Source organism: Novosphingobium sp. TH158, assembly GCF_002855555.1.
GTDB lineage: Bacteria > Pseudomonadota > Alphaproteobacteria > Sphingomonadales > Sphingomonadaceae > Novosphingobium.
On sequence record NZ_PKRT01000001.1, the window covers coordinates 2,056,739 to 2,109,918 of the forward strand.

General features: G+C 64.9%; 61 protein-coding genes and 1 pseudogene (2 of these 62 running past the window's edge). 30 read left to right on the plus strand and 32 right to left on the minus strand.

The genetic code is table 11. The annotated features are described in order from the left end of the window. On the minus strand, positions 1-325 hold the 5' end (the start) of the coding sequence (locus C0V78_RS10130) for an L-threonylcarbamoyladenylate synthase (protein ID WP_101797601.1). 620 nt of this gene lie to the left of the window's left edge; 325 of the gene's 945 nt are visible here — the first part of the coding sequence; it begins with the start codon at positions 323-325; its stop codon lies beyond the left edge, outside the window. Between the two features lie 57 nt (positions 326-382). Between C0V78_RS10130 and C0V78_RS10135 the strand changes: the two genes are divergently transcribed. Both C0V78_RS10135 and C0V78_RS10140 read left to right on the plus strand, forming a co-directional pair. After that, on the plus strand, positions 383-2,119 hold the full coding sequence (locus C0V78_RS10135) for an acyl-CoA dehydrogenase (protein ID WP_101797602.1): 1,737 nt from the start codon (positions 383-385) through the stop codon (positions 2,117-2,119). Next, positions 2,116-2,946, plus strand: coding sequence for a DUF815 domain-containing protein (locus C0V78_RS10140; RefSeq protein WP_101797603.1), 831 nt, complete (start codon positions 2,116-2,118; stop codon positions 2,944-2,946). Before C0V78_RS10135 ends, C0V78_RS10140 begins: the two co-directional genes overlap by 4 nt. Positions 2,947-2,950: 4 nt before the next feature. Here C0V78_RS10140 and C0V78_RS10145 read toward each other — a convergent pair whose 3' ends face one another. Next, positions 2,951-4,414 carry a sorbosone dehydrogenase family protein gene (locus tag C0V78_RS10145; RefSeq protein WP_101797604.1) on the minus strand — a complete coding sequence of 488 codons (1,464 nt, stop codon included), beginning with the start codon at positions 4,412-4,414 and terminating at the stop codon, positions 2,951-2,953. 197 nt (positions 4,415-4,611) lie between these two features. Between C0V78_RS10145 and C0V78_RS10150 the strand changes: the two genes are divergently transcribed. Next, on the plus strand, positions 4,612-5,316 hold the full coding sequence (locus C0V78_RS10150) for a glycine zipper 2TM domain-containing protein (RefSeq protein WP_101797605.1): 705 nt from the start codon (positions 4,612-4,614) through the stop codon (positions 5,314-5,316). Positions 5,317-5,400: 84 nt separating this feature from the next. On the opposite strand, the gene C0V78_RS10155 is transcribed toward C0V78_RS10150, so the two are convergent. The 6 genes from C0V78_RS10155 to C0V78_RS10180 form a co-directional block, all read right to left on the minus strand. Continuing rightward, a complete protein-coding gene (locus C0V78_RS10155) occupies positions 5,401-6,381 on the minus strand; it encodes a ParB/RepB/Spo0J family partition protein (RefSeq protein ID WP_101797606.1) in 981 nt (326 codons plus the stop codon). Next, positions 6,378-7,154, minus strand: a complete 777-nt coding sequence (locus C0V78_RS10160) for a ParA family protein (RefSeq protein WP_101797607.1) — start codon at positions 7,152-7,154, stop codon at positions 6,378-6,380. The genes C0V78_RS10155 and C0V78_RS10160 overlap by 4 nt, the downstream gene beginning before the upstream one ends. Next, positions 7,151-7,804 (minus strand): 16S rRNA (guanine(527)-N(7))-methyltransferase RsmG, encoded by a 654-nt coding sequence (gene rsmG / locus C0V78_RS10165; protein WP_101797608.1) that lies wholly within the window; start codon positions 7,802-7,804, stop codon positions 7,151-7,153. Before rsmG ends, C0V78_RS10160 begins: the two co-directional genes overlap by 4 nt. Then, a complete protein-coding gene (gene mnmG, locus C0V78_RS10170; RefSeq protein WP_101797609.1) occupies positions 7,801-9,648 on the minus strand; it encodes a tRNA uridine-5-carboxymethylaminomethyl(34) synthesis enzyme MnmG in 1,848 nt (615 codons plus the stop codon). The genes rsmG and mnmG overlap by 4 nt, the downstream gene beginning before the upstream one ends. A gap of 64 nt (positions 9,649-9,712) precedes the next feature. Further along, positions 9,713-10,990, minus strand: coding sequence for a tRNA uridine-5-carboxymethylaminomethyl(34) synthesis GTPase MnmE (gene mnmE / locus C0V78_RS10175; protein WP_101797610.1), 1,278 nt, complete (start codon positions 10,988-10,990; stop codon positions 9,713-9,715). A gap of 13 nt (positions 10,991-11,003) precedes the next feature. Beyond that, positions 11,004-11,255 carry a DUF6489 family protein gene (locus tag C0V78_RS10180; RefSeq protein WP_101797611.1) on the minus strand — a complete coding sequence of 84 codons (252 nt, stop codon included), beginning with the start codon at positions 11,253-11,255 and terminating at the stop codon, positions 11,004-11,006. A 122-nt stretch (positions 11,256-11,377) separates the two neighbouring features. Here C0V78_RS10180 and C0V78_RS10185 point away from each other — a divergent pair, with 122 nt between their 5' ends. Beyond that, positions 11,378-12,076: a dienelactone hydrolase family protein gene (locus C0V78_RS10185; RefSeq protein WP_101797612.1), complete on the plus strand. Its 699-nt coding sequence runs from the start codon at positions 11,378-11,380 to the stop codon at positions 12,074-12,076. Positions 12,077-12,085: 9 nt separating this feature from the next. Here the strand turns inward: C0V78_RS10185 and C0V78_RS10190 are convergent, their stop codons facing one another. The 4 genes from C0V78_RS10190 to hemE all read right to left on the minus strand — a co-directional run bounded on the left by C0V78_RS10190 (position 12,086) and on the right by hemE (position 16,114). Beyond that, positions 12,086-13,216 carry an aspartyl/asparaginyl beta-hydroxylase domain-containing protein gene (locus C0V78_RS10190; protein ID WP_254049884.1) on the minus strand — a complete coding sequence of 377 codons (1,131 nt, stop codon included), beginning with the start codon at positions 13,214-13,216 and terminating at the stop codon, positions 12,086-12,088. Positions 13,217-13,226: 10 nt separating this feature from the next. Continuing rightward, entirely contained in the window at positions 13,227-14,483 is a 1,257-nt protein-coding gene (rho, locus tag C0V78_RS10195) for a transcription termination factor Rho (RefSeq protein ID WP_101797613.1), read from the minus strand. A gap of 137 nt (positions 14,484-14,620) precedes the next feature. Beyond that, positions 14,621-15,046, minus strand: a complete 426-nt coding sequence (locus C0V78_RS10200) for a CopD family protein (protein WP_371514435.1) — start codon at positions 15,044-15,046, stop codon at positions 14,621-14,623. Between the two features lie 39 nt (positions 15,047-15,085). Next, positions 15,086-16,114, minus strand: coding sequence for a uroporphyrinogen decarboxylase (gene hemE, locus C0V78_RS10205; RefSeq protein WP_101798310.1), 1,029 nt, complete (start codon positions 16,112-16,114; stop codon positions 15,086-15,088). A 321-nt stretch (positions 16,115-16,435) separates the two neighbouring features. Between hemE and C0V78_RS10210 the strand changes: the two genes are divergently transcribed. The 10 genes from C0V78_RS10210 (at position 16,436) to C0V78_RS10255 (ending at position 22,822) form a co-directional block, all read left to right on the plus strand. Then, positions 16,436-17,275 (plus strand): pyruvate, water dikinase regulatory protein, encoded by an 840-nt coding sequence (locus C0V78_RS10210; RefSeq protein WP_101797615.1) that lies wholly within the window; start codon positions 16,436-16,438, stop codon positions 17,273-17,275. Then, positions 17,272-17,856 (plus strand): nucleoside triphosphate pyrophosphatase, encoded by a 585-nt coding sequence (locus tag C0V78_RS10215; protein WP_101797616.1) that lies wholly within the window; start codon positions 17,272-17,274, stop codon positions 17,854-17,856. The genes C0V78_RS10210 and C0V78_RS10215 overlap by 4 nt, the downstream gene beginning before the upstream one ends. Next, a complete protein-coding gene (locus tag C0V78_RS10220; RefSeq protein ID WP_101797617.1) occupies positions 17,853-18,683 on the plus strand; it encodes a shikimate dehydrogenase in 831 nt (276 codons plus the stop codon). The genes C0V78_RS10215 and C0V78_RS10220 overlap by 4 nt, the downstream gene beginning before the upstream one ends. Then, a complete protein-coding gene (gene coaE / locus C0V78_RS10225) occupies positions 18,680-19,279 on the plus strand; it encodes a dephospho-CoA kinase (RefSeq protein ID WP_101797618.1) in 600 nt (199 codons plus the stop codon). The genes C0V78_RS10220 and coaE overlap by 4 nt, the downstream gene beginning before the upstream one ends. Before the next feature lie 47 nt (positions 19,280-19,326). Then, positions 19,327-20,031 (plus strand): DNA polymerase III subunit epsilon, encoded by a 705-nt coding sequence (dnaQ, locus tag C0V78_RS10230; protein WP_101798311.1) that lies wholly within the window; start codon positions 19,327-19,329, stop codon positions 20,029-20,031. A gap of 6 nt (positions 20,032-20,037) precedes the next feature. Further along, positions 20,038-20,604, plus strand: a complete 567-nt coding sequence (hpf, locus tag C0V78_RS10235) for a ribosome hibernation-promoting factor, HPF/YfiA family (protein WP_101797619.1) — start codon at positions 20,038-20,040, stop codon at positions 20,602-20,604. A gap of 110 nt (positions 20,605-20,714) precedes the next feature. Beyond that, positions 20,715-21,176, plus strand: a complete 462-nt coding sequence (locus C0V78_RS10240; RefSeq protein ID WP_101797620.1) for a PTS sugar transporter subunit IIA — start codon at positions 20,715-20,717, stop codon at positions 21,174-21,176. Further along, entirely contained in the window at positions 21,151-21,636 is a 486-nt protein-coding gene (locus C0V78_RS10245; RefSeq protein ID WP_101797621.1) for a PaaI family thioesterase, read from the plus strand. The genes C0V78_RS10240 and C0V78_RS10245 overlap by 26 nt, the downstream gene beginning before the upstream one ends. After that, entirely contained in the window at positions 21,636-21,962 is a 327-nt protein-coding gene (locus tag C0V78_RS10250; protein ID WP_101797622.1) for a DUF1491 family protein, read from the plus strand. Before C0V78_RS10245 ends, C0V78_RS10250 begins: the two co-directional genes overlap by 1 nt. A gap of 221 nt (positions 21,963-22,183) precedes the next feature. After that, a complete protein-coding gene (locus C0V78_RS10255; protein ID WP_254049885.1) occupies positions 22,184-22,822 on the plus strand; it encodes a cell wall hydrolase in 639 nt (212 codons plus the stop codon). Between the two features lie 49 nt (positions 22,823-22,871). Here C0V78_RS10255 and xth read toward each other — a convergent pair whose 3' ends face one another. The 3 genes from xth to C0V78_RS10270 are packed head-to-tail and all read right to left on the minus strand — an operon-like array spanning position 22,872 to position 24,452. Further along, positions 22,872-23,648, minus strand: coding sequence for an exodeoxyribonuclease III (gene xth, locus C0V78_RS10260; RefSeq protein ID WP_101797624.1), 777 nt, complete (start codon positions 23,646-23,648; stop codon positions 22,872-22,874). Further along, on the minus strand, positions 23,648-23,980 hold the full coding sequence (locus C0V78_RS10265) for an iron-sulfur cluster assembly accessory protein (RefSeq protein WP_101797625.1): 333 nt from the start codon (positions 23,978-23,980) through the stop codon (positions 23,648-23,650). Before C0V78_RS10265 ends, xth begins: the two co-directional genes overlap by 1 nt. Before the next feature lie 40 nt (positions 23,981-24,020). Continuing rightward, entirely contained in the window at positions 24,021-24,452 is a 432-nt protein-coding gene (locus C0V78_RS10270) for a CBS domain-containing protein (RefSeq protein ID WP_101797626.1), read from the minus strand. A 104-nt stretch (positions 24,453-24,556) separates the two neighbouring features. On the opposite strand from C0V78_RS10270, the gene C0V78_RS10275 reads away from it, so the two are divergent. Then, positions 24,557-24,850 (plus strand): hypothetical protein, encoded by a 294-nt coding sequence (locus C0V78_RS10275; RefSeq protein WP_254049886.1) that lies wholly within the window; start codon positions 24,557-24,559, stop codon positions 24,848-24,850. Here the strand turns inward: C0V78_RS10275 and C0V78_RS10280 are convergent. From C0V78_RS10280 to C0V78_RS10305, 6 genes are read right to left on the minus strand one after another with little or no spacing between them, the layout of a single operon-like run. Continuing rightward, entirely contained in the window at positions 24,847-25,221 is a 375-nt protein-coding gene (locus tag C0V78_RS10280; protein WP_101797628.1) for a ferredoxin, read from the minus strand. The genes C0V78_RS10275 and C0V78_RS10280 overlap by 4 nt on opposite strands. Next, positions 25,218-25,652: a thioesterase family protein gene (locus C0V78_RS10285; RefSeq protein ID WP_101797629.1), complete on the minus strand. Its 435-nt coding sequence runs from the start codon at positions 25,650-25,652 to the stop codon at positions 25,218-25,220. The genes C0V78_RS10280 and C0V78_RS10285 overlap by 4 nt, the downstream gene beginning before the upstream one ends. A gap of 12 nt (positions 25,653-25,664) precedes the next feature. Beyond that, positions 25,665-27,776: a S9 family peptidase gene (locus tag C0V78_RS10290; RefSeq protein ID WP_101797630.1), complete on the minus strand. Its 2,112-nt coding sequence runs from the start codon at positions 27,774-27,776 to the stop codon at positions 25,665-25,667. A 51-nt stretch (positions 27,777-27,827) separates the two neighbouring features. Next, positions 27,828-28,241, minus strand: coding sequence for a DUF2497 domain-containing protein (locus C0V78_RS10295; protein WP_101797631.1), 414 nt, complete (start codon positions 28,239-28,241; stop codon positions 27,828-27,830). A gap of 18 nt (positions 28,242-28,259) precedes the next feature. Further along, positions 28,260-29,693, minus strand: a complete 1,434-nt coding sequence (locus C0V78_RS10300) for a TolC family outer membrane protein (RefSeq protein WP_101797632.1) — start codon at positions 29,691-29,693, stop codon at positions 28,260-28,262. Between the two features lie 2 nt (positions 29,694-29,695). Continuing rightward, the gene (locus C0V78_RS10305; RefSeq protein ID WP_101797633.1) at positions 29,696-30,283 is read right to left on the minus strand and encodes a protein-L-isoaspartate O-methyltransferase; all 588 of its coding nucleotides are present in this window, start codon (positions 30,281-30,283) and stop codon (positions 29,696-29,698) included. 216 nt (positions 30,284-30,499) lie between these two features. Between C0V78_RS10305 and C0V78_RS10310 the strand changes: the two genes are divergently transcribed. From C0V78_RS10310 to C0V78_RS10320, 3 genes are all read left to right on the plus strand, one after another. Continuing rightward, positions 30,500-32,023: a fumarate hydratase gene (locus C0V78_RS10310; RefSeq protein WP_101797634.1), complete on the plus strand. Its 1,524-nt coding sequence runs from the start codon at positions 30,500-30,502 to the stop codon at positions 32,021-32,023. Between the two features lie 115 nt (positions 32,024-32,138). Then, positions 32,139-33,407: a sensor histidine kinase gene (locus C0V78_RS10315; protein ID WP_101797635.1), complete on the plus strand. Its 1,269-nt coding sequence runs from the start codon at positions 32,139-32,141 to the stop codon at positions 33,405-33,407. Positions 33,408-33,426: 19 nt separating this feature from the next. Continuing rightward, on the plus strand, positions 33,427-34,155 hold the full coding sequence (locus tag C0V78_RS10320; RefSeq protein ID WP_101797636.1) for a LytTR family DNA-binding domain-containing protein: 729 nt from the start codon (positions 33,427-33,429) through the stop codon (positions 34,153-34,155). 83 nt (positions 34,156-34,238) lie between these two features. Here the strand turns inward: C0V78_RS10320 and C0V78_RS10325 are convergent, their stop codons facing one another. Beyond that, positions 34,239-34,535 (minus strand): UrcA family protein, encoded by a 297-nt coding sequence (locus C0V78_RS10325; RefSeq protein WP_158241534.1) that lies wholly within the window; start codon positions 34,533-34,535, stop codon positions 34,239-34,241. A gap of 201 nt (positions 34,536-34,736) precedes the next feature. On the opposite strand from C0V78_RS10325, the gene C0V78_RS10330 reads away from it, so the two are divergent. Together C0V78_RS10330 and C0V78_RS10335 are read left to right on the plus strand one after the other, a co-directional pair. Further along, positions 34,737-35,003, plus strand: a complete 267-nt coding sequence (locus tag C0V78_RS10330; protein WP_101797638.1) for a hypothetical protein — start codon at positions 34,737-34,739, stop codon at positions 35,001-35,003. Positions 35,004-35,046: 43 nt separating this feature from the next. After that, positions 35,047-35,790, plus strand: coding sequence for a metallophosphoesterase (locus tag C0V78_RS10335; RefSeq protein ID WP_101797639.1), 744 nt, complete (start codon positions 35,047-35,049; stop codon positions 35,788-35,790). Here the strand turns inward: C0V78_RS10335 and C0V78_RS10340 are convergent. The 6 genes from C0V78_RS10340 to C0V78_RS10365 form a co-directional block, all read right to left on the minus strand. Further along, positions 35,783-36,478 (minus strand): HPP family protein, encoded by a 696-nt coding sequence (locus tag C0V78_RS10340; protein ID WP_101797640.1) that lies wholly within the window; start codon positions 36,476-36,478, stop codon positions 35,783-35,785. The genes C0V78_RS10335 and C0V78_RS10340 overlap by 8 nt on opposite strands. Positions 36,479-36,566: 88 nt before the next feature. Next, on the minus strand, positions 36,567-37,085 hold the full coding sequence (rpsI, locus tag C0V78_RS10345; protein ID WP_101797641.1) for a 30S ribosomal protein S9: 519 nt from the start codon (positions 37,083-37,085) through the stop codon (positions 36,567-36,569). Further along, the gene (gene rplM, locus C0V78_RS10350) at positions 37,085-37,564 is read right to left on the minus strand and encodes a 50S ribosomal protein L13 (protein ID WP_101797642.1); all 480 of its coding nucleotides are present in this window, start codon (positions 37,562-37,564) and stop codon (positions 37,085-37,087) included. Before rplM ends, rpsI begins: the two co-directional genes overlap by 1 nt. Before the next feature lie 143 nt (positions 37,565-37,707). Continuing rightward, positions 37,708-38,439 carry a hypothetical protein gene (locus tag C0V78_RS10355; protein WP_101797643.1) on the minus strand — a complete coding sequence of 244 codons (732 nt, stop codon included), beginning with the start codon at positions 38,437-38,439 and terminating at the stop codon, positions 37,708-37,710. Further along, on the minus strand, positions 38,436-38,759 hold the full coding sequence (gene cutA, locus C0V78_RS10360; protein ID WP_254049887.1) for a divalent-cation tolerance protein CutA: 324 nt from the start codon (positions 38,757-38,759) through the stop codon (positions 38,436-38,438). Before cutA ends, C0V78_RS10355 begins: the two co-directional genes overlap by 4 nt. Further along, complete coding sequence (locus C0V78_RS10365; RefSeq protein ID WP_101797645.1) at positions 38,756-39,796, minus strand: COX15/CtaA family protein; 1,041 nt, start codon at positions 39,794-39,796, stop codon at positions 38,756-38,758. Before C0V78_RS10365 ends, cutA begins: the two co-directional genes overlap by 4 nt. A gap of 110 nt (positions 39,797-39,906) precedes the next feature. Here C0V78_RS10365 and C0V78_RS10370 point away from each other — a divergent pair, with 110 nt between their 5' ends. The 3 genes and pseudogenes from C0V78_RS10370 to C0V78_RS10385 all read left to right on the plus strand — a co-directional run bounded on the left by C0V78_RS10370 (position 39,907) and on the right by C0V78_RS10385 (position 41,911). After that, entirely contained in the window at positions 39,907-40,278 is a 372-nt protein-coding gene (locus C0V78_RS10370; protein ID WP_101797646.1) for a MerC domain-containing protein, read from the plus strand. 17 nt (positions 40,279-40,295) lie between these two features. Continuing rightward, positions 40,296-41,300: pseudogene (gene thiS / locus C0V78_RS10380) on the plus strand (sulfur carrier protein ThiS). An 83-nt stretch (positions 41,301-41,383) separates the two neighbouring features. Next, a complete protein-coding gene (locus tag C0V78_RS10385; protein ID WP_101797648.1) occupies positions 41,384-41,911 on the plus strand; it encodes a hypothetical protein in 528 nt (175 codons plus the stop codon). A gap of 10 nt (positions 41,912-41,921) precedes the next feature. On the opposite strand, the gene C0V78_RS10390 is transcribed toward C0V78_RS10385, so the two are convergent. Further along, positions 41,922-42,707 carry a sterol desaturase family protein gene (locus C0V78_RS10390; protein ID WP_101797649.1) on the minus strand — a complete coding sequence of 262 codons (786 nt, stop codon included), beginning with the start codon at positions 42,705-42,707 and terminating at the stop codon, positions 41,922-41,924. A 135-nt stretch (positions 42,708-42,842) separates the two neighbouring features. On the opposite strand from C0V78_RS10390, the gene C0V78_RS10395 reads away from it, so the two are divergent. After that, positions 42,843-43,970 (plus strand): calcium:proton antiporter, encoded by a 1,128-nt coding sequence (locus C0V78_RS10395; protein WP_254049888.1) that lies wholly within the window; start codon positions 42,843-42,845, stop codon positions 43,968-43,970. Position 43,971: 1 nt separating this feature from the next. On the opposite strand, the gene C0V78_RS10400 is transcribed toward C0V78_RS10395, so the two are convergent. The 3 genes from C0V78_RS10400 to C0V78_RS10410 form a co-directional block, all read right to left on the minus strand. Then, positions 43,972-45,789: a long-chain fatty acid--CoA ligase gene (locus tag C0V78_RS10400; protein WP_101797650.1), complete on the minus strand. Its 1,818-nt coding sequence runs from the start codon at positions 45,787-45,789 to the stop codon at positions 43,972-43,974. A gap of 105 nt (positions 45,790-45,894) precedes the next feature. Continuing rightward, on the minus strand, positions 45,895-47,607 hold the full coding sequence (gene ggt, locus C0V78_RS10405) for a gamma-glutamyltransferase (protein WP_101797651.1): 1,713 nt from the start codon (positions 47,605-47,607) through the stop codon (positions 45,895-45,897). 9 nt (positions 47,608-47,616) lie between these two features. Beyond that, a complete protein-coding gene (locus C0V78_RS10410; RefSeq protein WP_101797652.1) occupies positions 47,617-48,648 on the minus strand; it encodes a quinone-dependent dihydroorotate dehydrogenase in 1,032 nt (343 codons plus the stop codon). A gap of 336 nt (positions 48,649-48,984) precedes the next feature. Between C0V78_RS10410 and C0V78_RS10415 the strand changes: the two genes are divergently transcribed. The 6 genes in view from C0V78_RS10415 to C0V78_RS10440 are tightly spaced (at most 11 nt apart) and all read left to right on the plus strand, a layout consistent with a single transcriptional unit that may run on beyond the window. Beyond that, on the plus strand, positions 48,985-49,398 hold the full coding sequence (locus C0V78_RS10415) for an SUF system Fe-S cluster assembly regulator (RefSeq protein WP_101797653.1): 414 nt from the start codon (positions 48,985-48,987) through the stop codon (positions 49,396-49,398). Next, positions 49,395-50,876, plus strand: a complete 1,482-nt coding sequence (gene sufB / locus C0V78_RS10420; RefSeq protein WP_101797654.1) for a Fe-S cluster assembly protein SufB — start codon at positions 49,395-49,397, stop codon at positions 50,874-50,876. The genes C0V78_RS10415 and sufB overlap by 4 nt, the downstream gene beginning before the upstream one ends. Further along, complete coding sequence (locus tag C0V78_RS10425; protein WP_101797655.1) at positions 50,873-51,358, plus strand: DUF559 domain-containing protein; 486 nt, start codon at positions 50,873-50,875, stop codon at positions 51,356-51,358. The genes sufB and C0V78_RS10425 overlap by 4 nt, the downstream gene beginning before the upstream one ends. 11 nt (positions 51,359-51,369) lie before the next feature. After that, positions 51,370-52,113, plus strand: a complete 744-nt coding sequence (gene sufC / locus C0V78_RS10430) for a Fe-S cluster assembly ATPase SufC (protein WP_101798314.1) — start codon at positions 51,370-51,372, stop codon at positions 52,111-52,113. Continuing rightward, on the plus strand, positions 52,110-52,847 hold the full coding sequence (locus C0V78_RS10435) for a SufD family Fe-S cluster assembly protein (protein ID WP_101797656.1): 738 nt from the start codon (positions 52,110-52,112) through the stop codon (positions 52,845-52,847). Before sufC ends, C0V78_RS10435 begins: the two co-directional genes overlap by 4 nt. Continuing rightward, on the plus strand, positions 52,844-53,180 hold the 5' end (the start) of the coding sequence (locus tag C0V78_RS10440; RefSeq protein WP_101797657.1) for a cysteine desulfurase. The gene runs 872 nt beyond the window's last position; the window shows 337 of its 1,209 coding nt (coding positions 1-337); the start codon lies at positions 52,844-52,846; its stop codon lies beyond the right edge, outside the window. Before C0V78_RS10435 ends, C0V78_RS10440 begins: the two co-directional genes overlap by 4 nt.

The following is a 53,180-nucleotide window of genomic DNA, read 5'->3' on the forward strand; positions in this document are numbered from 1 at the left end:
TCGTCGCTCCCTTGCGCAGGGGCAGGACCAGGGTCAGCGGGCCCGGCCAGAACGCCTCGGCCAGCTTGCGGGCGCGATCGTCGAACAGGGCAATCCGCTCGGCCGCCTCCAGCGAGGGGACATGCACGATCAGGGGGTTGAAGTCCGGCCGTCCCTTGGCCCGATAGATCGCGGCGACCGCCGATTCGCTATCTGCCCGGGCGGCGAGGCCGTAAACCGTCTCCGTTGGCACAGCGACGAGCTTGCCCGCGCGCAGAAGCTCTGCCGCCGCAGCCAGTGCCGTAGCGTCAACCTGTCGGATATCGGGCCTGCGCTTGCCGCTCATGGTTCAGCGCTATAGGCAAGCCAGCGCACATTCCAAGCGAAAGCCAGAGGCACGCCGATGACATACACGCCCCCCACCGCCGAACAGGCCTTTGCCCTCAAGGTTTCCGCCGGCATCGAGGAGCTGGCGCAGTTCGATCGCTTTGCCGCCGCCAGTCCCGATATGGTCGCCGCGATTGTTGAAGGGATCGGCCAGTTTGCCGCTGGCGAATTCGCCCCGCTCAATCGCATCGGGGATACCGAAGGTGCCCGGCTCGTCGACGGGGTGGTCCGCCTTCCCGCCGGCTTTGCCGAAGCCTATCGCGCCTATGTCGAGCAGGGCTGGAACGCGGTTGCCGGGCCGGAGGAATTCGGTGGGCAAGGCCTGCCCTTCAGCCTCGCAGTCTGCGTGCTGGAGAATCTCGGCACGGCCAACATGGCCTTTTCGCTGCTCCCCATGCTCACCGTCGGCGCGATCGAGGCAATCGAAAAGCACGGCTCGGACCAGCAGCGCGCAACGTACCTTGCCAAGCTGATCAGCGGCGAATGGCCGGGCACGATGAACCTGACCGAACCACAGGCAGGCTCCGACGTCGGTGCCCTTCGCACCACGGCAACCCCGATCACCGAAGGCGAGCATGCCGGCAAGTACCTGATCAAGGGCACCAAGATCTTCATCACCTGGGGCGAACACGAGCTGGCAGAGAACATCATCCACCTCGTGCTGGCGCGCACGCCGGGGGCACCTGCCGGATCGCGCGGGATCAGCCTGTTCATCGTGCCACGCTTCCACCTCAACGCCGATGGCACGCCGGGTGCGCGCAACGACGTGAAGGCGGTGAGCCTGGAACACAAGCTGGGCATTCACGCCTCGCCCACCTGCGTGATGAGCTATGGCGACAACGACGCCTGCGTCGGCGAACTGATCGGGGCCGAGAACGAAGGCCTCAAGTGCATGTTCACGATGATGAACTCGGCGCGGATCAACGTCGGTGCGCAGGGCGTGATGATGGCCGAGGGTGCGCTTCAGAAGGCACTGGCCTATGCGCGCGATCGCGTGCAGTCCGCCCGGGCCGGGTCGCCGGACAAGAACCCGGTTGCGATCATCGAGCACCCCGACGTGCGGCGCATGGTGCTGCGGATGCGGGCCCTGACCGAAGGTTCGCGCGCCCTGCTCTACTACGCCTGCGGCCAGATCGACCGTGCCGCCCTTGGTGATCAGGCCGCCCGCGCGCGCGCAGACCTGCTGGTGCCGCTCATCAAGTCGTGGGGAACCGATATCGGCTGCGAAGTCGTCAGCATTGGCCTGCAGATTCACGGCGGCATGGGCTTCATCGAGGAAACCGGTGCCGCGCAATGGTATCGCGATGCCCGCATCACACCGATCTACGAAGGGACGAACGGTATCCAGGCAGCCGATCTCGTTACCCGCAAGCTCGGAATGGAAAACGGCGGAGTGCTGGCCGGGCTGATGGCCGAGATTGCTGCCGATGCCCATGATGAGCCCGGCCTCGCCGCTCTGGCGCGCGATTGTGCCGGGGTGGGGGAATGGATGGTCGGCTCTGCCAGCCTTGATGACCGTCTGGCCGGCTCGGTGCCGTTCCAGACCATGTGCGCGGTTGCCGTGGCTGGCTGGCAATTGCTGCGCCAGTCGCGCGTTGCTGCGGCTGAAGGCGGAACGATTGCCCGAACCAAGCCTGTCGTTACCCGCTGGTTCCTCGATCACCTCGTGCCCGAAGCTGCGGGGCTCAAGGCTTCTGCCATGGGCGGTGCGGCGCTGCTTTACGCGCTCGACGCGGAGTCGCTGGCATCATGACGTCAGGCCAGGAGGAACTGCTCTCCCGAATTGCAACCGCGCTGGAAAGGCTCGCCCCGGCACAGACTTCTGCCACATCCTGGGTGGCCGCCCCCGCCTATGTGTGGGACGGAACGGGCGCGCGCACGGTTGAACGGCTCGACGCTCCGTCGCTTGACCTGCTGCGCGGGATCGACTTGCAGAAGGACATGGTGGTGTCGAATGTCGCACGCCACGCGGCAGGGCATGCGGCGCATGACATGCTGTTGTGGGGATCGCGCGGCATGGGCAAGTCGGCACTGATCCGGGCCGCGATCCGGGCTGCCCAATCCGATGCCCCCGACTTGATTGCGCTTGTCCAGGTCGCCCCCGATGCCCTTTCGGGCCTTGCCGCCCTGTTCAACGAACTGGGGCGCGAGGAGCGTCGCTTCATCGTCTATATCGATGACCTGGGCTTCGAGGATGGCGACAGCACCGGCCCGCGCCAGCTGCGATCATGGCTGGAAGGCGGGGTGGAGGCACGGCCAGCCAATGTCCGCATCGCTGTCACATCCAACCGGCGCGCCATCGTTGCCCGGCACATGAGCGAGCAGGATGACCCGATCAACCCGCGCGATGCCGTGGATGACCGGCTGGCCCTTGCCGACCGGTTCGGCCTCTCCATCGGCTTCCACAACTGCAGTCAGGACGATTACCTGGCGATCATATCGGGATATGCAGCAAGCCTGGGGCTTGCCTTCGACGAAGGCGACGCGCTGGAATGGTCGAAGCGTCGCGGCGCTCGCTCCGGACGCGTGGCCTGGCACTATGTGACCGAACTCGCAGGGCGCGCCGGCCGGACGCTCTGACGCGTTACTGCTTGCTGAGTGCTTCTTCGATCTGGCGGCGAATCTGGGCTTCGGTCGCCGAGTCGATCGAGCGAACCGGCGCCATCTTCGGTGTTTCGACCGCCTTGGGCTTCGGCAGCGGGGCAGCACCCGGCGAAACTACGCGCCAGACCATGCCGCCAAGATCGTCTGTCACCAGCAGCGCGCCGGTCTTGTCGAAGCCAAGCCAGACGGGCCGTCCGCGGGCCTTGTTACCCTCCTTCAGGAACCCGGTCAGCACCGGGGCCGGGCGCGACTTGGGATTGCCCCATTCGTCGAAGACCACAAAAACCACGTCATAGCCGACCAGCGGCTTGCGATTCCATGATCCGTGCCGGGCGATGAAAGCCCCGCTGTTGTAGAAGGAACCCAGCCGGTTGCCTTCATTGGCAAAGCGCAGGCCCAGCGGCGCGGTGTGGGCGCCCATGGCGAATTCCGGCTTGCGGACATATTCGCCGAGAAATTCGGGCATGGGTTCCTCGACGCGTTCGTCGATGTACTTCTTCCAGTAGTACCAGGGCCAGCCGTATTCCGCGCCCACGGGCACGTTCGTCAGGTAATCCGGCACGAGATCGGGGCCGAGCATGTCGCGCTCGTTGACCACGGTCCACAGCTCGCCGGTCACCGGGCTCCAGTCCATGCCGTTGGGGTTGCGCAGCCCGCCCCCGTACTGGCGCTTGCGACCGGTGGCGATGTCATATTCGAAGATGGCGGCCCGGCCCTTTTCCGCTTCCATGCCGTTCTCGCCAATGTTGGACGCCGAACCGACAGCGACATAGAGCTTGCTGCCATCCGCGCTTGCCAGCAGGTTGCGCATCCAGTGGTTGCCGCCGGCGGGCAGGTCCATGACCTTAGCCGGGTTGCCGGTAATGGCGGTCGCGCCGGGGACGAAATCGAAGGCGAGGACGGCGTTGTGGTTGGCGACATAGAGCTTGCCGCCGACCAGCGCCATGCCCGAAGGCGAATCGAGATCCTTCTCGCGCAGCACGAACCGCGCCTCGGCCGAACCGTCGCCATCGGCGTCGCGCAGCAGGATGATGCGGTTGGGCGAAGGGTTGCCGGCCCCGGCCTTGTTCCAGAAGAAGCGCTGGATGGCACCGAACAGGCCACCGCCCTCGCCCGGAACCTGCGGATGATCGGTCTCCGCCACCAGCACGTCGCCATTGGGAAGGACCAGCAGGGTGCGCGGGTGGTTGAGCCCGGCAGCAAAGCGATTGACCGCAAGCCCGTGCGCCGCGGTTGGCGCTTCATTCGGCCCCCAGCCCACCGGAGTGGCGATACCGACGGTCGGGATCGTTTCCTCCTCGGGCGCGCGGATTTCCACTTGGGCGCCTTCGGTGGCGCCGAGGGGCAGCTTCGAGGGGTTGCCGCGGGAAATCCATATCCAGATGCCGCCAATGACGATGGCCAGGATACCCAGGGTGAGGATGATCTTTCGGAACGAGCGCATGGTGCATGGATAGGGGGTGCACGGGCGACCCGCAACCCGGACGTCACCGGTTAAGCCGGTCCATCCAGATGCACCGTTTCGGGACAGGCCTGCATTCGCTGCGGGCAAACTCTTGGTTTCATGCGGATTGCGATGGTAAGTTCCAGGTTAACGGGCAGGACGAAGGCGTCTTGCCGTCAAATTCAGGGGAACAACCCATGCGCCTCAGCGCCCTTGCCTTGATCGCTGCATCCGCCGCCGCCTTCGCCTCGCCTGCCCTCGCGCACGAACCGGCGCCGCCTCCGCCGCCGGGCATGCCGGGGCATGGTGGCTGGCATGGCCCGGGTCCCCAGCAGGGTAACTGGATGGCCCAGCGCGAGGACTGGCTGGCGGAATGCCGTCGCCGGATCGGCAGTGGCAAGCGCGGCGGCGTGACTGGCGCAGTCGTCGGCGGAGTCCTCGGCGGCGTAGTCGGTCGTGAAGTTGCCGGACGCGGCGACAAGGCCGTCGGCACCGTGGCTGGAGCGGCGCTTGGCGCTGTTGCGGGTGCCGCGATCGAGCGCGGCGCCGAAGGCCGCCGCTATCGCGACGAGTGCGAGGCCATGCTGGAGAACCAGTCCAATTACGGCCAGGCCGGATATCCGGGCTATGGTTATGGCTATGGCTATGGTTATGGTTATGCGGCGCCGGTCATGATGGTCCCCGTCGCCATGGTGGCCATGCCGGGCCATGCCCACGGTCACATGCACGCCAAGCACGATTGCAAGGAAACCGTGACCACCGAATACGTCACCACCTATGACACGGTGTACCGCAAGGTGCGCGAGGTTCGCTACAAGTCCGTGCCAACCTACAAGCGCGTCCGCGTCGTACCGGACAAGCGGGTGCGGATGGTCCCCGACAAGCGGGTTACCAGCCAGTAATCCACTGATTTGTAAAACTTTCTATAGGTTGGTCGAAGGGCCCGAAGTTGCGCAGCGCGACTTCGGGCTCTTTTCCTTGGCGTGTCAGATGCCGCCGCCGGTCAGGCGCTGGCAGATAAGGTCGAGCTGGTCGAGCGTGCGATAGCGAATGGTTACCGCGCCCGAACGCGGATCGGCATCGGCCTGAATTCGCACAGGCAGGCCGAGAAATTCCTCGAGATGGCCCTGGACTGCGGCAATGTCGGCATTCTCCGCAGCCGTTGCGCCGCTGCGCGCGCGACGCGGTGCGCTGCTGCCCCGCGCCTGCTTGCGCACCAGCTTTTCCACCTCGCGCACCGACAGCTGCTTGGCAACGATGGTTTCGGCGAGCTCGGCAGCATTGTCCGTGCCGATCAGGGCACGGGCATGCCCCATCGAAAGGTCCCCCTGCTGGACCATGTCGAGCACCGAATCGGGCAGCTGGAGCAGGCGCTGGAAATTGGCCACATGGCTGCGCGACTTGTCGACCAGTCGGGCAATCTCCGCCTGGGTCAGCCCTTCCTGATCGGCCAACCGATGATAGGCCCGCGCCTCTTCAACCGGATTAAGATCCTCGCGCTGCAAGTTCTCGATCAGCGCAAGTGCCATCACATCGCGCTCGGAAAGGTCGCGCACCAGCGCCGGAATTTCGTGCAGCTGCGCCTTTTGCGCCGCGCGCCAGCGCCGCTCACCGGCAACCAGCTGGTAACGTCCGTTGGGGAGCGGCCGCACGATCACCGGCTGGATAACGCCACGTGCCGCAATCGAGGCGGCAAGCTCTTCAAGCGCGGCTTCATCGAAGTGGCGACGCGGCTGCTCAGGGTGCGGCTCGATCGAGGCGATGGAAAGCTGGGCAAGCCCGGTGACGGACGAAACCGTGCCTTCGGTCTGCACCGGGCCGCCGCTCACCAAGGGTTCCTCGCGGCGCGTCTCGCCAAGCAGCGCGCCAAGGCCGCGGCCAAGGCCGGTCATCTTGCGCTTCGGAGCCGCGCCGCCGCCTTCGGTGGGCGGATTGACCGAAATGCGGATTACCGGATCGTCGCTCATGCAGCTTTCCTCTTTTCGGGCAGGCGGGCGATCAGTTCGCGCGCCAGCGCCATATAGGCGCGGCTGCCCGTGCAGTTGTGATCGTAAACCAGCGCCGGCAGGCCGTGGCTCGGCGCTTCCGACAGGCGGACATTGCGCGGAATGACAGTTTCGAAAACAAGGTTGCCCAGGCAAGAACGCACGTCCTCGCTCACCTGGTCGGTCAGGCGGTTGCGCCGGTCATACATGGTCAGTGCCACGCCCAGGATCGACAGGCCGGGATTGAACCGCTGCTGCACCCGCTCGACAGTCTGGAGCAGCTGGCTGAGACCTTCGAGCGCGAAGAATTCACACTGCAGGGGCACCAGAAGGGTATTCGCCGCACCCAGGGCGTTGAGCGTGAGCAGGCCCAGCGAGGGCGGGCAGTCGATCAGGACAATGTCGTGGCCGACATGATTCTCGAGCGCATGCCGCAGGCGGTGAGCCCGTTCCTCGACCGCAACGAGCTCCACTTCCGCCCCTGAAAGGTCGACCGTAGCCGGCACGATATCGAGCCCGGGAATCCGCGTCGGCTGCGTACATTCGGCAATGGGTGCCTGATCGACGAGAACGTCATAGGACGAAGCGAGCCGATCCGGCGCGGCCAGTCCGATGCCGGTCGAGGCATTGCCCTGCGGATCGAGGTCGATCAGCAGGACTTTCCAGCCGATCGCTGCCATCGCCGTTGCAATGTTGATGGCGGTCGTGGTCTTGCCCACCCCGCCCTTCTGGTTGGCCACTGCGATGGTTATCACTTGCGTTTTCCCTTCGACTTGGGCGTTTTCCCGGCGACACGACCGACAATAATGCCGGCATCGGCATCAGTCAGCGATTGTTCCACGTGGAACATGTGATCCCAGCCGGTCAGCTCCTGCAATTCCTGCCGTGCAGACCGCCCTTTCGGCAACAGCCAAATCGTGTCCGGTGTGGAAAAGCGCGCGGAAAGATCCAGCAATCTGTCGAGCGGTGCAAAAGCGCGTGCCGAAATTGTGCGTACGGTACGTGTTTCGACGAGCTCCAGTCGCGATCCAAGGACCCGAGCGTTTTCGAGACCCAGCGATTCGGCAGCACGCGTGAGCCATTCGATTCGGCGCGCGCGCGATTCGACCATCAGGAGTTCGGTTTCCGGCAGGAGGCAAGCCACGGCGAGTCCCGGGAACCCGGCCCCCGTGCCGAGGTCCAGCCACGGACCTGCTGTTTCACGTGAAACATATGTGAGCAACTGCGCCGAGTCGGCAATGTGCCGCTGCCAGACCTGGGCGAGACTCGCTGCCGAGACGAGGTTCTGCCGGGTGTTTTCCTCGATCAGGAGAGCGGCCAGTCGATCGAGCCGATCGAGCGCCGCGGCATCGACACCGGGAAGCGCGGCAACATAGGCGCGCGCCTGAATCTCGTCAGCGATCATGCCGCGCGCCGCCGCGCGTGAACCAGGAGGGCGGCAAGCGCGGCCGGGGTGATTCCGGGGACTCTGCCCGCAGCTGCCAATGTGGCCGGTCGGGCGCGCGAAAGGCGTTCGACCATCTCGCGCGACAGCCCCGGTATCTCGGCGTAGGGAAAGGCATCGCCAAGCGGCAAAGCTTCGCTGGCGCGCAGGTCTCGCAGCTCACTCTCCTGACGGGCAAGATAGGGAGCATAGGCCGCGTCCTCGGCGACCTCGCTCGCAAGCTCAGGATCGTCCGGGAGATCGGCGTCGAGCCATGGCCCAAGCGTTTCGAGATCGATACCGCCGAAGCGCAGCCACTCGCGCAGAGGAAGGCGACCCGTATCCGGACGGACCGGCAGGCCTGCACGGGCAAGCTCAGCGGAGCTGACCGACGCATCGAGCGCGGCCTCATACTGCTCGCGTGCCGAGAGCCGATTCTCGAACCAGCGCTTTCGCTCCGCCCCGACGGCACCCGCCGCCATCGCGAGAGGGGTAAGCCGGCTCGATGCATTGTTCGCGCGGAGGCGCAGGCGATACTCCGCACGGGCGGTGAGCATGCGGTAAGGCTCGGTCACGCCATGCAGGGTGAGGTCGTCAATCATCACCGCCATGTAGCTGTTGGCCCGGTCAAGCGCGGCCGGTTCGCGGCCCAGCACGGCAGCGGCAGCATGCATGCCTGCAACCAGCCCCTGGGCCGCCGCCTCTTCGTAGCCGGTCGTGCCATTGATCTGTCCGGCACAGTAAAGGCCCGGAATGTCGCGCAGCTCAAGGCTAGTCCGCAGCGCGCGTGGATCGATGTGATCGTATTCCACGGCATAGCCCGGAACCGCCATCTCGACCGCTTCGAGCCCCTTCATCGTCCGCACCATCGCGAGCTGGACATCGGCCGGCAACGAGGTGCTGATCCCGTTCGGATAAACCAGATGCGTGTCGAGGCCCTCGGGCTCGAGAAAGATCTGGTGGCCATCGCGGTCGGCAAAGCGGTGGATCTTGTCCTCGATGGACGGGCAGTAACGGGGGCCGGATGCACCGATGGCGCCGGTGAACAACGGGGAACGATGAAGGTTGGCCCGGATGATCTCGTGGCTCGCCTCATTGGTCCGCGTTATCGCACAAAAGACCTGCGGAAGGACCCGCCCTTCCCCCATCGCCGACATGGTCCACGGTTCGGGGTCGCTCGGCTGTTCGTCCAGGCTGGCCCAGTCGATCGTGCGGCCATCCAGTCGGGGGGGCGTGCCGGTCTTCAAGCGGGCCATCGGCAACTGTGCTTCGCGCAGTTGGGCAGCAAGCACCTGCGCCGAAGCCTCGCCGATCCGGCCACCGACAATACGTTCCTCGCCGCGAAACAAGGTGCCGCCGAGGAAGGTGCCGGTACACAGGATCACCGCCGCACATTCCAGCCGGGTCCCGTCAGCAAGATCGATTCCGGTTACCCTGCCCCGGTCGAAGTGCAGCGCCGCTGCTTCTCCGGCGACCTGCACCAGATCGCCCTGCTGGCGGAGCAGAGCCTGGACGGCAGCCTTGAATCGCTTGCGATCGGTCTGGACGCGCGGTCCCTGCACTGCCGACCCCTTCGAGCGGTTGAGCATGCGGTAATGGATCGCCCCGGCATCGGCGGCGCGGGCAATGATGCCGTCGAAGGCATCGACCTCGCGGACCAGGTGTCCCTTGCCGAGTCCGCCAATCGCGGGATTGCAGCTCATGGCCCCGATCTGGTCGAGGTCGAAAGAAACGAGCGCTACGCGCGCGCCCATGCGGGCAGCCACGGCAGCTGCCTCAACCCCGGCGTGTCCTCCGCCGATGACGATGATGTCGAACCGATGCATGAAGCAGCCCGTTTAGCCGCGCCTGTCCCCGCGGTCAAAGCGGCGGTGTTTCACGTGGAACAACTCACTTGCCGATGCAAAACCTACCGAACAGGGCATCGAGCATGTCTTCGGTCGTGGTACGACCAAGCAAGGAATCGAAGGCAAGCCGGGCCTGCCGCAGGCCTTCGGCTGCCAGCAGCGGATCCGCTTCATGCCGCGCCTCACCGAGCGAGCGGGCCGCCTGGGTGAGCAGGCGATGCTGGCGTTCGTTCAGCGCCGCTTCGCCGGGCAACGGCAAGGCCTTCCGCGCTGTTGCAACGAGATCCTGCCGCAGCGCATCCATTCCCTCACCCGTGCGCGCCGAGATGCAGTGGCGGGGATTGCTCTTGCCGAGGGCATCTTCGCGGTCGATCTGCGAAGCAATGTCCCAGGCACCTTCCGGGCCCATTCCTTCCGGCCCGAGCCACAGCACCAGGTCCGCCCGGTCGAGTGCCTCCATGGCGCGCTCAATACCGATTGCCTCGATCTCGTCATCGACGGCATCGTGAAGGCCGGCCGTATCGGCAAACAGGAATGGAATGCCCTCGATCGCCACCGGCCGGGTCAGGACATCGCGAGTGGTTCCGGCAATGGGTGTGGTAATCGCGGCATCGGATTCAACCAAAGCATTGAATAGAGTGCTTTTTCCAAGATTCGGCGGGCCAGCGATGACGACCCGGAAACCTTCGCGCAGGGTCTCGGCGCGGGGCCGTGACAGCCACTGCCCGATCTCCGCCTGCAAGCCCTCGATCTCGCGCGGAAACTCCGGCGGCAGCAGGGCGACATCGTCCTCGTCCGAAAAATCGAGCACAGCCTCAAGGCTGGCGGAGACCATCAGGAGCCGCTCGCGCCAGGAGTCGATTACGCGGGAGAAGCTGCCGCCGGCCATGGCAACCGCGCTGCGCCGCTGCAATTCCGTCTCGGCGGACAGCAGGTCGGCCAGGCCTTCGGCTTCGGCAAGGTCGATCCGGCCATTGGCAAAGGCGCGCCGGGTGAACTCGCCCGGCTCCGCCAGCCGCAGCCCCGGCAGGTCGCCCAGAGCGGATTCAAGTGCAGCGACGACTGCACGACCGCCGTGTACGTGAAACTCCGCCACGTCCTCACCCGTCGCCGTATTCGGTCCTGGCATCCACAGGACGAGGGCGTGATCGATCTCCTCGCCCTCCCCGTCGATCAGGCGCGCGGTTCCGGCGCGGCGCGGTTCCGGCATCGTTCCGGTCAGCGAGCGCAAGGCATTGCCCGCACCGGGGCCGGTCACCCGGACGACGCCGATGGCGGCGGGCGGCGAACCGCTGGACAAGGCAAAGATCGTGTCGCTCATCGCTTACCGGCGGTCAGGTGCCGCCATCCTTCTTCTTGCTGCCGGCCGTGCCGGCATCCATGAACTGCTGGAACAGCTTCAGGCCAATCTCGCCCATCGGTGCAATCTGCTTGGCCATCGATTGCAGCTTTTCCAGATCGCCGACGCCTTGCATCGCCTTGGCAACGGCATCGACATAAACGTCGTTCGCCTTGGCGACATCGGGCAGTCCAAGGAAGCGGCGCGCCTCCTCGGGAGTGCAATCCACCTCCACATGAACCTTCATGGCCGTTCTCCGATGCGCCGATTCTGGCGCTCTGGTGTTTATGTGGGCAGGCAAGCGGCTCTTGGCAATGGCCTTGCACCGCGCCAAAGGAGGCCAAAGCGCCGAATCCAAGGAGAAATACGATGGGCGAGTCCGTTCGCATCCCCACTTTCGAAGGCGACAAGAGCTTCCCCGCCTATGTCGCCCGTCCCGCCGGCACCCCGCGCGCCGCGATCATCGTGGTGCAGGAAGTGTTCGGCGTGAATCCCGGCATCCGCAAGAAGGCGGATGACTGGGCAAGCAAGGGCTATCTCGCGGTCGCTCCCGAGGTCTTCTGGCGCCAGGCCGAAGGCATCGATCTCGATTCGGACGTGCCCGAGGAATTTCAGCAGGCTATCCGCCACATGATGGCACACGATTTCGACGCCGGCATCCGCGACGTCGAAGCGACGATTCGCTGGATCCGCAATGTCGAAGGCGTGGCCAAGGTCGGCCTCGTCGGTTTCTGCATGGGTGGCAAGGTAGCCTACCAGGCGGCGACCCGCACCGACATCGATGCATCGGTCGGCTATTACGGCGTCGGCATCGACCAGATGCTGAACGAGTCACACGCCATTGCCAAGCCGCTGATGCTGCACGTGCCGACGGCCGATGGCTTTGTCCCCCCCGAAGCCCAGAAGGCGATGCACGAGGGGCTGGATGGCAATCCGCACGTGACAATTCACGATTATGAAGGGCTCGACCACGGATTTGCCGCCGAGCACGGGGTGCGTCGCAATGACATTGCCGCACAGCTTGCCGACCAGCGGACGGACAAGTTCTTCGCCGCCAACCTCGCCTGATCGGCCAGACTAATTGATACCGAACGAGTCGATCGCCTGGAAAATCCGGGCGATCGCCTCGCGATCCTCAGGCGGAATCTCCGGCCGCCAGATTTCGAACAGCAGGATCACCCGGCTCTCCGGGCCGGTGTTGAAAGCTTCATGCTCGATCGAATCGTCGAATACGAAAGCCGTGCCATCGGTCCATTCGCGGCGATCATTGCCAACCCGAAGCGAGCAGCCCGGCGCGGTCTTGACCGGTACATGGCAGATCAGCCGGGTGTTGAGCATGCCGTAATGCGGTGCAATGCGCGCGCCCGGCAGCAGGCGAGACCACAGCGCATTGGGGGCACGACCCGGAACATGCGGCAGTGGCGCGTGGCCCAGCGCCTGCATCGTTGCCGGGCAGGCGGCGGCATTGCCTTCAACCAGGCTGCCATCCTGCCAGAAGTAATGCGCACTCCAGTCCATCTTGCCGAGCAGCGGGTTGTTCGGCGCGGGGCGATTGGCCCGGTGCTGGACATAAGGTTCAAACCCGGATTCCACCCGCGCCAGATATTCGTTGCGCATGGCGGGCGAGAGATCAAGCATGGGCTCTAGCCAGGGAAAATCCGCAGTCTCGTAAAACCACTTCTGCGGCAGGCCGGGGTAGTAGAATACCGATGGATGTTGCAGATAGACCTGCGACTTGCCGGTAAGCAGGTCGATCGCCTCGCGCATGGCGGGCGAAAGCACATCCCCGACTACCTCCCGCAGGTGCGCGCCGTAATCGCCTTGCAGGGCTGCGATGAAGCGCTGCCCGTGAGTCAGCAGGCCGGCTAGCGGAGGCGGGACCGGGGAACCGGCTGCAGCCTGGTTGGCAGCGGCCTGGTAAAAACTCGATGCGGCGCGAGGATCGCCCAGTCGCTCGCGCAGGTGGCCTTTGACGAGCAGTGCGCCTACGTCACGGGTGTCACGCTTCAGCTCGCGGTCAATTGCGGTTTCCGCAGCATCCAGGTTGCCAAGCGCCAGCTCGGCATTGCCCAGGGCCATCCACGGGAAATCCTCGCCGGCACTGGCAGCAGCATCGCGCAGGAGTGCTGCCGCACGGGCCGGATCTCGGGCCTGCAAGGCGGCAAGCCCTTCGGAAATCGCCCGGTGCGCGTCCGAAGGTCCTGCCACCGTACCGGCCTTACTGGTTCATCGTGGCAAAGAAGTCCTCGTTGGTCTTCGAGTCCTTCATCTTGTCGAGCAGGAACTCCATCGCATCGACCGTGCCCATCTGCATGAGGATGCGGCGTAGGACCCACATCTTGGAGAGCTGGTCCTTCGGGACAAGCAGCTCTTCCTTGCGGGTGCCGCTCTTGCCGACATCGAGCGCCGGGAAGATGCGCTTGTCGGCAACCTTGCGGTCAAGGACGATTTCCGAGTTACCGGTGCCCTTGAACTCTTCGAAGATGACTTCGTCCATGCGGCTGCCGGTATCGATCAGGGCCGTGGCGATGATCGAAAGCGAACCGCCTTCCTCGATGTTGCGCGCCGCACCGAAGAAGCGCTTCGGCCGCTGCAGGGCATTGGCGTCGACACCGCCGGTCAGCACCTTGCCCGAGCTGGGCACCACCGTGTTGTAGGCACGGCCAAGGCGGGTGATCGAGTCGAGAAGGATGACCACGTCGCGCTTGTGCTCGACCAGGCGCTTTGCCTTTTCGATAACCATTTCAGCGACTTGGACATGGCGCGTGGCCGGTTCGTCAAAGGTCGAGGAGATCACCTCGCCCTTTACCGAACGCTGCATGTCGGTGACTTCCTCGGGGCGTTCGTCGACCAGCAGGACGAGCAGGAACACTTCCGGATGGTTGTCGGTGATGGCCTTGGCGATGTTCTGCAACAGCACGGTCTTGCCGGTGCGCGGCGGCGCGACGATCAGCGCTCGCTGGCCCTTGCCCTGCGGGCTGATGAGATCGATCACGCGGGCGGACTTGTCCTTCACCGTCGGATCGGAGGTATCGAGCACCAGCCGCTCATCGGGATAGAGCGGGGTCAGGTTGTCGAAGTTTACGCGGTGGCGGACCACCTCGGGATCATCGAAGTTGACCTTGGTAAGCTTGGTGATGGCAAAATAGCGTTCACCGTCCTTGGGCGCGCGGATCTCGCCTTCAACGGTATCGCCGGTACGCAGGCCCCATTTGCGGACCTGGTTCGGCGAGACGTAGATGTCATCGGGACCGGCAAGGTAATTCGCTTCGGGGCTGCGCAGGAAGCCGAAGCCATCGGGCAGCACTTCGATCGTGCCCAGGCCCATGATCTCTTCGCCGTCTTCCGCCACTTCCTTGAGGATGGCGAACATCAGGTCTTGCCGGCGCAGGGTGCTGGCGCCTTCGACGCCGTATTCCTCGGCCATTTCGACCAGCTCGGCAGAGGACTTCTTCTTGAGTTCTTTCAGGTGCATTGCGATTGTATTCCAGAAATCGGGTTATTGCTGGCCGGACGGTCAAGGGGCTTGGAGAAAGCAGACCTGCTCGCGAAACGTGCGGCGCGAGCCATGCCGGACAGGCGCGGTCTATGCCCCGGTCCGGGCCAAGTCAATCAAAACGGGCGAATGACAACCAGAACGACGATGAAGGCCGCCGCGATTCCGGGGATCTCGTTGAGCATCCTGAGGTTGCGTCCGGTCAGCCGTCGCTCGCCGCGTGCCAGCGCCTTGTGATAACCGCCCAGCCACAGGTTATAGGCCGTCAAGCCCAGGACCAGCAGCAGCTTGGCGTGAAACCAGCCGAAACTGTACGCATTGGTCGTGATTGCCAGCAACAGCCCCAGCAGCCAGACGATTATCATCGACGGCCACAGGATGATCTTCAGCAACTTGCTCTCGCGATCGGTCCACACGGCGTTCTCGGGAGAATCCGCTGCGGCTTCCTGATGATAGACGAAATAGCGCGGCAACATGAACAGCCCGGCCATCCAGAAAATCACGAAGATGATGTGTCCGGCCTTGAGCCAAAAATAGGTCATGCTGAGCACCGTGAGCATGGAATGGAATGTAGGCGCAGATCAGGGCCTGCGCCAGCCCCTGACAACGCCAAGAAGTTGCGAAACATGTTCGATCGGGGTCGTCTGGCCGATGCCATGCCCCAGGTTGAACACGTGTGGCCGCCCGGCAAAGGCATCGAGAATGCGCAGCGCCTGCCGTTCCATCTCCTCGCCGCCCGAAAGCAGCAGCAGGGGATCGATGTTGCCCTGCACGGGCAGGCCTTCAGGCAGGTTGCGGTGCGCCCACAGCGGATCGATCGTCTCGTCGAGCGCCAGGGCATCGACCCGGGTCTCGCGCGCATAGGCGGGAAGCTTTTCACCCGATCCCTTGGGAAAGCCGATGATCGTCACGCCGGGGCAGCGCGCGCGCAGTTGCGAAACGATGGCGGCATTGGGGGCAATCACCCAGCGTTCGAACTCTGCCGGGGCAAGGCTGCCGGCCCAGGAATCGAACAGCTGCACCGCCTCGGCACCGGCAGCGACCTGGCCGGCAAGGTAATCGACCGTCACCTCGACGATGGCATCGATGATCGCCTGCATTGCCGCCGGGTCGCGATAGGCAAGCGCGCGCGTTTCGTGCTGGTCGCGGCTGCCCTCGCCCGCAACCATGTAGGTGGCAACGGTCCAGGGGCTGCCGGCAAAGCCAAGCAGCGTCCGTCCCGGTCCGAGTCCGGCCTTCACCTTGGCAACCGTCTCGTAAATCGGATCGAGGCGGGTCGGCACGGCACTGAGCGAGCTTAGCGCGGTATCGACCAGCCGCGGTGAAAGGTGCGGCCCCTCGCCCGCCAGGAACTGCAGGTCCTGTCCCATGGCATAGGGCACGATGAGAATGTCCGAAAACAGGATCGCCCCGTCAAAGCCGAAGCGGCGGATCGGCTGCAGGGTGATCTCCGCAGCAGCGTCACTATCATAGACAAGCGCCAAGAATCCGCCCTTTTCGGCACGAAGCGCACGGTATTCCGGCAGGTAGCGTCCAGCCTGGCGCATGAACCAAACGGGCCTCGCATCGCCATTGGTTCCGCGCAGGGTATCGAGAAGGAGTCCGGGCATCGGATCGGGTTCCAAACAAAATAATAGAATATTTGAATACGGATTCTGTAGGTTGTTGGCCTGTGGAAACCGGGCACAAGCGCGCCCTTGCCCGATTTGTCCCGGCCTGAACAGAGGCCGTGCATATCCGAATCGCGGGCACCGCGCGTCAAGGACGAGTTATCCCGCTTGTCCCCAGCCTGTGGGAAAGCCCTTTCCACCTGTCCACAGTCTGCGCATGGAAGGACTCGGATCGGGGGTGAATCGGCGGGTCCAAGTTGTCACCGGACTTGTCCCGTGGTTTATGCGGGTGACTTTCCACAGGGCTGTCCCAACACCGCGATGCCGAAGCTTCACCTGCACCTCCTGTCGGATTCCACCGGCGAAACGCTGGAGATGGTCGCCAAGGCCGCACTCGCCCAGTTCGACGATGCTCAGGTATCGCGCCATTTCTGGCCGATGGTCCGAAGCCAGCAACACCTGGACCGTGTCCTTGGCGAAATTGCGGCGCATCCCGGCCTGGTGCTGTTCACCCTGGTCAATCCGGAACTGCGCGCCCGGCTGGAAGACCGCTGCCGCGCGCTGGGCCTGCCGTCTGTGGCCGCGCTCGATGCCGTAACCGCCGTCCTGGAAGACATGCTGGGCGTCCAGGCCAAGGCCCGGCCCGGCCGGCAGCACCTGATGGACGAAGCCTATTTCGACCGTGTCGATGCCATCCACTACACCATCGCCCACGATGACGGTGTCAGTCATGAAGACTGGGAAGAGGCGGACATCGTCCTTGCCGGCGTCTCGCGAACGTCCAAGACTCCGACTTCGATCTACCTTGCCAACCGTGGCTACAAGGTGGCCAATATCCCGGTCGTGCCCGAAAGCCCGCCGCCCGATGCGCTCTATTCTCTCAAGCGCCCGCTTGTCGTCGGCCTGACAACGGCACCGGACCGGCTGATCCAGGTGCGGCGCAATCGCTTGCTCTCGCTCAACCAGGCGCCGGAAACCGCCTATGTCGATACCGATCGGGTGGCCAAGGAAGTGCAGTATGCGCGCCGCATGTTCGCCGATAACGGCTGGCCGGTGATCGACGTAACCCGGCGCTCGATCGAGGAGACGGCGGCCGCCGTGATCCGCCTGATGGGTGAACGGCATGAGGCCGATGCCGGTGAGGAGGCAACCGACGAATGATCGTGCTCGCTTCGCAAAGCGCCTCGCGCAAGGCCATGCTCGATGCTGCCGGGGTTCCCTTTCGCGCCGCCCCCGCCCATGTCGACGAGCGGGCGCTCGAAGCCGGGCTGGCTGGCGAGGCCCCCCGGAACATCGCCCTTGCCCTTGCCGAGGCCAAGGCCATTGCCGGCAGCGCTGCCAATGCCGGAGCGCTCGTCCTTGGCAGCGATTCGCTTGTCGATGTCGAGGGCAGGCGGTTCGACAAGCCGCGCGACCGCGATGAAGCGGCCGAGCACCTGAGGCATTTCTCCGGCCGCACCATGCAGCTCCATTCCGCCGCAGCGCTGGTGCGTGACGGTCAGCTCCGGTGGAGCGGCGCAGATGTCGCCCGGCTGAAGGTCCGCCCGCTGTCGGAAGCGTTCATCGCCGATTACCTCGATCACGAATGGCCAGCCGTCTCGGGCTGCGTCGGGGTGTTCCGCATCGAGGCGCGCGGACCCCATCTGTTCGAAGCGATCGAAGGGGACCAGTTCACCGTGCTGGGCATGCCGCTTCTCAAGGTGCTGGCGGCGCTTCGCGAAGAGGGAGTCCTAGTGGCATGACGCAGCCCTATGCCGAGGTGATCGGCGATCCGATCTCCCAATCGAAATCCCCGGTGATCCACGGCAACTGGCTCGCCCGGCTCGGCATCCCGGGCGAATATCGCGCCTGCCATGTCAGTGCGTCGGAGCTTGCTGCCTATATCGCCCGTCGCAGGGCTGATCCTGACTGGCGTGGTTGCAACGTCACCATTCCGCACAAGGAAAAGGTCGGCGCCTTGCTCGACCGGCTTGAACCGCGCGCCCAGGCGGTGGGAGCGGTCAATACCGTGTTCCGCGATGCCGACGGCCAGCTGGTGGGCACGAACACCGATGTCGACGGCGTGGCCGAAGCCCTGCGCGGATTCGACCTTGCCGGGCGCAAGGTCGTGGTGCTTGGCGCCGGCGGAGCGGCCCGCGCCGCCTTTTTCCACCTTGCCGGCGCCGGTTGCTCGGTCAGCGTCCTGGCGCGCAACCATGAAAAGGCGCGGGCGGCAATCGAACAGTGCGGGCTTGATGCCCGGTTGCTGCCGTTTTCTGGCGGCACCTCTGCCTTCGACGATGCAGTACTGGCGATCAACACCACGCAGCTGGGCATGACCGGGCAGGACCCCATGCCACGCTTTGTGCTTGAGGAAATCGACCAGATGCAGCGCGATGCCCTGCTGTTCGACATGGTCTATGCCCCGCGCGAAACCGGCTTCCTCAAGGCAGCGGCACAGACCGGGCGCGCAACTGTCGGCGGCCTGACCATGCTTGTCGGCCAGGCCCGCACTGCATTTGCCCGCTTCTTCGGCAAGGTCCCGCCAGCCAGCGGCGATGCCGAACTGATGCGCAAGCTGACGGCATGACCCGGCCTTTCATCCTTGGCCTCACCGGCTCCATCGGCATGGGCAAGTCAGCCGTTGCAGCCATGTTCCAGGGGCTTGGCGTGCCGGTTTTCGATGCTGACAAGGCGGTGCACGAACTGCAGGGTCCGGGCGGCGCGCTGCTCGGCCCGATCGAGGAGGCGTTTCCCGGCACCACGGGGCCGCAAGGCGTCGATCGCCAGAAGCTGGGCGCGGCGGTTTTCGGCAACGATGCGGAATTGCGGCGACTGGAAAAGATCGTCCACCCCGCTGTTGCGGCCATGCGGGCGCAGTTCCTGAAGGACATGGCCCACGAACCGTTGGTCGTGTTCGACATACCCCTGCTGTTCGAAAAAGGCGGCAATGCCGGAGTCGATGCCGTTCTGGTCGTCTCCGCCGGTCCCGAGGCGCAGCGTGCGCGGGTGCTTGCCCGGCCCGGAATGACCGAGGAAAAGTTCGAAAAAATCCTCGGCCTTCAGGTGCCCGACGCAGAAAAGCGCCAGCGCGCCGACTTCGTTATCGATACCGGAGTGTCACTCGCCGAGACGCGCCACGCGGTGCAGCGGCTGGTCCATTCAATTCTGGACAAAAATAGCTGAGTCGCACTCTTGCGGATGGCCGCGCACAGGCCGATATGAATCTGACAATGCGCGAAATCATCTTCGACACCGAAACCACCGGTCTCGATCCGCAAAGCGGAGACCGGCTGGTAGAACTGGGATGTGTGGAGATGGTGAACCGGGTCGTCACCGGACGCACGTTCCACGCCTATTTCAATCCCGAGCGCGACATGCCGGCACAGGCGGAAGCCGTGCACGGACTTTCCGCCGCATTCCTTTCGGACAAGCCCAAATTCGTGGAGCGGGCGGAGGAATTCCTTGAATTCATCGGCGATTCCCCGCTGGTTGCCCATAATGCGGGGTTCGACTTCGGCTTCGTCAACATGGAGCTTGCCGCATGCGGGCTTGAGCCGCTTTCACGCGACCGCATGGTGGATACCGTGGCGTTGGCGCGCGTTCGCCATCCCGGGGCCAAGAACTCGCTCGATGCGCTGTGCACCCGCTATGGCATCGATCGCAGCCATCGTACCAAGCACGGCGCGCTGCTCGATGCCGAACTGCTGGCACAGGTCTATGTCGAGCTTACCGGCGGCCGCCAGATCGGCCTCGAGCTTGCCGCCGAAACCACCGATACCCTTGTCGCCTCGGTCAGTGTGATCGTGCGCGAACGCACCTTCCGTCCGGCCCGGCCCCATTCGGCCAGTCCGGAGGAACTTGCCGCCCATGCAACCCTTATGGCGGGTTTTCCTTCGCCGCTGTGGGGGACGCAGGCGGATCGTATACAGGAGTAGGGAATTATGGATCTTCGCGTTTCCGGGCACCAGATTGCGACTGGCGAAGCACTTCAGACGCATGCCAGCGATCGGCTGAACGCCATCGTCGGCAAGTATTTCTCGCGCGCGCTTTCCAGCCAGGTAACGTTCAACAAGGCCCCGGCCGGGGCCTTCCGATGCGATATCGTGACTCACGTGATGCAGGGGCTGATCCTGAAGGGCGCCGCCGTGGCGCACGATGCCCATGCCGCATTGGACCAGGCAGCGGAAAAGATCGACAAGCAGCTTCGCCGCTACAAGCGCCGTCTCAAGGACCGGCACGAGGCTTCCGCCCACGCGCGGCAGGAAGAGGAAGCCGCCTATGTCGTCTTCGCCGAGCCTGAGGCCGAGGCAGAGGAAATCACCGTCGAGGCCCCGCTGGTCATCGCCGAAACCCGGGTCGACGTGCCGGAAGCCACGGTTTCCGATGCGGTGATGATGCTTGACCTGCGCAACACCAATGCCTTGCTTTTCAAAAACGCTGGCACCGGCAAGCATAATATGGTTTACCGCCGCGGCGATGGATCGATCGGCTGGGTCGAACCGTCCTGACACGCGTTTAGTCGCGGATTTCCGGGAGTGACATGCGCAGCGGGCCCCGATTCACGGGGAGCCTTCGCATTGCACACCCGGAATACGGTAACACGGGCCATTAATTTGAAATGAGCGCACTTTTCACCCTTTTGCCCGAAGCTGTCGGGACCATCTCCGCTGACAGCAAGGCGGCGATCCTGCAGCAGCTCGCAGACAGGTTCGCCGGGGTCTATGGCCTCGATGCCGGACACCTGCTTGAGCGAATCGAGGAGCGTGAGCGGCTCGGCAGCACCGGATTCGGGCGCGGCGTGGCGATTCCGCATGCGCGGATCACCGGCCTGCAGCGTCCGGTTGCCGCTTTCCTCCGGCTGGAAAGCCCGGTGGCTTTCGACGCTGCCGACGGCCTGCCGGTCGATCTGGTTTTCGGCCTGCTTTCCCCGGAAACCGCCGGGGCTGCGCATCTCCACGCCCTCGCCGCCATCTCGCGCATGATGCGCGATGAAGGCATGCACCAGGCGCTGTCGCAGGCACCCGGGGCAGAGGCGCTTTACGGCCTGCTGAGCAATGTCATCGACCGCGACGCCGCCTGACACCTCTGCGGCCGGTCCGGCCGGTGCCGAGCTGCACTGGCGCTGCCTGGAGAATCTCTACGCCTCCGCGCCGGTCAATTCGCTGTTTGCCTCGCGTATTGCGATCACCGGCGAGGGTGCGGCACGCATCGAATTCGATGTCGATGAACGCTGCTATCACGCGGCTGGCGCTGCCCATGGCACGGTCTATTTCAAGATGCTCGATGATGCCGCCTTCTATGCGGCAAACACCCTGGTGACGGACCGTTTCCTCCTCACCACCTCGTTCAATCTCCATTTTGTCCGCCCGGTGCGCAAGGGCAAGGTGATCGCCGAAGGCCGCTGGATCAGCGGCAGGCGCCGCGTCCTGGTGGCAGAAGCGCGGCTGGTCGATTGCGAAGGCGAGGAAATCGGACGGGGAACCGGCACCTTCATGCGGTCGCGCATCGCCCTGTCCACCCTGCCCGGCTACCACACCTGATGGGCGAGGCGCGGCTGCCCGTCCATATCGAGGTTTCGGGGCTTATGCGCCGTGCAGAAGCGGCCGGGGGATTTGCCACGATCCTTGCCAGGGGTGATTGGGAAGCGGGCACGATCATGGTCGTCACCTGCCACAAGGGCAGGGATTTCCGCGCCTGGGAGCGATTGCCGCAGCCCGATGGCACGCGCAGCTGGACCTGCTCTCGCGAAGAGGATCCCGCTGATCCTGCAGCGTTTACCACCTATCTTGATCGTCGCAGACAGCAGGATTCGGACCTGTGGATTGTGGAACTGGACATCGCAGAAGGCGAACGGTTCATCCGATAGACAGGTTTTGCGGGTTGACTTTGTTGCACCGCACAAACAAAGCGCCGCCACTTTCGTTGCGCAGGCGGCTTTTCCGGGTATTTCTGATCGGGAAGGCAGGCACGCAGACGGGGGGCAGCCGGCGAGTTCCTCGGTTGCCTGCAGGGCAAGAGCCTGAAAAGGTTCTTTTTGCAGGCTTCCAGTCTCGTGCGGGCGCGCCAACCGCACAAAAAGACTGAGTAATGAGTAAGGTTAAAATGGCCGGGTCGATTGCCCTGGCTGCAATGCTTGCATTTACGTTTATCAGCGCCGACCCGATCGGTGCCGCCGCAAAGGCGCAGGATCTGCCATATGCCGATGTACTGGCGAGCGATCCGCAAACCCAGACCATTCCCGCAGACAGCGAAGCGATGGAATCCCCGGCCGAGGACGCGACCGACGCGCCCGCCGATGAGGAACCCGTTACCGCCGCCACCCTGCAAGACCTGGTTGCCCGTCAGGCCACCAATGCCCCCCTTTCGCGCGAACTCGCCTGCCTTGCCGGTGCGATCTATTTCGAAGCGAAGAGCGAGCCGCTGATCGGCCAGCTGGCCGTTGGCCGCGTGGTCGTGGCCCGTTCGCGTTCGGGCCGTTTCCCCGATTCCTACTGCGGCGTGGTGTACCAGCCTTCGCAGTTCTCTTTCGTGCGCGGCGGCGGCATGCCTCCGATCGCCAAGGGGTCGCAGGACTGGAAGGAAGCCGTTGCCCTCGCCCAGATCGCCCACGAAGGTTCGTGGAAGAGCCCGGTCGAAGGCGCGCTGTTTTTCCATGCCGCCCGCGTTGCGCCGGGCTGGCGCCTCGCCCGTGTCGGCAAGCTGGGCAACCACGTGTTCTATCGCTGATTGCGGCGATCAGACCTGATCGAAAGGGCCGGGTAACTCCGGCCCTTTTTCATTCGGGGCGAAGCTGCACCCAGGCCGGTGCGTGATCGCTCGCCTTTTCCTTGCTGCGCTGGTGCTTGTCGACTCCGGCCGCCACCAGCCGGTCGGCCAGTTCGGGCGAAAGCAGCAGGTGGTCGATGCGAAAGCCGTGATCGCGCTGCCAGGCACCGGCCTGGTAATCCCAGAAGGTCCACACGCCCCCGCGCGGGTTGAGCCGGTCGATCGCATCGGTCCAGCCGTCGGCAAGGATGCGGGCATAGGCATCGCGTGATTCGGGCTGCATCAGCGCATCGTCTGCAAGCGCCCGGGGAGACCAGATGTCCTTGTCTTCCGGCACGACGTTGAAATCGCCGAGCACGATGGCGGGCACCTCCTCTGCCAGCACCTGCCGCATCCGCGCCTGCAGACGCTTCATCCAGGCCAGCTTGTATTCGAACTTCGGGCCCGGCTGCGGATTGCCGTTAGGCAGGTAGAGGCAGCAGACGCGCAGACCGAACACCTCTGCCTCAAGATAGCGCGACTGCTCGTCCTCGGGATCGCCGGGCAGGCCGCGCATCACCTCGACGGGCTTTGTGCCATCGGCAAGGATGGCCACGCCGTTAAAGCTTTTCTGCCCGTGCCAGATCGCTTGGTAGCCGATCTTTTCGAACTCCTCGGCCGGAAAGCCTTCATCCTGCGTCTTGATTTCCTGCAGGCAGGCGATTGAGGGGCGTTCCTCGTCGAGCCATTCCAGCAGGCGCGGCAGGCGGGCCTTGATGCCGTTGATGTTGAAAGTGGCGATCTTCATCAGATGGCGAAGGAAGAGCCGCAACCACAACCGGCGGTTGCCTGCGGGTTCTCCACCTTGAACATCGAGCCACCCATGGATTCGACGAAATCGACCACGCAGCCAGAAACCAGATCGAGGCTGACCGAATCGACCACCAGCTTGACGCCATCGGTTTCGGACACGGCGTCGTCACCCTCGATGCTCTCGGCCAGGCCAAAGCGGTACTGGAAGCCGGAGCAGCCACCCCCTTCGACCGACAACCGCAGCATCGGTGCCTTGCCCTGCTTTCCGGCGATGAAGGCCACCCGCCGCGCGGCGGAAGGCGTGAGCGTGATTGTCGCGGCGTCCATGCTGCCGATGTAGGGCTTCCCGGCCCCAGCGGCAAGCCGATCAGGCCGTCTGGATATAGGCGCGCATGGCCTCGGCGTCGGCCTCGATCCGGTCGATGCGGTATTTCACGAGATCGCCGATCGAAACGAAGCCCACGGTCCTGCCGCCTTCGGTTACCGGCAGGTGGCGGATGCGGCGACGCGTCATCAGCGAAAGTGCGGCCAGCACGTCTGTATCCGGGCTGACCGTGATGGCCGGAGACGTCATGACGTCACGCACGGGCCGGTCGAGCCCGCCGGCACCCTGGCTGGCGAGGCAGTGGATCACGTCGCGTTCGGAAAAGATGCCGGCTACGCTGCCGCCCTCGACGATCGGCAGGGCGCCGATCCGCTTTTCCGCAAGCAGCGCCAGTGCATCGCGCACGGTGCTGTCGGCATTGCAGGTTACGATTTCGGACTGAGTACGGCTGGCGATAATCCGCGCAATGGTCATGGCGGTTCTCCATCGAAGTGGCCGGGCGTGAAGGTGACACGATTCGCGTCTTTACGCGAGTCCCGCCATTGCCAATTGTGCCGGACAGGCGCATGGGCCGGCGCATGGACGTGAAGCCGAGCCCGCTCGATGATCCCGCTATCGCCGATTTTGCCTGGGCGCGATACAAACGCCTGATGCGCTTCATGGCCTGGTTCACCCTGGCCGTGGTCGCTGTGTGCTGGGTAGTGCTCTACCGTGAATCCGGCTTCGTCTCGATCCACTTCTACATCGCTACCGGTCTGGGGATCGGCTTTGCCATGCTGCTGATGTCGGCGCTGATGGGGCTGGTCTTCCTGTCGAACGGCACCGGGCACGATGACGCGGTGATCGATCCGCTGAGCGACGAGGACGATTAGTCCTCCGCCGGGTAGAGCCGGTACTCCTCGACCGGAACGCCGCCGACAAGGTGTTCGTCGATGATGCGCTCAAGCACCTTTTCGGTGCAGGAGTGATACCAGACGCCATCAGGCCAGACGACGGCGACCGGACCACCGGCGCAGATCTTCAGGCAATCGGCCTTTGTCCGCGCGATGCCGCCTTCGCGATCCAGGCCGCGTTCCTTCAGCCGCTTCTTCAGGAACTTCCAGCTCGCCGCGCCGATCGCCGGCGGGCAGCATTTGGCCTTCTGCGCTTCGGCGCAGAGGAAGATGTGCCGCTTGACCGGAACCGGATATTCTTCTGCCAGCGCCTTGCGTGCGGCCGCGATACGGGGGCTGTAACCGCTCATGCACGGACGCTCCATGCGCCTGTCGCGGCTTCGCGGAAGGAATCGGGAATCGGGTGGGGCTTGCCCTCCTTGGTGCAGACCATCACCGACCGGGCGAAGACCACCGGGCGATTGTCCTGGGTGATCAGCAGGTCCAGCGTATAGCTGGTGCGGCCCAGGTGCGATGCGCCGGCGTGAAGGTGCAGCGTGCCGGGATAGAACGCCTGCCCGACATATTCGATGCCAACGCTGGCCACCATCGAACCGATGCCGGAGATGGCCGATATATAGCCGCTGGCCCGATGGAAGCGGACCCGCCCTTCCTCGACGAAGTTGGAGAGCGACACGTTGTTGATGTGGCGATTCACATCCATGTCGCTGAAGCGCACGTCCACCTCGGTATCGAAGGGATAGCGCGCGGGATCGAGCAGGTGCGGGTCTGGCCTTGGCATGTCCTCCCTTGGCTACTTCCGCAGCCAGCGGTCAAGCCATGCAAACACGGTCTGGTGCCATTGCTTGGAATTCTTCGGCTTGAGCACCCAGTGATTCTCGTCCGGGAAGATCAGCAGTTCGGAAGGGATGCCCCGGCGCTGCAGGGCGGCAAAGCTGGCCAGACCCTGCGTATAGGGAATGCGGAAGTCCTTTTCGCTGGTGATCACCAGCATCGGGGTTTTCCACTTTGCCACGTGATTCACGGGGTTCCACTTCTCGTACTCCTCGGGAGCTTCGAAATAGGGCTTTCCGCCGTGTTCCCACTCGTCGAACCACAGCTCCTCGGTCTCGTAGGCCATCGCGCGGGCATCGAAGACGCCGTCGTGCTGGACAAGGCACCGGAAGCGGTCCGGCCACTGGCCGGCGATCCAGTTGGTCATGTAGCCGCCATAGCTGGCACCGAGCGCGCAGGTCTTTTCGCCATCAAGCGCGGAGTCGAGCTTGAGCGCGGCTTCCAGACCCTTCTGCAGGTCGACCAGCGGCTTGCCGCCCCAGTCGCGATTGATCGCATCGGTGAATGCCTGTCCGTAACCGGTCGACCCGTGGAAATCGACCGAGACCACCGCATAGCCCTGGGAAGCGAAGACGCGCGGGTTCCAGCGCCATGACCACGAATCGTTGTAGGATCCCTGCGGCCCGCCATGGATGAACAGCAGCACGGGCAGCTTGCCGGTGGTGCCGGCGGGCTTGTGGATCTGCCCCCAGACAGTCGCGCCATCGGCACCGGCAAAACTGTAGCGCCGCGATTCTATCGGAGCCAGGGCCGCCAGCTGCCCCTCGTTCGCGCGGCTAAGCTGCCGGGCCGGCTTGCCCGGCCTGTCGGCAATCCACACCTCTGCGGGAGAACCGACGCCATCGCGGGTGAACAGCAGGCCGCCGTTCTTCAGCGGCACGACATTCGCGATATGGCCTTCGCTCATGCCCTTGGGCATCAGACGCAGCCGCTCAACCTTGCCGGTGGCGGGATCGATGCGGAAAGCCGGGGTGTCCATCACATCCTGGGCCGTCGCGATCAGGTATTTCGAATCGGGCGTCCAGGCGAGCGAGGCAACCGAACGGTCCCAGTCCGCGGTCAGGGTCTTTTCCTCGCGCGTGGCGAAGTTGACCAGCCGAACCGCCAGCCGGTCGGATTCATAGCCGGGACGGGCCATGGCGGCATAGGCAAGCCACTTGCCGTCGGGCGATGGCGTGGGCAGCGTGTCGGTGGCCTTGTTGGCTTCGGTGATGTTGTGCGGCGTGCCGCCATCGAGCGGGGCGTGCCACAGGTCGGTATTGGTGGAGAGCGGCTCGTTGCGGTCTGCCTGCCGCGCGATGAACCATGCTCCCTTCGAATCGGCAGTCCAGGCCAGTTCCTCGCCGCCACCGTGCGGCTTGGTGGGGGTATCGCCGGTCAGCACGCCGGCCGGACCATCGAGCGATATGCCCTTGTCGGCTACCTTGCCGTCGGCACCCAGCGCGAAAGCGAAACCGCGGCTGTAATTGCCGTGCGTCTCCCAGGCATCCCAGTGGCGCACGAAGCCCGCACCATCCTTGTAGTGACGCCCGGTTCCCGGCCCGGGCTTGGTCGTATCGCCATCGCTGTCGCAGCCAAGCGTCGGACAGTCACGCGCGACATCGCCCCAGGCCATGATCTTCGTGCCATCGGGCGAAAGCTTGAAGCCGGATACGTCGGCCTTGAAAGACGAAGCCTGGACCGGCGCTGCGCCGGGCGAGGCAAGATCGAGCAACCAGATCTGGCTGGAGCCGGACTTGGCCGAGAGGAAATAGAGCTTCCTGCCGTCCGGACTGAAGGCGGGGTCGCTCTCGCTGGCATCGGTCAGGTCGGCGATGCGCTCGGCCGTTCCGCCCTTGGCGGCAATGCGCCACAGGCCGGTGGTGCGCTTGTAGCTCTGCGGATCGGTGTCGGTCTGCTGATAGATCACCCACTTGCCGTCGGGCGATGCCACCGGAGCCCCCACGCGCTTCAGCGTCAGCAGGTCTTCGATCGACATGGGCCGCGCAGCCGGGGTGGCCGACTGGGCGAGGGCCGGGACGGCGACAAGCGCCGACGAAAGCGCGAGGAGCGCGATTGCCTGTCTTTTCATGTGAAACCGGTTAGCGCCGGATGGCGCCGTTCGGCAAGCGCAGTTCGTCGATCAGAGCTTCTTGCCGACGATCCGCGCGATTTCCGCTGCGACCATCTGTTCCACCAGCGGCGGCAGGTTCTTGTCCAGCCATTCGGCCAGTGCGGGGCGGAGGAGGTCGCGCACCATGCCTTCCAGCGAGGTTTCGCCGGAACGGACGATCTGCGGAGCGACGCCGGGCTGGGCCATGACGGAAAGTGCGGCCAGCGATTCGCGCATGGTCACGCGGGCCTGCTCGGTCACCAGGGGCGTTTCCTCGACCAGTTCGGCCTCTTCGGAGAGATCGAGGATGCCGTCATCGTCGCCGGAAACTGCTTGATTCTGGGCGCGGCGCGGTGCCTCTTCCGCCAGGCGGACGTCACGCGCGATCACCTTCTTGATCGAGGCAAGAATATCTTCGACTGAAGGTTCGCCAGCAGGTGCCATTTGGAAGTTCCCCCCGATTCACTTCGCCGGGGGAATTGAACCGTCCTGCACCTTGGTGTCAACGGTTCGTGTGCCCTGCGGCTTGGGTGCCGGATCCAGATCCCAGTCGAACACCTTTCCGCGCACCCGCTGGTAGTTGACCTGCGGATCGTAGAGCGCCCCGCCGTCCAGCCCCAGGTCGCGTGCTTCGGCCTTGCCCATCGAAGAGAGCAGGTTGAAGCCGGCAACATAGGCGTTGCGGCGGGCCGTAACGAGCTGGACCTGCGCGTTGAGCAGTTCCTGTTCGGCGTTGAGGATGTCGAGAATCGTGCGATTGCCAACGCTGTTTTCTGCCCGCACGCCTTCAAGGCTGAGCGCCGCAGCATCGACTGCCGTCTGGCTGGAAAGGATCACGGCATTTGCGGCCTGCCACTGGGTGTAGGCGGAACGCACGCTGGCGATCACTTCGCGTTCGGTGGCGATTTCGTTCTCGATGGTCGCGCTTTCGCGGGCGCGGGCCTGACGCTGCTGGGCGGCGGGAAGGCCGCCGGAGAAGATCGGAATCGATGCGCGAACGCCTGCCGTCGCATTGGTCGAATTCTGGCTCAGCGCACCGCCACCCAGGGTGCCGAGGTAATCGGTGCGCGAAACGCCGCTGAACACCGAGATGCGCGGCAGGCGGCCGGCACCGGCGGCGTTGCTGTCAAAGCCCGCAGCCTTCGAGCGCTGGCGCGCAGCAAGGATATCGGGGTTGCTGTCCAGCGCGACCGTGGTCGCCTCTTCCGGGTTGGCCGGAAGGCCGGTCAGCGGCGGGGGCGGCTGGAGGTTCATCGGCTCCTTGCCGACAAGCTGGATATAGCGCTCCCGGCTGGCCGCCAGCGTTGCTTCTGCGGTTTCCAGTCCGGCACGGGCAACGGCCAGGCGCGATTGCGACTGGGCAACGTCGGTGCGGGTCAGGTCGCCGATCTCGAACCGGTCGCGGGTCGATTGCACGTTGACCGCCAGCACCTCGACGTTCTTGCGGCGCAGTCCGACGATCGCCTCGTTGGTGATGACGTCCAGATAGGCCGCAACCACGCCCGAGAAGATGCCGCTTTCCGCAGCGCGCAGGTCTGCCTGTCCGGCCAGTACGCGGGTCTGCGCGGCGCGCAGCGAGTTCTTCACCACGCCGCCCGAATAGATCGGTACGCTGGCATTGGCGCCAAGGTCAAGCGAGCGGTCCGGCCCGATCAGGCTCTGGCTCTTCAGTACCTCGGTATAGGTCGCCGTTCCGGCAATCGACGGCAGGCCGGGCGCGCGGGCGATGGGCACGCCTTCATCGACGGCGCGCTGGTTGGCGCGGGCGGCCTGCAGCGAGGGATTGGTATTGTAGGCGAGCGTCAGCGCTTCGCGCAGGTCATCCGCCAGCAGCGGGGCGGGAAGAGCCCCGGCAGCGACTACAGCAAGGAGGGCGAGACGATGACGAGGCGCCAAGGTCAGAAGCTCCAGCCCTTCCTGGCGGCGAATTCGGGAATCGCCGGCATGCCGATCTCCGCCAGCGGCAGCAGGGCAAGCGCCGAGCCCACCTTGCGGCCGGTGGCAAGCCGGGTGATCCCGCGCTCGACCACGCCGGTCACCACACGGCCATCATCGCCCAGCAGCGCCGCGATGGCGGCGGGCAGTTCCTCTGCTGCACCATCGACGAGAATCAGGTCGAAGGGTCCGCCCTTCTTCTTCGCGGAAGCATCGGCGGGCGTCATCGTCGAAACGGTCGCGCCCATCGCTGCGGCCAGCGCGGCCAGGTAGCCGTTGGTCGAGATCACCAGCACCTTCTCGCCGGCGCTCAGACCGGCTTCGGTCAGCATGCGGCCATGGACCAGCGGAGCGGGCAGGGCGTGGCCATCGCCGAGCACCACGGCGCGGTCGATATAGGCATTGGCCTTCAACGCTTCGGGAACATGGTCTTCGCGGGCCACCCTATCGAAGGCGGCGAGCACGGCGGGGTCATTCACGCCGCTTACGCGCAGCTGGCTGTCGATCATCGCGCGGCGGGCAGTTGCCGGCCGCTCGTCAAGCATGGTCATGCCAATTGGGTCCTTTGTGCGGGACGCTGTATTGCACATACAATACAGCGGTGCAATCCTGTTCGCTTTAGGGCAAGGCCGGTCTGCCGCCAAGCGTTTAGAACGCGGCGTTTTGTCGTGAATTGTCGCCGTGGCGAAGCTGCAACGCTTTGACCTCTACGTCCCCCGGGCCTAGAGCCGGCCCGAATACCACGGCAGCAAGAGGAGTCCGGTGCAATGGCCGACATGGTGATCATCCGCGAGGAAGACCTGATCGAAAGCGTCGCCGATGCGCTGCAGTACATATCGTACTACCACCCCATGGACTATATCCGCGCGCTGGGCGAAGCCTATGAAGCGGAACAGGGCCCGGCGGCGAAGGACGCCATTGCCCAGATCCTCACCAACAGCCGCATGTGCGCCGAAGGCCACCGGCCGATCTGCCAGGACACCGGCATCGTCAACGTCTTCGTCGAATGGGGCCAGAACTGCCGGCTCGAATCGGAAAAGTCGCTGCAGGACGTGGTCGATGAAGGCGTGCGCCGCGCCTATCTCCATCCCGACAACAAGCTGCGCGCATCGGTTCTCGCTGACCCTGCCTTCACCCGCCGCAACACCCGCGACAACACGCCCTGCGTGCTGCACGTGACCATGGTGAAGGGCAACAAGGTCTCGGTCGATGTCGCGGCCAAGGGCGGCGGCTCGGAGAACAAGTCCAAGTTCAAGATGATGAACCCCAGCGACAACATCGTCGACTGGGTGATCGAGATGCTGCCGCAGATGGGCGCCGGCTGGTGCCCGCCGGGCATGCTCGGCATCGGCATCGGCGGCACGGCGGAACACTGCATGCTGCTGGCCAAGCAGGCGCTGATGGAGCCCATCGACATGGGCCAGCTCAAGCAGCGCGGCCCGCAGAACGATATCGAGGCGCTGCGCATCGAGATTTTCGACAAGGTCAATGCCCTCGGCATCGGCGCGCAGGGCCTGGGCGGTCTGTCCACGATCCTCGACGTCAAGATCCTCGACGCGCCGTGTCATGCCGCGGGCAAGCCGGTGGCGATGATTCCGAACTGCGCCGCCACCCGGCACGCGCACTTCACGCTCGACGGTTCCGGGCCCAGCTTCCTCGAAACGCCCAAGCTCGATGAGTGGCCGCAGGTGCACTGGAAGCCTGATGCGGCGGCAAAGAAGGTCAACCTCGATACCCTGACGGCCGAGGAAGTCCGCAGCTGGAAGCAGGGCGATCGCCTGCTGCTCAACGGCAAGATGCTCACCGGCCGCGATGCCGCGCACAAGCGCATCCAGGACATGCTGGCCAAGGGCGAATCGCTCCCGGTCGATTTCAAGGGCCGCGCCATCTATTACGTCGGACCTGTCGATCCGGTGGTTGGCGAAGTGGTCGGCCCGGCCGGCCCGACGACCGCGACCCGCATGGACAAGTTCACCGAGATGATGTGCGAGCTTGGCCTGCTGGTCATGATCGGCAAGGCCGAACGCGGCCAGGGTGCAACCGATGTGATCGCCCGCAGCAAGACCGCCTATCTCATGGCGGTCGGCGGTGCGGCCTACCTTGTCGCCCGCGCTATCCGCGAGGCAAAGGTTGTCGCCTTCGAGGACCTGGGCATGGAAGCGATCTACGAATTCACCGTGGAAGACATGCCGGTAACGGTCGCGGTCGATTCGGAAGGCAACAATGTCCACCAGCTCGCCCCGCTTGTCTGGAAGGACAAGATTGCCAGCGAAGGCCTGCTGAAGGCCTGAACGACGGGGAGGCCGGGCAAGAATGCCTTCGCCTCCCCCTCGACCAACTGCCGACCGGTCTCGACAAAGCGGCTGGCCCCGCAGGCCATGCGCGCCTATCCCCCGTGATGCGTGCATGACTGAGACCACCGCCCCGCCGCCGCGCGTTCCCGCCCGGCTTGTCCTCGCTTCGATAGCGGGGCTCTGGTTGTGCTACCTCGTTGTCGCCACGCTGCGCAGCTATCTGGTCGGGCTGGAGTTCCAGGGCCCGCTGTTCTGGCGCCGCCTGGCCGTTACCATCGCCTCCATGGCCGTAACGGCAGGCATCTGGCCCTTGCTGCGGCTGCTCGATGCCCGCAGCCTGTGGGCCAAGGCGATCACTGTGGCCATCGTCGCTTTCCCCGCCTCGCTGGCGCTGGCGGCGATTAACCAGTGGGTCTTTTCCGACATCGAGAACCAGGTCGTCGCCAAGATCGGCGAGCGCGAGGGGATACGCATCCGTCGCGACGAGGCAGGCAACGTGCTGGTCGATGTTCCCGGCCTGAAGCGCGAGGCGGATTCGGCGCCCAGCGATGAAGCCCCGATCGCCTTGCCCACGCCCGAGCCGCACGTGCGCACGATTGCCCAGCAGGAAGCCGATGCCGATGCGGCGGTAACCATCGATCCGGCGACCGCCGAGGAAACCCGCTGGCGGCAGCTGACCGATGTTGCCCTTTCGCGCTACTTCCTGATCATTGCCTGGGCGGCAATCTACCTCGCCTTGCTGATCGCCGAGCAGGCGCGCGTCGCGGAGCGGCGCGAGGGTGAATATCGCCGCGCCGCCAAGCAGGCAGAGCTGCGGTCGCTGCGCTACCAGATCAACCCGCACTTCCTGTTCAACACGCTCAATTCGCTGTCCTCGCTGGTGATGACCGGCAAGCAGGAAGCGGCGGAAACCATGATCCAGTCGCTTGCCTCTTTCTATCGCCGCGGGCTTTCCGAAGACCCGACGGGCGATCACCCGCTGTCGGAAGAAATCGAGCTGCAACGCCTCTATCTGGAAATCGAGGCGGTGCGCTTCCCTGAGCGCCTGAAGCTCAGCGTCGATGTCTCGCCCGAGCTGGGTCTGGTACCGGTGCCGGGCATGATCCTGCAGCCGCTGGTGGAAAATGCCGTGAAGTATGGCGTGGCCCGCTCCACCCGCCCGGTGACGATTGCCATCGCCGCGCGAAGCGAATTCGGGCAGCTGGTGATCAGCGTTGCTGACGATGGCCCCGCCCCGGCTTCCGAAGAACACGGCATGGGCATCGGTCTTGCCAACGTCCGAGATCGGCTGAACGCCCGGTTCGGCGATGCCGCGGGCTTTGTGTCCGGTCCCGTTCCGGGCGGCTATCGCACCGAACTGCGGTTGCCGCTGCCGGGCTAGTCGAGAGAACAAGGGGACCATGGAACAGCCACTGCGCACACTGATTGTCGATGACGAGCCGCTGGCGATCGAGCGGTTGCAGGTCCTGTGCCGGCAGATCGGCGGGCTCGAGGTCGTCGGCACGGCAAGCGACGGCGCCAGTGCGCTGCGCGAGGCAGGTGCGCTCGATCCTGATCTTGTCCTGCTCGACATGACCATGCCCGAACTCGACGGGCTGGGTGTCGCCCGCGCCCTGGCCAAGGCCAAGAACCCGCCCGCCCTGGTTTTCGTCACGGCGCATGACAGCTTTGCCGTCGAGGCGTTCGATCTCGATGCGGTGGACTATGTGCTCAAGCCCGTCGCGCCGGACAGGCTTGGCCGCGCGATCCAGCGGGCCGTTGCTCGTCGCGGCGAAACGCGCGTTGAAGCGCCCAGTCCATGGATTTCCGAATTCTGGGTGCCCTATCGTTCGGAACTGCTGCGGGTTGCGGCGGCCGATGTCGATCGTATCGATGCCGAACGGGACTATGTCCGCCTGCATGTCGGTGACCGGTCGTACCTGCTGCTGCAAACCGTTTCCGGGCTGGAGGCGCGGCTCGATCCCGCGATGTTCATCCGGCTGCACCGGTCCACCATCCTGCGCCGCGACCGCATCACCGGACTGAGGCATGACGGCCTCGGCGTCTGGTCGGCAGAGCTGTCCGACGGTTCGGCGGTGCGGATCGGCCGTACCTACCTGGCGCGCGCCAAGGCCATGGCAGGGCGCTGATCCACACAATGAACCCGGGCCGAGGGGACTGTTCGGCCCGGGTCAGTCTAGCGGAATGCCGGTCTGTTTATGCTGGGGCGGGTTCAGCCGCCCTTGCCGACACGATTCTGGTAAGCCTCGATCCGGGCGAGAACGTTCTCGCGAAGGTCCTTGTGGCACTTGCTGGAGGGAATGCGCGTTCCGGTCCGGGCGGTGTCGCTGCAGACCTGCTTCGCGGCCGAACGGATGCGCTGGTCAAGTGTCGACTGGCCGCTCTTGCTGTCGAGATCGAGATCGTCGAACTTGATGCTGGCCTTCGGTGCTGCCGTGGTGTTGGCAGATGCAACGGCGGGGGCTGCCAGGGCGGCAATGGCCAGGGCGGGGGCAAGCATGAACTTCATGGGGACTTCCTTGGTTGCACGCGGTGGGGGGTGTCCGCGCATTGACAGGCTATGGCAGGATCGCCGCGATCGGGAGCCTTGCTCGACCTTCGCCGGAACCGTGCCGACGAAAGGTGTGTTACATCGATAAACCACCAACCGGAGCCGGTGAACGTCATGCCGGCTGGTCAATCGACCGCCCGGTGACTAGACAGGAAGCCCATGGCGCTGATCATCGTCTTCATCTTCGGCGTGGCGAATTTCGCCATGCACAAGGCCGTGCTGGAAAGCGGGCACCCGATGCTGGCGCAATTGCCTTCGTTCTTCCGCAGCCCCGGTGGCCGGATCAGCCTGATCGTCGAGTTCCTGCTGCTGCTGGGAACCATGCTGCTCGTTTCGGATGGCGCGGGGCACTGGGCATGGGGCTATGGCGCCTATTCCGCGATGAACGCGCTCTCCGCCTGGCTGATCCTTACCCGCCGGATATGATGGGGCTTGCCATGGTCATGCGCTTGGCTCCATGCGCCGGCCAATGAGCCAGCCCTTCCTCCTGTTCCACGTCAGCGACCTGCACTTCGGTTATGAAGACCGCAAGGCGCTGGACTGGTTCGCCCAGGAAGTGGCGGATGTGCAGCCCGACGGTGTGATCTGTACCGGCGACCTGACGATGCGGGGCACCGCGCGGGAATTTGCCGCGGCTCGCAAATGGCTTGAAGGTCTGGGCGTTCCGACGCTGGTCGAACCGGGCAATCACGACATGCCCTATTACTACAACCCGCTTGGACGCCTGCTGCGCCCTTACCGCCATTACGAGGCGCTGCGGCTGGCGGTTTCGCAGGACCTCGATTTCGCCGAGGTGGAAGTTGTCTCGCTTCGCACGATCTCGCGGGCGCAGCTGCGGCTTAACCAGTCAAAGGGCAAGGTGAAGCAATCGGCGCTCGACAGGGCGCTGGCGCGGCTGGCGCAGCACGCGGAAAAGCCGTTGCGACTGGTCGCCTGCCATCACCCCCTGGTGGAAGCCGATACCCATGCAACGGCCTCCACGCGCGGTGGCAAGCGGGCGCTTGCCGCTCTTGCGCGGGCGGGCGCCGATGCCGTGCTTTCGGGCCACGTGCACGATGCATTCGACAAGACGGTCGAGATCGACGGCTATGCCATCCGCATGATCGGTGCGGGGACCCTGTCCGAGCGTGTGCGCACCACGGCGCCGAGCTACAACCGGCTGTCGTGGAGCAGTCAAACTGGGCTTGCCGTGGAGCCGCGCAGCCTCAGCTGAGGGCGCGGGCGCGCACCCGCGTTTCGACCGCGTGCAGCAGGGCGAGCAGATCCTCGCGGCTGACGTCGAGCACCTCGTCCCACTCTTCCAGGACGGCATCGAGGTCAGCATCCTCGATGTGGCCCACCCATGCCGCCGGGATCGGTGCGGGAACGGGGCGGTGCGGCCAGGAGTGGCCGCTGAGCTGGTGCCAGCCCCATCCGCACACGACCATCAGGATGACATTGAGCACCAGTGGCAGCAGCAGGTAGTTTGCGTTCATCGTACTGACCGCCGGCGATGCCAGCACGGGCAACAGGGCAGTGCCGCCTGCGGGTGCGTGCAGGCAGCGGGCCATGCTCATCACCGCGACCGACAGGCCCACGGCCAGGGCGGCGGCCAGCCAGGGAAGCGGCACAAGGGCGTGGCAGGCAAGTCCGGTAAGCGCGGCGAGCAGGTGCCCTCCCACGACTGGCCAAGGCTGCGAAAGCGGGCTTGCCGGAAGCAGGAAGACCAGCACCGCGCTGGCCCCCATCGGCGCAATCAGCCAGGGAAGGGTCGGGTTGCTGGGCAGGATCAGGTGGCTGGCCCAGCCGGTAAGGGCGATGGCCAGCATGGCCCCCAGCGCTCCCGGGAGCCAGCCGGAATGGCCGACGGCCGGCATGGTCTGCGGCGTTGCGGCGACGAAATGCGGGGTGCTTGTCTGCATCCTGGTGCTCATGCCGAGATGGCGAAGCCAAGAAAAAGGGGCCGACCTTGCGGCCAGCCCCTGATTCGAAACGGGTTTGAGCCCCGGATCAGCGCTTCGAGAACTGGAAGCTGCGGCGTGCCTTGGCGCGGCCGTACTTCTTGCGTTCGACGACGCGCGGGTCGCGGGTAAGGAAGCCGGCAGCCTTCACTGCACTGCGCAGTGCCGGTTCGAACTTCGACAGGGCCTGGGCAATGCCGTGCTTCACGGCGCCGGCCTGGCCCGAGAGTCCGCCGCCCTTGACGGTGGCGATAACGTCGTACTGGCCGACGCGATCCGAAACCTGGAAGGGCTGGTCAATGACGAGGCGCAGGGTCGGACGAGCGAAGTAGACTTCCTGATCGCGGCCATTGACCGTGATCTTGCCCGAGCCGGGCTTGAGCCACACGCGGGCCACGGCGTCCTTGCGGCGGCCGGTGGCATAGGCGCGGCCCTGGGCGTCAACTTCCTTGTCGCGCAGCGGAGCGGCGGGACCGGTGCGGACCGGAGCTTCGGTGGTCGCTTCGGCGGCAACGCCTTCAGCGAGGTTGCCGAGATCGGCGAGATCGGTGACGGTGTTCTCGGACATTATGCGCCCACCTTGTTCTTGCGGTTCATGGCAGCAACGTCGAGCGGCTGCGGCTGGGTGCCGCCATGCGGATGCTCGGTGCCGGCGTACAGGTGCAGGGCGCGCATCTGGTCGCGGCCCAGCGGTCCACGCGGGATCATGCGCTCAACCGCCTTTTCGAGCACGCGCTCGGGGAAGCGGCCTTCAAGCACCTTGGCAGCCGTGACGGCCTTGATGCCGCCGGCATAGCCGGTGTGCTTGTAATAGGTCTTGTTGCCCAGCTTGTTGCCGGTCAGGCGAACCTTGTCGGCATTGATGACGACAACATGATCGCCGCAATCGACGTGCGGGGTGAAGCTCGGCTTGTGCTTGCCGCGCAGGATATTGGCGATGATCACCGCGAGGCGACCGACCACCAGGCCATCGGCATCGATCAGATGCCACTTCTTTTCGACCTCGGCCGGCTTGATCGACCGGGTCTGCTTGCTGAGCGCCTTCATGGCTGTTCGAATCCCTGAATTGCTGGTGTGCCGACGGGTGCCGGACGACCGGGAAGGCGCGCCAATGTGAGAAAGCGTGGCAAAAGTCAAGCTTCCCCGCGCCTTTGCGGAGAGGTAAAATAATACCGTTGCGGCAGTAAAGCTCAGTCGCGGGCAACCATCCGCCAGGTTTCCAGGCTCAGCCGCCGGGTGCCGTCCAGTTCGGTGAGCACGCGCCGCTCGAACCGATCGAGCAACCCGCCGCTGGCCTGGCTGGCCTGCAGCGTGACGGTAACCTTGCCCTGCCTGCCATCGGGCAGCGGCACCTCCTGGACATGGGTCTGCTGATCGGAGCCGGGTCGGAACAGGTCTGCCGGCCAGTTCGGGCCGACAACCCGGCTCTGGGTGACGATCCGCTGGACCATCTGGGTTGCCACGGACCTGTGCTCGCGGGGCATCGCGATCTTTTCGACCGAGCTGTTGACCAGGTCCTTCGCCTTTTCTGCCGCCGGCAGGTCGGCGGCGGGGGCTTGTGCGACGATGTAGCCCTGCGCGTTCAGCCGCAGCGGGAAAAGGCCATCGTCTTTGCGCGCCTTTTCAATCGCGGCGAGCGGTGCCAGCTCTGCCGGCGCTTCCACCTCGGTGACCACCAGTGTCCCGTCGACCCGCCAGCCTTCGCCCTCGCGGACAAAGCGCAGTTCGTAGCTGCGGCGGCTGACGATCTCCACGCCCGGGGCGATCACCTTGCGCAATTCGCGCGTCAGCATCACGGGGCTGGAGGGGGCGGCAAATGCGCTCTGGACCATGCCCTTGGCGGCCGCCGGTCCTGACAGGACAGGCGAGAGCGCGCCGGCCAGCAGCCATGCGGAGTGCAGTTTGCGGTTACGCCGTTTCATGCGACCAGAGCCCCCAGCCAAGCACTCGTCCCCGGTGCCGCCGTATCGCAGCGCCAGGCGAGAATCGCAGGATCTTCATAAGGATGGAGTTGTCCAAGCCGCGTGACAAGTGTTTCAAGCAGGGCGGCGTCGGTCTTGAACAGAACGCCGACCTCTTCTGCCTCGCCCCGTTCGCCCTGCCAGACATAGATCGATCGCATGCCGGGCAGCAGGTTCGCGCAGGCGGCCAGCTTTTCCGACAGCACCGCGTTCACGCAGCCTTCGGCCGAATCGCTGTCGGGAAACGGGCACCAGGCCAGCGCTGGGCCCTGCGGCTTCACCTCTGGCGACCCAGCCCGTGCGCGCCCCACGCGGTCGCCATGACCACAAGCGCGCCGACCGTCTGGTGCAGCACGGCAAGCCATAGCTCGACGCCGGTCATGACCGTGGCAATGCCCAGGATGATCTGCAGGCCGAACGCCGAGTGAATGGCGATCGAGGCTGGGCGCAGGCTCTTCCGGATCCGGCGCGCAAGGATCACCAGGATGGCGACCACGCCCCAAGCCCACCAGCGATGGAGGAAGTGCACGAGGAACGGATCGTTGAGCACGGCGTGGATCACGCCCTGCGACCAGTCGATCCCGTCGGGCCAGAACCGGCCCATCATCAGCGGCCAGTCATTGGCGACATGGCCTGCCCTCAGGCCTGCGACGAGCGCCCCGAGGAACAGCTGCAGGAACAGGGCGGCCAGTGCGAAGATGCCGAAGCCGGTCAGCCGCGCCGGCTTCTCCCCGCGGGCGAGGGCGTGCATGTCCAGCGCGGTCCAGGTCGTGTAGGTCAGGGTGAACAGGGCAAGCAGCAGGTGCGTTGCCAGGCGGAAGTGGCTGACCTTCACATCGGCATCGCCCGAAAGGCCGGACTTCACCATCCACCAGCCGACGACCGCCTGCAGCAGCCCCAGCCCCAGCAGGCCCAGCAGTCGCGGCTTGAACCCTGCCGGGATCGACCCGCGCAGCCAGAACCAGGCCAGCGGCACGACGAAAGCCAGGCCCAGCCCGGTGCGGACCAGGAAGCGGTGGAACCATTCCCAGAAGTAGATGAACTTGTATTCCTCAAGCGTCATGCCCGCCGGGCCGTTGACCTGGGTGTACTGCGGGATCTGCTTGTAGGCCTCGAATTCGGCGTGCCACTGCTGTTCACTGAGCGGGGGAAGAACGCCGGTGACCGGTTTCCATTCCGTGATCGAAAGCCCCGATTCCGTCAGCCGGGTGATCCCGCCGACGGCGACAACGCAGACGATGATTGCCGCTACCAGCCACAGCCATCGTGCAAGGATCAGCGGGCGGATGCCGCGCGCCGGGGTATGGGCACTGTTCATGGGGCTCCCCTGCAATTGCCGGCCATATTTCGCAACCCCGAATGCAGCTTTCAAGGGCGCCCGGCGGATACATCTTGAAGCATGTTATGTTATCACATAGATGGGAGCCAATGAACGGTTCCCTCGCCTCGATTCGCAGGCGGCTGGACCGCGCGGGTATCCTGCTTTCGGGTCTGTGCGCGGTGCATTGCCTTGCTTCGATCCTGCTGGTCAGCGCGCTGGGCCTTGGCGGCCAGTTGCTGCTTGCCCCGGCTATCCACCGGGTCGGGCTTGGTCTGGCGGTAGCCGTCGGTGCGGTCACGCTGGGAATCGGCATTTCGCGCCATGGCCAGCTCTGGCCGCTGCTGATCGGCACCTCGGGCCTGCTGTTCATGACCGCGGGCCTGCTCGTCCCCCATGGCGAGATGGAAGCCATCATGACCATCGCCGGCGTCTCGATGGTTGCCGTTGCGCACATCATGAACTTGCGCGCTTCGCGCTGAACGCTATGGCGCTGGCCATGAGCCAGCAAATCGCCCTCACCGTCAACGGCGAACCGCGCCGTACCGCGCCTGGCAATTCCGTTGCGGACCTTGTCGCGGAAATCGGACTTAACCCGAAGAAGGTGGCGGTCGAACGCAACGGCGAGATCGTCCCGCGCGGCACGCACGGCGATGTCGTGCTGGCCGATGGTGACGTGCTGGAAATCGTGCATTTCGTTGGTGGAGGCTGAACCTTGTCGGAAGATACCTGGTCACAAGATACCTGGACCGTTGCCGGTCGCACCTTCACCTCGCGGCTGATCGTCGGCACCGGCAAGTACAAGGATTTCGCGCAGAACGCCGCTGCCGTCGAGGCGAGCGGGGCGGAGATCGTGACCGTGGCCGTGCGCCGGGTGAACATCAGCGATCCCAAGGCGCCGATGCTGACCGATTTCATCGATCCCAAGAAGATCACCTACCTGCCCAACACAGCCGGCTGCTTCACCGCGGATGAAGCGATCCGCACCCTGCGGCTGGCCCGCGAGGCAGGCGGCTGGGACCTTGTCAAGCTTGAGGTGCTGGGCGAGGCACGCACCCTCTATCCCGACATGCGCGAAACGCTGAAGGCTTGCGAAGTGCTGGCCAATGAAGGTTTCGCACCCATGGTCTACTGCGTCGACGATCCGATTGCAGCAAAGCAGCTCGAAGATGCCGGTGCGGTGGCCGTCATGCCGCTGGGCGCACCGATAGGTTCGGGCCTGGGCATCCAGAACCGCGTGACGATCCGCCTGATCGTGGAAGGCGCCAAGGTGCCGGTGCTGGTCGATGCCGGCGTCGGCACGGCGAGCGATGCCGCAGTCGCCATGGAGCTTGGCTGCGACGGTGTGCTGATGAACACCGCGATTGCCGAAGCGAAGGACCCGATCCGCATGTCGCGCGCCATGAAGCTGGCCGTCGAAGCCGGTCGCCATGCCTATCTTTCCGGACGAATGGCTACCCGCAAATACGCGGATCCCTCCAGCCCGCTGGCAGGATTGATCTAACTTTCTTGGTTAACGCGAAAGTAACCAAAGTCTGGTGAACTGTTCCCGTGTGGAGAGATCCACGGCAACAGGGATACCGGATAATGGCCAATCTTGCCGCCGCCTCGCTGACAATAGCGGAACTGCGTGAATTCGCGAGTTTTTCGGCCTGCGAACAGCGTTACATCAAGCGCAGCCTCGATGTCGGGCTGGGGCGGCAGGATGCCTTCAAGTTGTGGTCTCGCGATGCCGAGGAAAGCGCCTCGATCCGCAGCCAGTACGTTGCCTATCAGGAGCTGAAGGTCCTGCGCTGCGCGATCCCGGACGAAACCGGGCTCGACGGGGTGGAGGATTTCATGGGCAAGCTGATCCGCGTCACGGCCTTCGACCTCGCGCAGGGCAGCCTGGGCTGCTTCTCTTCCTATCGCTTCCTTTACGAGCGCCTGCTCGGCCCCGAAGTGCGCCCCTGGTTGCCCAGCGCGTTCTGTGGCGCGGCGGCATTGCCGCGCATCCACCCGTCGCGGCGCAAGATGCTGCTGCAATCGATCAGCGAGGCAGCAGCAACGGCGCCGGGCTGGTCAAGCCGGGCGCCGAGCTTCTATCCGGAATGGGTCGACAAGGAGGCGGCCTGAAGGACTTGCCTCAGGCCTTCTTCTTGCGCGTCATGCCGGAATAGCCGCCCTCGCCATGGTCGAGGGTGCCGAACATCCAGTCGTACAGCAGCGTGATCGTCGCGAAATTGCCGCCCGTGAACTTGGCATGGTGGTGATGGTGCATGTCTGAAGCGTATTTGGCATAGCCCCAGAGGAAGCGCCCCTCACCCCACAGGTTGTGGTTGTGCAGGTTGATCTGCGAAAAGGCCACGAACGTCACGACAACCGTCACCACGTCGAACCGGCCCATGATTGCCGACAGCGCCGCGATTGTCGCAACATAGAGCCCCAGACCGATCGCCACTTCCAGCGGGTGGATATAGCTTGAATCCATGCGGCACGGATTGTGCTGGCGATGGTGGATTGCGTGCATCCATTTCAGCGGACCGCCCAGGAACGGGCTGTCATGGAACAGGAAGCGGTGCGTCAGGTAATAGAAGAAGTCATAGACCATCAGGACGATGAAGCAGTCGAGCAGCGTCCCCCAGACGGACTGGAAGCCCGGCTTCAGGCAGAACGGCAGGATGGCGAGGAAGATAACCACCTGGAAGCCGATCGCCCACTTGCGGTTCCACTTCTGGTTGGCCGAATAGGACGGCTTTTCCATGCGGCTTGCCAGCGCTTGCTTGTTCAGCCTGACTTGCGCGCCGATTGCGGGAATCAGGCTCAGCAGCTTGCTGCCCACCAGCGTGACGACGATGATGCCCACAAAGGCATAAAGCGAAAGCAGGCCTTCCCAGTTGCGGGCAATTCCCGCGAAAAATTCCGATTCCATTGACATCTTTCTCCCCCGAGAACGCAGTTCTCGTGCGCGGTCGTTACCACGATCGTGACGGCCGGACAACCATGCGGCATCCCGTGAAGCCAGGCTCGGGCCGCAAGGCATTGTACGGGTTTCAATTCTGCCACCGTGACCTATCTTGAGGGCATGATCCCGGCTGCCCGAACCGAACCCGCTCCTGTACGGATGCCCTTCTTCGGCCTTGCCCCATGGGCCGCGATCACCACGGTCCTGTCGCTGCTGGCACTGGCGCTTGTCGGGCCGCAGGGGGCGCTCTTCCAGCTGCTGCTGGCCATTGCGCTGGGCGGGGCGATCATGGCTGCGGTCTACCACGCGGAAGTACTGGCGCATTACCTAGGCGAACCATTCGGCACCCTGACGCTCGCACTTGCCGTGACCGTGATCGAGACGGCCCTGATCGTGTCCATCATGCTTGGCGATGGCGCCGCCGCCCAGACCCTGGCGCGCGATACGCTGATCGCGGCGATCATGATCACCATCAACGCCATTGTCGACATCTGCCTGCTGGTGGGCGGCACCCGCCATCATGAGCAGAGCTACACGCAGTCCGGCGTCAGCGTCGGCCTTGCCATGCTTGCGACGCTCGCCATGCTCACGCTGGTCCTGCCGAACTATACCGTGTCCGAGCGCGGGCCGTTCTATTCCGCTTCGCAGCTGGCCTTTGTCGCGATTGTCTCGCTGGTCATCTACGCCACATTCGTCGTCGCGCAGACCCTGCGCCACCGCGACCATTTCCTCCATGGCCAACCCGACGACCACGCGCACGAAGAGCCGGTTTCGCCGGGCAAGGCGCGGGCCGCATCGGTCATGCTGGTGCTGTCGCTGATCGCCGTCGTGCTGCTGGCGAAATCGCTTTCGCCGGCAATCGAGGCGACGGTCGCCTGGCTAGGCGCGCCGAAGGCGGTGGTCGGCATCGTTATCGCCGGGCTGGTCCTCGCGCCAGAGGGATTTGCCGCGCTTCGCGCCGCTCGGGCGAACCGGGTGCAGACCAGCCTCAACCTCGCGATCGGTTCTGCCCTGGCAACGATCGGGCTTACCATCCCCGCCGTCGCCTGCATCGCGCTGGTCATGGGGCTCGACCTCGAACTGGGGCTGCCGATGGGCAATACGGTGCTGCTGGCGCTGACGCTGTTCGTCGCCTCGTTGACGCTGGGTACGGGGCGCACGACAATCGTCCAGGGCGTGATCCACCTCGTCCTTTTCGCCACCTACCTGTTCATCGCGCTGGTGCCCTAGATCAGCCCTTGTAAAGGGCGTCCAGCTTCTCGCCGTAGCGCGCTTTCAGCTTGTGGCGGCGGATCTTGAGGCTAGGGGTCATCTCCTCGTTGTCGATGGAGAAGGGCTCGTCGGCAAAGGTGAACTGGCGCACCTTTTCGATCACCGATAACTGCGCGTTCACCCGGTCTATCGCCGCGCGAACCGCCGTGCGGAAGGCGGGCAGCGATTCGAGCGCCTTGAGGTCGAACTTCTCGCCTTCGCGGCGTGACCATTCCAGCGCCCAGTCGGCATCCGGCACGATCAGGCCGACAAGGTACGGCCGCTTGTCGCCAACGACCATGGCCTGGGCAATCTCGGGCTGGAGCGTGAGCATGCCCTCGATCCGCTGGGGTGAGACATTGTCGCCCTTGTCGTTGACGATCATGTCCTTCTTGCGATCGGTAATGACGATGCGGCCCTTGTCGTCGATGTGGCCGATGTCTCCGGTGTGCAGCCAGTGCCCGCCTTCGCCATCGGGCTCCAGTGCCTTCTGGGTTTCTTCCTTGTTGTGCCAGTAGCCTTCCATGACCAGCTCGCCGCGGACCAGGATCTCGCCGTCCTCCGCGATCCGCACCTCAACGCCGCGCATAGGCGGGCCAACGGTGTCCATCTTCAGGCCTGCCGAAGGCCGGTTGCACGAGATCACCGGGCCACTCTCGGTCTGGCCATAGCCCTGCAGCATGGTCAGGCCCATCGAATCGAAGAACACGCCGATATCGGGATTGAGCGGCGCGCCGCCGGAAACCATCGCCTTCATGCGGCCGCCCATGCGCGCGCGGATCTTGGGACGCAGCGTCTTCTCGAGGATCAGGTCCATCGGCTTGTCGCGCCAGCGGCCCTTGCCTCTGGCCTTGCTGGTGCCGATCGCGAGTGCCCGCTCCATCAGGTAATTGGCCACCCGGCCCTGCTTTTCCACCTGCTTCATGATGCGCGTGCGCAGCACTTCGAACAGGCGCGGGACCACGACCATGATCGTCGGGCGCACTTCCTCGATATTGCTGGCGAGCTTTTCCAGCCCTTCGGAATAGGCGATCTCGGCGCCCATGCCGATCGGCAGGAACTGCCCGCCGGTGTGCTCATAACTGTGCGACAGCGGCAGGAAGGACAGGAACACTTCCTCGCCCCAGCCGAAATCGTCGACCAGGATGCGGGCCGCACCGTCGACGTTCATCAGGATCATGCCGTGGTGCTGGCGTACACCGCGCGGCGCGCCCCCGGTGCCAGAGGTATAGATGATGCATGCCAGGTCCTTGCGCCCGATCTTCGCCACGCGCTTGTCCACCGCCACGCGGGCCTTTTCGGCATCGCCATCCACCAGCTCCGCCCAGACATGGGCATCGGCCCGGCCAAGCTGCGGCAGCTTGAAGCTTTCCATGGTGATCAGGTGGCGGACATATTCGCCATGCATCATCGCCGGCAGCAGCGGCTTGGCCAGCTTGGCATCCGAAACAATCACCGCCGATGCGCCCGAATTTTCCAGCACGTGGGCATGGTCGCGCTCGGTGTTGGTGGTGTAGGCGGGCACGGTGACCAGTCCCGCCGCCATGATGGCCAGATCGGCAATGCACCACTCCGGGCGGTTCTCGGAAACGAGCAGAACCCGCTCGCCATCCTTCAGGCCCAATTTGCGCAGCGCCTCGGCCAGAAGGCAGACGCGCCGCGCTGCCTCGGCATAGGAGATCGATTGCCACTGCCCGTCGCGCTTGGCGGTCAGGAACGGGCTGTCGCCCCGTTCATCCGCGCGCTGGAGGAACAGCGAAACCAGGTTGGGTGCCGCGTCGAAATCGCTGATCTGCACTTCACAAGCCTCTCTTTATGCCGTCGAAAGCGGTTGCAGAGAGACTAGAGGCGCTGTGTCCTAGCGGCAAGCACCCCTGCCGGGATTGCCCCCAGCCAGCGGGAATCACTCCGTCGCGGCCGTGCCGTCGCTGCGCGGATCGGCCCCGCCGCGAAGCGTGCTGCCGATCACTTCCACCGCGTTCGCCTTGCCGCCCGGGCGGGTGCGTACATCGTGGCCCAGCGCTTTGAGCGCCGGGATCATCGCTTCCAGCTTCGTTCCCGCCTCGACGAAGACGACCGGGCCTTCGGGCGCGAAGATCAGCGGTGCGGCGATGGCGTCCTGCGCGCTCATGCCCCAGTCGATTACGCCGATGATCGACTTTGCGACCTGAGCGGGGATGGTCGTGCCACCGGCAGCCCCGATGGCCAGCCGCAGCTTGCCATCGGGCGCGAAGACCAGCGTGGGCGCCATCGAACTGCGCGGTCGCTTGCCACCCTCGACCCGGTTTGCGGCGGGGCGTCCCTCGCGTTCGGGCACCATGTCGAAATCGGTCAATTCGTTGTTGAGGTAGTAACCGCCGGTGATCAGGCCCGATCCGAAGGCGCTCTCGATGGTCGAGGTATAGGTGACGGCATGACCGCGCCGGTCGATCGCCACGAAGTGCGAGGTGCCGTGTTCGGGCCCTGCCGTGCCGTCGGCCCGGACCAGTGCCTCGGCACCAGGAGGCGTTCCCGCGGTTACCAGCGCCAGCGACTTGCCCGGATCGATCAGGGCAGAACGGCTCCTGAGGTACTGTTCGTCAAGCAGCCCGGCCACCGGAACCTTCACGAAATCGGCGTCGCCCAGGTAGCGCGCGCGGTCGGCATAGGCGAGGCGCATCGATTCCGCGATCAGGTGCCATGCCGTGGGCGAATCAGGGCCCAAGGCCTTGAGGTCGAAGCGCTCAAGCTGCTTGAGAACGGTGAACACGGTCGTCTCGCCAGAGCTTGGCGGTGCCATGCCGCAGATCCGGTATTCGCGGTATGTGCCGCAGAGCGGCGACCGGTCCTTCGCCCTATAGGAGGTCACGTCCTTCAGCGTCATCTGCGATGGGTTGCGGCTGGCGGTATTCACCGTCGCCACGATCGCGCGGGCGTTCGCTCCGGAATAGAAGGCCTTTGCCCCGCGCCGGGCAATCTGCTCCAGCGTCCTCGCCAGTTCCGGGTTCCTGACCATCGTGCCTGCCGGCAGCGGCTGGCCGGACGCGTCATAGAACATGGCCATGCCTGCCGGAGTGAAACCGGCAGATCCCTTTGCGAAATCGAGGAACTGGCGGGTGCGCGGGGTGATTGCCCAGCCTTCCCGCGCAAGCCGGATCGCCGGCTGGAACAGGCGCGACCACTTCAGGCGGCCATGGCGGCGATGAGCCTTTTCGGCGAGGGCAAGGTTCCCCGGCACGCCCACGCTGGTGCCGCCCGGAACGGCATCGCGAAAGGTCATCGGCTTGCCGTCCTTGAAGAACCACTGCGGGTGGGCGGCGGCCGGGGCCGTCTCGCGCCCATCGATCGTCTCGATCTTTCCGCCGGGCTGCAGTGCGACGTAAAAGCCGCCCCCGCCGATGCCGGAGCTCTGCGGTTCCACCACGGTCAGCGCCAGCATGGTGGCCACGGCGGCATCGGTGGCGCTGCCGCCGGCGCGAAGCATTTCGAGGCCCGCTTCGGTCGCGCGCGGATCGGCGGATGAGACCATGCCCTTGTCATAGACCTGCCGGGCAGCGTGCCGCGCCTGGGCCGGCGCGGCGAAGGAAACGGGAACCAGCGCAAGGGCGGCGACGATCAGGAAGGGATGCGACTTCATGCCGCCAGCCTATTCGGTCCCGACAGCCTCGGCAATGGAGGCAAAGCCATCGCGCCGCATCAGCGCTTCCATCCCGGCAAGGATGGTCCGCGCAATGCCGGGTCCTTCATAGACCATGGCGCTGTAAAGCTGGACGAGGCTGGCCCCGGCCCGGATGCGGGCCCAGGCATCTTCCGCCGTGGCAATCCCGCCCACGCCGATCAGGGGAAGCCGCCCCTCGCTTGCCTTGCGGAAATCACGCAGGCGCTGGAGCGCGAGTTCGCGCAAGGGTGCGCCGGAAAGCCCGCCTGCCTCGCCTGCGTGGCGCGATTGGAGCGGCGGGCGGGTGATCGTGGTGTTGGACACGATGATCCCGTCGATGCTGTTTTTCATGACCGCATCGACGATACGCGCCGGAGCGCCGTCATCGAGATCGGGCGCCACCTTGAGGAACACCGGCGGCCAGCCCGATTCGCGGGCTGCGGCAACGGCCGAAAGCAGCTCGGCCAGTTCCTTGTCGCCCTGAAGGTCGCGCAGGCCGGGGGTGTTGGGGGAGGACACGTTGATTGTCAGGTAATCGGCCACCCCGGCCATCGCCCGCAGTCCGGTAATGTAGTCCGCCACGCGGTCGGCCGAATCCTTGTTCGCCCCGACGTTGACGCCGACAATCCGGCGACCGTCGCGGATGCGCGGGGCAAGGCGCTGCAAGGCTGCCTGCAGGCCGCCGTTGTTGAAGCCCATGCGATTGATCACCGCGCGGTCTTCCTCCAGCCGGAACAGCCGGGGCCGGGGATTGCCTGCCTGGGGCCGGGGAGTGACCGTGCCGATTTCCGCAAAGCCGAAGCCAAGGCCGGTGATCGCCTCCGCCACTTCCGCGTCCTTGTCGAAGCCGGGGGCCATGCCAAGCGGATTGGCAAAGGCTATCCCCGCGACCGTGGTGGCCAGTGCGCCCGCGACCGGAGGCGCGCCGGGGCCACGCAACTGGAGACCGAGAATCGCGAGTCGGTGTGCGCGTTCGGCCTCGATTCGGAAAAGCAGCGGGCGAAGGAACGAATAAGCCATGGCCGGCGCCTATGGCAGAGCGTTCGGCGCGTGTCGAATGGGCAACACTTGTCCCCGGATGCAGCAATGACACCGGTTCCTCACGTCATTTGTCATTTTTGATCGCAACCATGTGTCGCGTTTTTACAATTCTTTCGGGCGCACAAGGGTCTAACGAGCACTTGCGACCCGAAGGGCTCGTGGCTTTTAGCGGCGAGTTCTCAACTTACGCGGCGGACCTTGGGGATTTCCCCGTGGTCCGCCTTTTTTTATGGCCGAATCGGCAATTGAAATCCGCAAGGTCCGCGCCTAGGTGAAACCGGAACGAATCAGTCTGATTTTCCGGAGCCACGATCCATGCGCCTTTCCAGCATGGCAGATTACGCCGTCGTCACGATGAGCGCCGCAGCCCGTCACTGCGGCGGCGGGCGCGTTTCGGCCACCCAGCTGGCCGCGGAAACCGGATTGCCCGCGCCCACGGTGCAGAAGCTGGTTTCCAAGCTTTCGGCGGCCGGGCTGATCAAGTCGGTCCGCGGTGCCGGTGGCGGCTTCAAGCTGGCCCGTCCTGCGGCTGCCATCACGCTTGCCGATATTGTCGAGGCGGTCGAAGGCCCCATCGCGCTGACATCCTGTGTCGAAGGGCAGGATTGCTCGCTCGATTCGTGCTGTTCGGTGCGGGCGCACTGGCCGGTGGTCAACGAGGCGCTGCGCGGGGCCCTGGCGGGAGTGCCGCTGACCCGACTCGCCCAGCCCCAGGGAGTTCCGGCATGACCGAGGAAGTGGCCATCAAGGACCAGGCTGCGCGCGATGCCGCCGCCAGGGTTGCCGATTACGAACACGGCTGGTCGGCCGATATCGAGACCGAGTTCGCCCCCAAGGGGCTGAGCGAGGACACCGTCCGCTTCATCAGCGCCAAGAAGAACGAGCCGGAATGGATGCTCGACTGGCGGCTGAAGGCCTTCCGGCACTGGCAGACCATGCCCATGCCGGACTGGGCGAAGCTGAACGTGCCGCCGATCGATTACCAGGACGCCTATTACTACGCCGCGCCAAAGGCGAAGAAGAAGCTGGAAAGCCTTGACGAGGTCGATCCGGAAATCCTGCGCGTTTACGAAAAGCTGGGCATCCCGCTGGAAGAGCAGAAGGTGCTCGCCGGCGTAGAGGGCGCGCGCAAGGTTGCCGTCGATGCGGTGTTCGACTCGGTCAGTGTCGCCACGACATTCCGCGAGGAGCTCAAGAAGGCCGGCGTCATCTTCCTGTCGATCTCGGAAGCGATCCGCGAATATCCCGATCTGGTGAAGCGCTGGCTGGGCAAGGTCGTGCCGGTGCGCGACAACTTCTTCGCGGCGCTCAACTGCGCGGTCTTCTCCGACGGCACCTTCGTCTACATCCCCGAAGGCGTACGCTGCCCGATGGAGCTCTCCACCTATTTCCGCATCAACGCGGAAAACACCGGGCAGTTTGAGCGTACGCTGATCGTCGCGGACAAGGGGGCCTACGTTTCCTACCTTGAAGGTTGCACCGCGCCGCAGCGCGACGAGAACCAGCTTCACGCCGCCGTGGTCGAACTGGTCGCGCTCGACGATGCCGAGATCAAGTATTCGACCGTGCAGAACTGGTACCCAGGCGATGCCGAGGGCAAGGGCGGCATCTACAACTTCGTCACCAAGCGTGCGTTGTGCCAGGGTGCGCGCAGCAAGGTGAGCTGGACCCAGGTCGAAACCGGATCGGCAATCACCTGGAAGTATCCTTCGTGCGTGCTGAACGGCGAGGATTCGGTGGGCGAGTTCTACTCGGTCGCTGTCACCAACAATTACCAGCAGGCCGATACCGGCACCAAGATGATCCACAATGGCAAGGGCAGCCGCTCGACCATCGTCTCCAAGGGCATCTCGGCGGGCAAGAGCCAGAACACCTACCGCGGCCTCGTCCGCGTCGCCCCGCAGGCCGAAGGCGTGCGCAATTTCACCCAGTGCGACAGCCTGCTGCTCGGCAAGGACTGCGGCGCGCACACCGTGCCCTATATCGAGGTGAAGAACCCCTCGGCCCAGATCGAGCACGAGGCGACCACCAGCAAGATTTCCGACGACCAGCTGTTCTACGCCATGCAGCGCGGGCTGGGCCAGGAAGAGGCGGTGGCGCTGATCGTCAACGGTTTCGCCAAGGAAGTGCTGCAGCAATTGCCGATGGAATTTGCAGTGGAAGCCCAGAAGCTGCTGGGCATTTCGCTTGAAGGAAGTGTTGGATGAAGAAGACCCTCACCGTCAGGCCGGTGGAAGAGCGTACCGAAGCCCCCGCAATCGAGAAACGCGGGCGTGGCTGGTCGATCTCCGAAAAGCGGCTGGACAAGATCCACGACCAGGCCCGGCGCAACCGGATGGAGCCGACCGAGGCCCAGAAGGTTCTCGGCGAAAAGCTGGCCGCCGCCAACCTTGGCAAGTTCAAGCTGACGCGCCAGCAGGTGATCGGCTCTGCCATCCTCGACTTCGCCTGCAACCCGCTGCGTATCGCGGTTTCGATCGACGAAGGCGGCGATCCGGCGCTGACCGCGCGGCGCGACAAGAGCCTTGAGGCCGTTGGCGTGAAGCTGCTGCGTTTCCCTGCGGCCCGCGTGCTCGAAGAACCCGATGCCGTGGTCGAAGAGATCATCGCCGCCATGAAGGCGAGCTATGACGAGCGCGGGCGCGCCCGTCGCCAGCATTACCAGACGCGCGGCGCACCGCGGCGCTAGCAGGAATGACCATGCTCCAGATTGACAATCTTCAGGCGACCGTTGCCGACAAGCCGATCCTCAAGGGCCTTTCGCTCCGCATCAACCCGGGCGAAATCCACGCGATCATGGGGCCTAACGGGGCGGGCAAGTCCACCACGGGCTATGTCCTCGGCGGCCGGCCGGGCTATGACGTGACCGGCGGCGAAGTAACCTTTGACGGGCAGGACCTGCTCGCGCTCGAACCGCATGAGCGGGCTGCGGCGGGCCTGTTCCTCGGCTTCCAGTACCCGGTCGAAATTCCGGGCGTCTCCTTCGTCCAGTTCCTGCGCGAAAGCCTCAACGCCCAGCGCAAGAGCCGCGGCGAGGAGCCGCTGTCGGGCGGCGAATTCCTCAAGCTCGCGCGCGAGAAGGCAGCGCTGCTGAAGATGGACATGGACATGCTCAAGCGGTCGGTGAATGTCGGCTTCTCGGGCGGCGAGAAGAAGCGCGCCGAGATGGTGCAGATGGGCGTGCTCGATCCGAAGCTGGCGATCCTCGACGAGACGGACTCCGGGCTCGACATCGATGCCCTGCGGATTGTCGGCGAGGGCATCAACGCGATCATGCGCGCGCCCGGCAAGGCCGTGCTGCTGATCACCCATTACCAGCGCCTGCTCGACTATGTGAAACCGGACTTCGTCCACGTCCTTGCCGGTGGCCGCATCGTTCGCACCGGCGGGCCCGAACTGGCGCTGCAGCTTGAGGAACAGGGCTACGAGGCCGTAGCCGCATGACCCAGGCCGTCGCCCTTCCCTCCCACCGCGACGAGGATTTCCGCTATGCGGACCTCGATGCCCTTGCCGGCATCTGGCCCGTGGCGCGTGAGGAGATCCGCATCGCCGCGGGGGAAAGCGGCGCACTGGCCATCGTGCTCGATGGTGCCGAAGCGACAGCCCGCCACCTGCATATCGAGATCGCCGATGGCGCATCGTTCGACCTGCGCGTGCTCAACACCGGCAGCGGGTTCGCGCGCATCGCGGTGGATGCGAAGCTGGGCGCGAAAAGCGAATTCACCCTGGGCGCGGCGCAACTGGGCGGCGGCAAGGCCAACCTCGAACTGGTGACCGAGGTCGCCCACCTTTCCGCCGATTCGATCAGTCGGCAGGTCGTGCGATCGGTGCTGGGCGGGGAGGCGGTCGGCACTTACCTCGGCAAGGTCGCAGTCGCCCGCGGGGCCGATGGCACCGATGCCGAGCAATCCGTCCGCGCCATGCTGCTTGACCGCACGGCCACGGCCAATGCCCGCCCCGAACTGGAAATCTTCGCCGACGACGTGAAGTGCGCGCACGGCTGTGCCGTGGGCGAGCTTGATGCCAACGCCCTGTTCTACATGGCGCAGCGCGGCCTTCCGCCGGAAACGGCAAAGCGGCTGATGTTGCAGGCTTTCGTGGCAGAAGCCTTTGTTGGCGCCGCCGACGAGGAAGCGCTCGATGCCGCATCGCAGGCGGCGCTGGAGGCCCTGCTGTGAGCCTGGCTGCCACCCTCGATGCCGGCATCAAGTCGCAGTTCCCGGGCCTTGCCGGCAACTGGCATTACCTCGATACCGCCGCCACCGCGCAGAAGCCGCAGGCCGTGATCGACGCGATGGTTCGCGCCCTGGGCGAGGATTACGCGACGGTCCATCGCGGGGTCTATGCGCGCTCGGCGGAAATGACCCTGGCTTTCGAGGAAGCGCGGCGCAAGGTCGCGGCCTTCATCGGCGGCGCTGAGAACGAGATTGTCTTCACCCGCGGCGCGACCGAGGCGATCAACCTTGTTGCGCAGACCTGGGGGCAAGCGAACCTCAAGGCGGGCGATCGCG

Excerpts from the sequence above, each read along its gene's own strand:
- C0V78_RS10135 (WP_101797602.1), top strand. The coding sequence starts at position 383 with ATGACATACACGCCCCCCACCGCCGAACAGGCCTTTGCCCTCAAGGTT.
- C0V78_RS10140 (WP_101797603.1), top strand. The coding sequence starts at position 2,116 with ATGACGTCAGGCCAGGAGGAACTGCTCTCCCGAATTGCAACCGCGCTG.
- C0V78_RS10145 (WP_101797604.1), bottom strand. The coding sequence starts at position 4,414 with ATGCGCTCGTTCCGAAAGATCATCCTCACCCTGGGTATCCTGGCCATC.
- C0V78_RS10150 (WP_101797605.1), top strand. The coding sequence starts at position 4,612 with ATGCGCCTCAGCGCCCTTGCCTTGATCGCTGCATCCGCCGCCGCCTTC.
- C0V78_RS10155 (WP_101797606.1), bottom strand. The coding sequence starts at position 6,381 with ATGAGCGACGATCCGGTAATCCGCATTTCGGTCAATCCGCCCACCGAA.
- rsmG (WP_101797608.1), bottom strand. The coding sequence starts at position 7,804 with ATGATCGCTGACGAGATTCAGGCGCGCGCCTATGTTGCCGCGCTTCCC.
- mnmG (WP_101797609.1), bottom strand. The coding sequence starts at position 9,648 with ATGCATCGGTTCGACATCATCGTCATCGGCGGAGGACACGCCGGGGTT.
- mnmE (WP_101797610.1), bottom strand. The coding sequence starts at position 10,990 with ATGAGCGACACGATCTTTGCCTTGTCCAGCGGTTCGCCGCCCGCCGCC.
- C0V78_RS10180 (WP_101797611.1), bottom strand. The coding sequence starts at position 11,255 with ATGAAGGTTCATGTGGAGGTGGATTGCACTCCCGAGGAGGCGCGCCGC.
- C0V78_RS10185 (WP_101797612.1), top strand. The coding sequence starts at position 11,378 with ATGGGCGAGTCCGTTCGCATCCCCACTTTCGAAGGCGACAAGAGCTTC.
- rho (WP_101797613.1), bottom strand. The coding sequence starts at position 14,483 with ATGCACCTGAAAGAACTCAAGAAGAAGTCCTCTGCCGAGCTGGTCGAA.
- C0V78_RS10200 (WP_371514435.1), bottom strand. The coding sequence starts at position 15,046 with ATGACCTATTTTTGGCTCAAGGCCGGACACATCATCTTCGTGATTTTC.
- hemE (WP_101798310.1), bottom strand. The coding sequence starts at position 16,114 with ATGCCCGGACTCCTTCTCGATACCCTGCGCGGAACCAATGGCGATGCG.
- C0V78_RS10210 (WP_101797615.1), top strand. The coding sequence starts at position 16,436 with ATGCCGAAGCTTCACCTGCACCTCCTGTCGGATTCCACCGGCGAAACG.
- C0V78_RS10215 (WP_101797616.1), top strand. The coding sequence starts at position 17,272 with ATGATCGTGCTCGCTTCGCAAAGCGCCTCGCGCAAGGCCATGCTCGAT.
- C0V78_RS10220 (WP_101797617.1), top strand. The coding sequence starts at position 17,853 with ATGACGCAGCCCTATGCCGAGGTGATCGGCGATCCGATCTCCCAATCG.
- coaE (WP_101797618.1), top strand. The coding sequence starts at position 18,680 with ATGACCCGGCCTTTCATCCTTGGCCTCACCGGCTCCATCGGCATGGGC.
- dnaQ (WP_101798311.1), top strand. The coding sequence starts at position 19,327 with ATGCGCGAAATCATCTTCGACACCGAAACCACCGGTCTCGATCCGCAA.
- hpf (WP_101797619.1), top strand. The coding sequence starts at position 20,038 with ATGGATCTTCGCGTTTCCGGGCACCAGATTGCGACTGGCGAAGCACTT.
- C0V78_RS10240 (WP_101797620.1), top strand. The coding sequence starts at position 20,715 with ATGAGCGCACTTTTCACCCTTTTGCCCGAAGCTGTCGGGACCATCTCC.
- C0V78_RS10245 (WP_101797621.1), top strand. The coding sequence starts at position 21,151 with ATGTCATCGACCGCGACGCCGCCTGACACCTCTGCGGCCGGTCCGGCC.
- C0V78_RS10250 (WP_101797622.1), top strand. The coding sequence starts at position 21,636 with ATGGGCGAGGCGCGGCTGCCCGTCCATATCGAGGTTTCGGGGCTTATG.
- C0V78_RS10255 (WP_254049885.1), top strand. The coding sequence starts at position 22,184 with ATGAGTAAGGTTAAAATGGCCGGGTCGATTGCCCTGGCTGCAATGCTT.
- xth (WP_101797624.1), bottom strand. The coding sequence starts at position 23,648 with ATGAAGATCGCCACTTTCAACATCAACGGCATCAAGGCCCGCCTGCCG.
- C0V78_RS10265 (WP_101797625.1), bottom strand. The coding sequence starts at position 23,980 with ATGGACGCCGCGACAATCACGCTCACGCCTTCCGCCGCGCGGCGGGTG.
- C0V78_RS10270 (WP_101797626.1), bottom strand. The coding sequence starts at position 24,452 with ATGACCATTGCGCGGATTATCGCCAGCCGTACTCAGTCCGAAATCGTA.
- C0V78_RS10275 (WP_254049886.1), top strand. The coding sequence starts at position 24,557 with ATGGACGTGAAGCCGAGCCCGCTCGATGATCCCGCTATCGCCGATTTT.
- C0V78_RS10280 (WP_101797628.1), bottom strand. The coding sequence starts at position 25,221 with ATGAGCGGTTACAGCCCCCGTATCGCGGCCGCACGCAAGGCGCTGGCA.
- C0V78_RS10285 (WP_101797629.1), bottom strand. The coding sequence starts at position 25,652 with ATGCCAAGGCCAGACCCGCACCTGCTCGATCCCGCGCGCTATCCCTTC.
- C0V78_RS10290 (WP_101797630.1), bottom strand. The coding sequence starts at position 27,776 with ATGAAAAGACAGGCAATCGCGCTCCTCGCGCTTTCGTCGGCGCTTGTC.
- C0V78_RS10295 (WP_101797631.1), bottom strand. The coding sequence starts at position 28,241 with ATGGCACCTGCTGGCGAACCTTCAGTCGAAGATATTCTTGCCTCGATC.
- C0V78_RS10305 (WP_101797633.1), bottom strand. The coding sequence starts at position 30,283 with ATGACCATGCTTGACGAGCGGCCGGCAACTGCCCGCCGCGCGATGATC.
- C0V78_RS10310 (WP_101797634.1), top strand. The coding sequence starts at position 30,500 with ATGGCCGACATGGTGATCATCCGCGAGGAAGACCTGATCGAAAGCGTC.
- C0V78_RS10315 (WP_101797635.1), top strand. The coding sequence starts at position 32,139 with ATGACTGAGACCACCGCCCCGCCGCCGCGCGTTCCCGCCCGGCTTGTC.
- C0V78_RS10320 (WP_101797636.1), top strand. The coding sequence starts at position 33,427 with ATGGAACAGCCACTGCGCACACTGATTGTCGATGACGAGCCGCTGGCG.
- C0V78_RS10325 (WP_158241534.1), bottom strand. The coding sequence starts at position 34,535 with ATGAAGTTCATGCTTGCCCCCGCCCTGGCCATTGCCGCCCTGGCAGCC.
- C0V78_RS10330 (WP_101797638.1), top strand. The coding sequence starts at position 34,737 with ATGGCGCTGATCATCGTCTTCATCTTCGGCGTGGCGAATTTCGCCATG.
- C0V78_RS10335 (WP_101797639.1), top strand. The coding sequence starts at position 35,047 with ATGAGCCAGCCCTTCCTCCTGTTCCACGTCAGCGACCTGCACTTCGGT.
- C0V78_RS10340 (WP_101797640.1), bottom strand. The coding sequence starts at position 36,478 with ATGCAGACAAGCACCCCGCATTTCGTCGCCGCAACGCCGCAGACCATG.
- rpsI (WP_101797641.1), bottom strand. The coding sequence starts at position 37,085 with ATGTCCGAGAACACCGTCACCGATCTCGCCGATCTCGGCAACCTCGCT.
- rplM (WP_101797642.1), bottom strand. The coding sequence starts at position 37,564 with ATGAAGGCGCTCAGCAAGCAGACCCGGTCGATCAAGCCGGCCGAGGTC.
- C0V78_RS10355 (WP_101797643.1), bottom strand. The coding sequence starts at position 38,439 with ATGAAACGGCGTAACCGCAAACTGCACTCCGCATGGCTGCTGGCCGGC.
- C0V78_RS10365 (WP_101797645.1), bottom strand. The coding sequence starts at position 39,796 with ATGAACAGTGCCCATACCCCGGCGCGCGGCATCCGCCCGCTGATCCTT.
- C0V78_RS10370 (WP_101797646.1), top strand. The coding sequence starts at position 39,907 with ATGAACGGTTCCCTCGCCTCGATTCGCAGGCGGCTGGACCGCGCGGGT.
- C0V78_RS10385 (WP_101797648.1), top strand. The coding sequence starts at position 41,384 with ATGGCCAATCTTGCCGCCGCCTCGCTGACAATAGCGGAACTGCGTGAA.
- C0V78_RS10390 (WP_101797649.1), bottom strand. The coding sequence starts at position 42,707 with ATGGAATCGGAATTTTTCGCGGGAATTGCCCGCAACTGGGAAGGCCTG.
- ggt (WP_101797651.1), bottom strand. The coding sequence starts at position 47,607 with ATGAAGTCGCATCCCTTCCTGATCGTCGCCGCCCTTGCGCTGGTTCCC.
- C0V78_RS10410 (WP_101797652.1), bottom strand. The coding sequence starts at position 48,648 with ATGGCTTATTCGTTCCTTCGCCCGCTGCTTTTCCGAATCGAGGCCGAA.
- C0V78_RS10415 (WP_101797653.1), top strand. The coding sequence starts at position 48,985 with ATGCGCCTTTCCAGCATGGCAGATTACGCCGTCGTCACGATGAGCGCC.
- sufB (WP_101797654.1), top strand. The coding sequence starts at position 49,395 with ATGACCGAGGAAGTGGCCATCAAGGACCAGGCTGCGCGCGATGCCGCC.
- C0V78_RS10425 (WP_101797655.1), top strand. The coding sequence starts at position 50,873 with ATGAAGAAGACCCTCACCGTCAGGCCGGTGGAAGAGCGTACCGAAGCC.
- sufC (WP_101798314.1), top strand. The coding sequence starts at position 51,370 with ATGCTCCAGATTGACAATCTTCAGGCGACCGTTGCCGACAAGCCGATC.
- C0V78_RS10435 (WP_101797656.1), top strand. The coding sequence starts at position 52,110 with ATGACCCAGGCCGTCGCCCTTCCCTCCCACCGCGACGAGGATTTCCGC.